This is a genomic window from Stenotrophomonas geniculata ATCC 19374 = JCM 13324 (assembly GCF_001431625.1).
GTDB lineage: Bacteria > Pseudomonadota > Gammaproteobacteria > Xanthomonadales > Xanthomonadaceae > Stenotrophomonas > Stenotrophomonas geniculata.
In genome coordinates, this window is the sequence record NZ_LLXT01000089.1 from 1 (window position 1) to 44766 (window position 44766).

Genomic DNA, 44766 nt, shown 5'->3' on the forward strand with positions numbered 1-44766 from the left:
ACCCCGGTCTTGCCGTGTGCGTAGGACAGCGTACACGAGCAAGCGGCTGCCAAGCCCCCAGGGACGGGTTTACGGCGTCCCCGCACTCCGACACCGCCCCGCCATCTCACGGAATGCCCGCTGTTGCAGTTGCTGTCGCTTCGGCCTCTGCGGGTGCAGGGCTGCAAGCCCTGCCGAACACCCCCTACTTCCGCGGCAGGTAAGTCACCAGGGACAGATCGTGCCGGCTCTCCGGCACCAGCGCCACGTACTGCAGGTCCAGCAACCCGCGCGTGGGATGGTTCAACTTCTTCGCACCTTCATCGAACCGCCGCACGTCGTGCTCCGGCCACCACTGACGGAATTCCTCGCTGTGCGCGGCAATGTCCTCCACCAACGCCAGGAACGGCGCCTTGTCCGGCGCCTGCGCCATCGCCGCACGGAAACCTGCCAGCAGGCCGCGGGTCATTTCTTCCCAGTTGAGAATCAGCGTACGGTACGGCGAGTACAGGAACATCAGCCGCAGCGTGTTGCGTTCATGCGGCGCCAGCTGGCTGTAGTCCACGAACAGCTCAGCGATGGCCGGGTTCCAGGCCAGGATGTCGAAGCGGGTATTGCGCACATACGCAGGGATCGGCTGCATCGCCTCCACCAGCTGGCGCAGGCCATCGGTCACGCTTTCGTCCGGTGATTCCAGTGGCACGCCATAGCCGGACAACGCGAACGCATAGGCGCGTTCGTCGTCGCTCATGCGCAGCACCTGCGCCAGGCGCTCAAGCACCTCGGGCGAGGCACGCACTTCGCGGCCCTGCTCGATCCAGGTGTACCAGCTGACGCTTACGCCGATGGCCAGCGCCACTTCCTCGCGCTTCAGGCCCGGGGTGCGCCGGCGCCCGGCCGGAAGGCCGAGCGTGGCGGGATCGACACGGGCGCGGCAGGCCTTGAGGAAGCCGCCGAGTTCCTTGCGTTCACTTTCGCTGCGCATCATCGCTACCGCCGTGCCCGTTGTAGCGTCGAGCCATGCTCGACGCATCTGCTACCCCGCGAAAAGCAGCTGAGCATGGCTCAGCTCTACAGGACGCGTGATCGACCACCCTCGGCGTTGCGCACGAGGGTGACGATATCCGCGCAGGCGCGCCGATCAGGCATCGACGCGCTTGGAGCCCACAGCCAGGCCGGCCTTCAGGCTGGCCTCGACGAACTCGTCCAGGTCGCCATCCAGCACCTTCTGCGTATCTGAACGCTCGATGCCGGTGCGCAGGTCCTTGATGCGGCTCTGGTCCAGCACGTAGTTGCGGATCTGGCTGCCCCAGCCGATGTCGGACTTGGTGGCTTCCACCGCGTCCTTCTCGGCGTTGCGCTTCTGGATCTCCAGCTCGTACAGCTTGGCGGCCAGCATCTTCATCGCGTTGTCGCGGTTCTGGTGCTGGCTGCGGCCGGTCTGGCAGGCCACAACGATGTTGGTCGGGATGTGGGTGATACGCACTGCCGACTCGGTCTTGTTCACGTGCTGGCCACCAGCACCGGACGAACGGTACACGTCGGTCCGCAGGTCGGCCGGGTTGATGGTGATGTCGATGTTGTCATCGATTTCCGGCGACACGAACACCGAGGTGAAGCTGGTGTGGCGGCGGTTGTCCGAGTCGAACGGCGACTTGCGCACCAGGCGGTGCACGCCGGTCTCGGTCTTCAGCCAGCCATAGGCGTAGTCGCCTTCCACGCGCAGGGTGGCCGACTTGATGCCGGCGACGTCGCCACCGGAGACTTCCATCAGCTCGGTCTTCCAGCCGCGCGATTCACACCAGCGCAGGTACATGCGCAGGAGGATCTCGGCCCAGTCCTGGGCTTCGGTGCCACCGGCACCGGCCTGGATGTCGACGAACGCGGCCGCATTGTCCATCTCGCCGGAGAACATGCGCTGGAATTCCAGCTTCTCGACGTGCGACTGGTGCTTGTCCAGGTCGGCGACCACGGCCAGCGCGGTGTCCTCGTCCTGCTCGGACTCGGCCAGCTCAAGCAGTTCGGTGGCATCAGCCAGGCCGTCGAGCACCGAGGCGATGCCGCCCACGGTCTTTTCCAGGCTGGAGCGCTCGCGGCCCAGATTCTGGGCGTACTCGGCGTTGTTCCAGACGTCGGGGCTTTCCAGCTCCCGCGTTACTTCTTCAAGACGCTCTTTCTTGGCGTCGTAGTCAAAGATACCCCCGAAGCGACAGCACGCGATCGGTCAGATCGGTGATGCGCTGGCGGACAGGATTCAGTTCGATCATGTCGGCGGTTATGCATTCAAAAGATGACTGGTAATGATACCGCAGGCCGGGGATGCCCGGAATGAGGGCCTTACCCTGCCCCCAGCGCCTGCCGCAGCAACGGCAGCTGGCGCCGGCTGCAGGGCACCTTCGCCCCGTCGGCCATATGCAGCAGGGCCTCGCCCCCCTCCAGCGGCTCGATCGAGCGCAGCTGGCCCCGGTTGATCAGCCAGCTGCGGTGCGGGCGCAGGAACTCGCTCGGGTCCAGCCGCTGCTCCAGCACCGCCATGGTGATCCGCAGCGGGTAGTCGTGCCCGCGTACCCGCAGGTTCACGTAGTTCCCCGCGGCCTGGGCGTACTCCACGTCGGCGGTGGCGACCAGGAACTCCTTGCCCAGCTTGCGCACCAGGAAGTGCTGCGGGCGCTCGACCGGTTCCACCGGCGGGCCGACGTCAGGCTCGGCCAGCAGGCTCGCCTCACCCTGCCTGCGCCGCCCGAACCAGCTGGCGAAGTGCTCCAGTGCCACGAACATCGCGAAGGTGCGCACATCCTTCAGGTATTCGTAGGCAAAACGCTCCAGCCAGCCGGCATCGTCCTGGTACCGATAGCCCAGCGCTCCATAGGCCAGATGCCGAAGCACCATCATCCCCACCACGTGCAGCAGCGACCAGCCTACGCTGGCCAGCAGATACACCGGCAACCGCTGCTTCCAGGTATCGGCATGCAGCGGCCAGCGCTCGCAGCCCCACCACAGCAACGGCAGGGTCATCAGGACCAGGCAAAGGCTGCTGAACTCCCAGATCATCGGCTCCCACAGGCCGAGATCGGCGCCGCGGCGACTGGCGTCCATCACTTCCACCAGCGCATTGGTCACTGCTGAAGCCGACAGGATGGTCGCCCATACCAGCAGGCGCGTTGAAGTACGCCAGCGCGATGGTCGGCCCTGGGTCATTGCTGCATCCATGTTGTTGCGGTGCTCCAGCCTGCCTCAAGGGACCAAAGGTAGCCGCTCCATTGGTCCCGCCACCCCCGCCATTGGTCACTGCGCGGGTTCCGGCAGCCCCTTGGCAGTGGCTGCACAGGCCGGACGGCGTCACGTTGGCTCGACCTTCCGGCACACCTCCACCATGACCCGACGCCACGACATCGACGCCCTGCGCGTGTTCGCCTTCGCCCTGCTGATCCTCTACCACACCGCCATGGCCTATGTGGACGACTGGGGCTTCCACCTCAAGAGCGTGCATACCGCCGAATGGCTGCAGTGGCCGATGCTGTTCGTCAACCGCTGGCGGATGTCGCTGCTGTTCCTGATTTCAGGCATCGCCATCACGCTGATGCGGCCGGAAGGCAGGCTGCTGCGCTTTGCCGGCCTGCGCACGTGGCAGCTGCTGCTGCCCCTGCTGTTCGGCATGTTCGTGATCGTGCCGATCCAGCCCTACTGCGAGGGCGTGGCCAACGGTCATGTTGCGCCCGGCTTCGGGCATTTCCTTCTGCGCTACTGGCAGGTGCGGCCGTGGCCGGAAGGCAGTTTCGCCGGCTGGCAATACGGCATCACCTGGAACCACCTGTGGTACCTGGCCTATCTGTGGAACTACACGCTGGCCCTGGCCCTGCTGATGCCATTGCTGGGAACGGCCGTGGTGCGTCATGCGATCGCGTTCTGCGCCGCCTCGCCGATACTGCTGATCGGAATTCCGTCTGCGCTGCTGCTGGCCTGGGTGATCTGGCTGGAGCCGGTCTATCCGTCCACCAATACCCTGCTTGGCGACTGGTACCAGCACGCGAAGTACGCGACAGTGTTCCTGGCCGGCTACCTGCTCGGTCGCGAGCCGGTGTTCTGGCAGCGCGTGGTCTCCCTGCGCCGCACCACGCTGTGGCTGGCGCTGGCGGCGGTCGGCTGGTATCTGGGGTTGCGCATCCTCGGCCAGGTGCTGCCGGCTGACTCCTCGCTGCGGCAATGGCCTGAAACGTTCTGGGACCTGCAGGGCAGGACCAGCCAGTCGGTGTATGTCTGGACCGCGCTGCTGGCCATCCTCGGCTGGGGCAAGGTCTTCCTCGACCGCCCGTTCGGCTGGCTGCCGTACTGCACCGAGGCAATCTATCCCTGGTACATGCTGCACCAGAGCCTGATCATCGTGCTGTTGTTCTGGCTCAAGCCATTGCAACTGGGTCCTTGGCTGGAGCCGTCGCTACTGCTGGGCGGCACCGTCGGCGGCTGCCTGCTGATCCACGAACTGCTGATCCGACGCTCCCGCTGGCTGCGGCCCCTGTTCGGCCTGAAGGCCGATCCGCTATCGTCACCGGCGGTACGCGCCGCCACGGCGCAATGAGGACAACGGATGTTCCAGACCCACTGGCACCTGTGGCTGCAGCAGACCTTCGACGGCGGCTGGATGCTGGCGCTGATGCAGTTCATCAGCCTGCTCGGCTACGAAATGGCCTACACAGCGCTGATCCTGCTCTGCGCGTTCGGCGCACGAATGCGCGCCGGCCTGTGCGTGATGCTGGCGGTACTGCTGATGGCCTGCGCCACCCATGCGATCAAACAGGGTGCCGCCCTGCCCCGTCCATCGGATGTGGATGCACGCGTGCTGGACAAAGGCGTGCCGTCGCACCCGTTCGTGGTCGACGGCGGAGGGCACACGTTCTGGTCCCTGCCTGATGCCCGGGCCACCGCGATGCTGCGCGCGCAGCCCGATGCCGACTATGGCTTCAACAGTGGCCACGTCGGCGTAGCCACCGCCGCCTGCGTGGGCCTGCTGCTGGCCTTCGGCATCCGCCGCCGCTGGCTGCGCTGGGCATTGGCGTTCGGTTGGCCACTGCTGATGGCGGTGTCACGGATGTACCTGGGCCGGCATTTCCTGGCCGACGTGCTGGCCGGCTGGCTGGTCGGCATCGGTGTTGCGCTGCTGGCGTGGCAGTTGATGCCAGGCATGCGCTCAAACCAGCGTTGGCAGCTGCCGGTCCTGCTGGGGCTGGGCGTGCTGATGGCATGGGCGGCAGCGACCACCCGCTTCGTTCCAGTGGGTGAAGCCGGTCGACTGCTCGCACTGGGCCTGCTGGTGGCGTGGCTGCAATGGCGTGGCTGGCCGAAGGACCCGCAGGGTATCGTGCAGCGGATATTGCGCGTGTTGGGCGTGGTGCTGATCTACCTGCTGGCGCGGCCGTTGATCGACTGGCTTGCCGGAACTGCGAGGCTGCCCGACGTGCCGGCTACCGAGCTGCTGTGGCAGACCGTCGGCACGCTGTTGGTCCTTGGCGGCGGCGTGGCGCTGACGCGGTGGATTCCGCGCCAGCGCCTTCCGGCAGTCGAAGACGTGCGGTAGATCCGCGCCATGCACGGACAGGCCCTTCCCCGGCTGTGCAGCCGCCGGGCATGGCCCGGCACTACCGCACCTCGAACTCGCCCACCAGCACGGTTTCGGCGCGATCCTTCAACCGCATCGTGACCATCTGGTCCTTCTGCTTCGACGTGCCCCAGTGGGTGGTCAGGCGCAGCATCAGCGTCGTCGCCCCGGTCACCAGCTGCTGGCGGCTGCCGAAGTAGTTCGCTTCCACCTTGTACTTGCCCGGCTTGGCGTTGCGTAGCGAGAACTGCTCGGGACCATAGCCGCCGGTGAAGTCCTGCGACATCTGCCCGCCCTGGTAGGTCAGGCGGTTGCCGTAGTAGGCGCGCTCGCCGTTCGGGTCGGTCACCCACAGGTCCATGTCGCTGTTGTCGGCATCCCACGACAGCACCACCCGCAGGTCCAGCGGCATCGCCTGCAGCAGGCGCGGGTCGATGCTGGTGGTATCCAGCCGGGGCGTGCTGCGGGCCACCAGGTTGGTCAGTTCATCCAATGCGATCAGGGCGATGCCATCGAAGCGGCTGTCCCACGGCCGCACCACCACCTGGTACAGTGGCGCCAGCGCCTGCTGCGGCTTGCCGGCCGCCGCCAGTGCCAGGCCGAGGTCGCGGAAGCTCTGCGGTTCCTCCTGGCCCATCGCCAGCACCTGCTCGAACACCGGCACCGCCAGCGCGGGAGCATCGGCCTGCATCAGTCGGTAACCGAGCACGCGCAGTAGGTGGCGGTTGTCCAGGTCCATCTCGGCCAGGTTCGACAACACGCGCAGTGCCAGGTCGCGCTGACCCTGCGCCAGCAGCAGGTCGGCCACGTCGAGGAAGAATGCGCTGCTGTCGGCATGGGCATCGCGCTCGGCCAGGTAGCGGTCATACAGTTGCGACGCCGGGCCCTGGCGCAGGCGCCGGGCGATGGTCGAGTCCGGCTGCCAGGCCGCCAGCTGGATGCCGAGCTCGCCCTCGTTGGCGGCAGCGGGCGCAGCGACACGGCCACCCGTGACCGTGATTGAATCCAGGGCCTTGTTGGATGCAGGCGCCGAGCGACGTGCACGCGCGCTGCTGGCTTCCATGCGCTGCTCGGCGGCGGCCATCGGTGCCGGGGCGGGCGGTGCCGCAGGGGCAGGCGCGGCGAGCATCGCCACCGGCGCCGATTCCATCGCGTAGTCCGCGGAGGCCACTTCCAGTGCCCCGCCCTTCGGCTGCTGCGGCATTCCCTTCGGCCAGCTGCGGTTCCACCATTGCTGGCGCTCCCTCCAGCGTGCAGCCACTTCATCCAGACGCTGGCGATCTGCAGCGGCGCGATCGCTCACCTGCCTCGCGAAGCGGGCATCGTACTCGGCGCGCAGTTTGCCGGACGGGCGGATCGCGTAGCGCAGGTAGTCATCCAGGGTTTCCAGCACGATCAGCGAGGTATCCGGCCCCACCAGCCCAAACTGCTGGGACAGGCGCTGCATGGCCTCACGGTTGCTGCGGCGGTCGACGGCCAGTTGCTGCAGGCGCGCCTGCGCCCACAGGCCGGCCAGCAGTTCGCCGTCATCGCTTTTCTGCGTGGGTGGCAGCGCCTGCCATTCGCCGCCACCCACGCGCACCCGCATCGGCACGCCGTCGGCGGCCAGTCGTGCGTGCAGCCACAGCCAGCCCTGGGCTTCACTGCGACGATCGATCACCACGTCCTGCACGCCGCGCCCCGCATCGACCTGCACATCCAACGGCGACGACAGCAGCGCGCTGGCAGCTGCCCCCACATCCTTGCCCAGCGCGACGAAGCGACCGCCATGGGATTCGCTCCAGCCGCGCAGGCGCGTGCTGTCGGTGCGGGCACCGGCGCTGCTGATCGCGAACAGGCGCTGATCCGGTGCCAGCGTCGGCAATTGCTCCGGCCCATAGGTCAGCAGGCCATCACTGACCAGCAGGTATTCCTTCACACTCGGCTGCGGCTGCCACTGGGCCAGCGCGCTGGCACCGTCCGGGCGCACCGCCTGCAGTGCCGCGCGCAGCTCGCTCCAGTTGCCTGCGCGGATACGGAAGCGCCGTAGCGGTTCGGCGCGGTCGCGCAGCACGGTCAGTGCCACCGTGCCGTCACCCATTGCGGCGAAGTACCGATCCAGCAGGGCGAACTCACGCGTGCGGTCGCGCTGGCCCGCTGAGCCGGAGCCATCCCACAGCAACCCGACCTCGCTGGGCATCGCGCGTGGCGTGGGGCTGACCGGCACGGGCAGCTGCGCCAGCAGGTAGTGGCCGTCCTGCCAGGGCGCCACCTGGACTTGTGCCTGACGTGCTGCGGGCAGGCTCCACTGCAGCTGCGCCGGTAGCTGCGCGCCCTTGCCCTGCCAGTGCAGCTGGCCCGTGCTGATGCGGAACGGAGCCGCACCTGCACTGGTCGTGGCAGGCGCCTGCAGCTTCAGTTCAACCGAGGCCGCACCGGCGGCGAACTGCAGCGGCAGCGTCCACTGCCAACCGTGGCCGTCGAAGGCCAACGGCTCACGCATCACCAGCTGCACGCGCCGACTGCCGCCGGCAGGTAGCGGGTAGATGCGCAGGCGGAACTGGTTGCCAGCGGTCTGTTCCAGCAGGCCCGGGTCGACGCCGCGGCGGGCAATCTCCTCGAATACCTGACGACCGCGGTCCTTGGGCACCGGCACCGCGTCACGCATCTCGCCGTTGATATCCAGCGCGAAGCCGCTGATCTGCTGACCGTCGCCCAGCGGGAACTGCAGCTCACCTTCCAGCACGCGCCGGTTCGGGTTATGGAATTCCAGGGTGATCCGGGTCTGGGCGATGCCCGCCTGGACTTCGCCCTCGATGCGTGCGCGCTGCAGCTGCACCGGTTGTTCGGCGGCCGGCGCGATCAGCAGCGGCGTGGCGGCCTGCGGCCGGGAGATCGGCGGCGACTGCGCGCCAGCGGGCCAGGCCACAAGGGCCAGCAACAACACAGTGCAGCATCGGGCGAAGACCATGACCGGACTCCAGTGGGATCTTAGACCGTTGAACGCACGAGCTGCCGGAACGGGGTTGGCGGGGTCCCAAAAAAGGGGACGGAGGGGATCAAGTCGCAATGGCAAACAAGGCAAAAACGACTTGATCCCCTCCGTCCCTTTTTCTTCAAGCGGGGAGGCTGTGCTCCACAATCAGCTGGATGGCGCTGCCGCCGCGATAGTCATCGCAGGCGAGCCGGTAAGCGAGATGCACGTGGCGGCCCGGTGCGTTGCCGTGCCAGCCGCCGAAATGGATCGCGTTGATCGTGCCGGGTACGCCCGGCAGGCGCAGCTCCAGCTTGAGGTGGCGCTCCTTCAGCACGCGCCAGTTGGCCACTTCGAAGTAGCCGTCGAACAACGGTTCGGGGAAGCCCTGGCCCCACGGTCCGGCCAGGCGCAACGCGACGGCGTGGCGATGATCGAGCTCGTCGGCGGCCAGTTCGCCGTCGCTGAGAACCTGCTGCTGCAGTGCCGCCGGATCGAGCATTTCCAGCACCACGGCCACAAAGGTGGCCTTGAAGTCATCGACGTGATCCAGGCGCATGCTCAGTCCAGCCGCCATGGCATGCCCACCGAAGCGTTCGATCAGACCCGGATGGCGCGCATCGACCAGCGCCAGTGCGTCACGGATGTGCAGGCCGGGGATCGAGCGCGCCGAGCCACGCAGGGTGTCGGCGCCCGGTTCGGCCGGCGCGAAGGCGATCACCGGGCGATGCAGGCGATCCTTCATCTTCGATGCAACCAGACCGACCACGCCCGGATGCCAGTCCGCGTCGAACAGGCAGGCAGCCACCGGGCGCTGGCCTGCCATGTCCAGCACCACGCGGGTCAACGCCTGCTCGGCGTCGTCGGTCATCGACTGCTGCACGGCGCGCCGTTCCGCATTGATCTGCTCCAGCGTCTGCGCGATCTCGCGCGCCTGCCGTGGGTCTTCGGTCAGCAGCAGCGCGATGCCCAGCGCCATGTCTTCCAGCCGGCCCGCCGCGTTCAGGCGTGGGCCGAGTGCGAAGCCGATGTCGGAGGCCGTCAGTCGCGTGGCGTCACGGCCACTGGCTTCGATCAGCGCACGCAGGCCGACACAACCCTGCCCTGCGCGCAGACGGCGCAGGCCCGCACTGACCAGCGCACGGTTGTTCGGATCCAGCGCCACCAGGTCGGCGACGGTGCCGACCGCCACCAGGTCCAGCAGCGTGGTCAGGTCAGGTCCCTTGCCATCGGCAAAGACGCCGGCCTCGCGCATCTGCCGGCGCAACGCCATCAGCACGTAGAAGATCACGCCGACACCGGCCAGCGATTTACTGGGGAAGGCGTCGCCGTCCAGATTCGGATCGACGATGACGTCGGCCGGCGGCAGCTGCGGGCCCGGCAGATGGTGGTCGGTGACCAGTACCTGCCAGCCACGTGCCTTGGCCGCAGTCACGCCGGCATGGCAGGCAATGCCGTGGTCGACTGTGACCAGCAGGTCCGGCTGCAGCGCGGCCAGCTCCTCCACCAGCGACGGCGACAGGCCATAGCCATGCACCATGCGGTTCGGCACCGCGTGGAAGACGTGTTGCGCGCCGAGCATGCGCAGGCCGCGCACACCGACCGCACAGGCGGTGGCGCCATCGCAGTCGAAATCGCCGACCACGAGGATGCGCTTGTCATTGGCGATGGCCTCGACCAGCAGGCCCACTGCATCGTCGATGCCGGTCAGCAGCTCGGGGGCGTGCAGATTGCCCAGCTTCGGCTGCGCCAACTCCGGTGTACCTGCACCGCGACTGGCGTAGAGCCGCGCCAGCAACGGCAGCGTGCCCTCCGGCCAGAGGCCGGGCACGACCGCATCGCGGCGGCGGATCATCGGCGTATCAGAGGACGGCTGCACAGCATCGGCGGCAAGGGACATCGGCATCGCCGGGTGACGGAAGACCCGGGCATGATACCCCGCCCGGCTTGCCGGGCTCTTCCCGGGCTTGGCGCAGAGGTGGCGATCGCCCATGCTTGTTCGCTTCTGAAACGGAATTCGCCATGTATCGCCCGTTGTCCGCACTGATTGTCGGCCTGCTGCTGCCGCTCGCCCCCGATGCCGGAAACACGACGGCCACACCCGGTATCGAGTTCGTGCACCACGACTGGTTCCTGGCCTGCGACAACACCGGCACCTGCCGTGCCGCGGGTTATGGCCCGGAGAGCGCCGACAGCCACCTGGGACTGATGCTGGAACGTGCCGGCGGACCCGGCACGCCGGTGAAGGCGCGGCTGCGGGTGGGCGAGGATGGCGAAAGCGCAATGCCTGAAGGAGCGATGCGCCTGCTGGTGAACGACCGTGATCTGGGCCCGGTGCAGGACACCGGCGCCGACGAGGCCGTGACGCTGCGTCCCGCGCAGGTTGAAGCACTGCTCGCCGCTCTGCCCGGCCGGGCCCGCATCGAGGTCATCGACAACAACGGCACACGCTGGCCGATTTCCGACCGTGGGGCTGCCGCCGTACTACTGAAAATGGACGAGACACAGGGAAGGATCGGTACACCCGGCGCCCTGGTGCGGCGTGGCACGCGCGCCGAAACCAGAGTGCCGGCTGCATACGCCAAGCCGGTGATCGTGAGCGCGGCGCTGGTGGCGCCACGTTCCGGAGACAGCGAACTGGGAAGCAGCGAAGCGCTGCGCGATGCCGTGATCGCCACGCTCGGCGACAGTGACGACTGTCCGCGCCTGATCGAGTACACGGGCACCCCGGAAATGGTGATCGAGCGGCTGGACGAGCACCATGTACTGGTGCAGGCGCTGTGCCAGATGGGGGCGTACAACTACAGCAATGGCTTCTGGATCGCGCGTGATGAGCCGCCGTTCGCCCCGCAGACGATCACGCTGGAGGCAGAGGGCTTCTCGCGCGCCGAACGCACGCTCTACGCACGCTACAAGGGCCGTGGCATTGGCGACTGTGTTTCCGGCTCGGACTGGGTATGGGACGGCCGCAGATTCCAGCCCAGCAGCGCTTTCAGTACGGGCCTGTGTCGCGGCATACCGGGCGGACACTGGATGCTGCCAACCCTGATCAGCGAGGTGCGTTGAATGCACGCATCTTCACTGTTACGCACGCCACTCCTGTTGGCGTTGCTGACACTGGCATCGACGGCAACGGCCACAGAGCCGGTTGGCATATCGTTCGTGGAAGGCGACGGCGTGATGGCCTGCGACAACACCCGCACCTGCCGGCTGGCAGCCTACGGTCCATTGGCGCCGCTGATGCTGAGCGCGCTGATCGGGCGCAGCGGCGGGCCGCGCGCGGCGGTCACCGCCCGGCTGTCCATGGCCGACGGCGGAGAGGACGCGCCTGCGACCCCTGCGGCGGTGGCCCCCGAAGGAACGTTGCACCTGCACGTGGACGGAGAGGACCTCGGTGCCATCGGCCACAGCGAAGCACTCGACTCTGGCCTGGAGCTGCCCACGCACTACGTGACCGCCATGATCGAGGCCCTGCTGGCGGGCAAGCGCGTCGAGATGAGTGACGCTACGGGCAACGCGTGGCCGCTGTCCGACCGGGGCATCTACACGCTGTTGCTGAAGATGGACGAAGTACAGGGTCGGCTGGATACGCCTGGCGCGCTGGTGCGCAAGGGCTCACAGCCGGAATCGAAGGTCCCGGCTGCGGTTACCGCGCCACCCCTGAAGGCACCGCCGCTTCTGGTCGAAGCACAGGAAGGCGACGCGCAGCTGGCCGAGCGGTCGGATCTGCTGCAGCAGCTGCAACCGGTGGCCGCTGCGGGAAATGCGTGCGACCGGATGTCGTCGCGCCAACTCCGTATCGAACGGGTAGATACCAACCATGTCCTGGCGCTGTTGAATTGCGCAACCGACCGCTACATCGTGTCCGCAGGTGCATGGCTGATCCGCGACCGCCCACCGTTTTCGCCCACGCTGATCACCGCGAGCACGCTGTTTCCGCTCTATCCGTATGCCATATTCCTTGAAGAAGGTTCTGTGACCGACACCGATCCCTGCGGCACGAACCGGCACTGGGCCTGGGATGGCTCGCGCCTTGTCCTGAGCGCGACGTATCTGGGTGAATACTGCTCAACCCGGAGCCGCAGGCACTGGTCATTGCCGACCTACGTTACAGAAGTCCAGTAATGATGAAGCCGAGCATGGGCTCGGCGCTACAGGGGGAATCAGCAGCACCCGTGGCTGTGCGGCAGCGCGCAGCGTCGGCTTCAATCGTGCAGCTGGCGCGGCTTCTTCCAGAACTGCCAGCGCTGTCCACGGTCCAGCTGGAACTGCAGGCCGTCTTCGAAATCCAGCACCAGCCGCTGCAGCTCACCACGCTTGAGCGCGGCCAGCAGCGGACGGATCGCTTCATTGCCGAGCTGCTGCAGGGAACGCAGCTGGCGCAGATCCACCAATGCATCCACCGCCTGCTCGCCGTCCACGGCGACGCCAGCCGCCAGGGCCAGGCCCTGCAACAGGGCATCGCGGCTACGCACCTGTGCGTGCGGCGTGCTGACCGACACCGGCATCACGCCACCGCCCCAGAACCACAGCGAATTGATCGGCTGTTGTCCCTGCGCGGCGCGCTGCTGGTTCCAGGAATGGTTGTGCAGCAGCACCTGCGCTTCGGTCATCAGCGCCCGCCAACGACGGCCGCCCTCGCCTTCGGGCAGGTGAGAGAACAGGTCATCGCCCAGCACCTCGTCCGGACTGTCGAAGTCCGGCAGGGCCAGGTCGATCGGAAGCCGCAGGTACCAGCGCGAAGGATCCGGTGCGTCGAGCACGAATCCGGCATCGGCAAACAGCGGCTGCAGCACCGGCAACAGGGCCAGGCAGTCCGCCAAGGTCGGCCGCAGCGTCTCGCCGTAGGCCATCATCCGCGCGCCGTGCATGTCCGGCACCATGCAGGCCGGGTCGGCACGCAGCCAGCAGGCGCCGGCTGCATCGCCGACGTCGCGCTGGCGGGTCAACGCGGCCACCGGCCAGTGCGGCGCGGCAACCGTGAAATGGCGCGTCAGTTGTGCGCGTTCGCCCGGTGCGACCTGCACCGTCGTGGCACGGCCGAGCGCACGCGCCACATCGTCCGGCAGCGCAGCCGCGGCAAAGCGGCTGCGTGCAGGCAACAGCAGGGTCGCCGTCGCCACGTGGTCAGTCCACGTAGCTGACGCTGACGATCTCGTACTCGCGCTGGCCGGCCGGGGCGTCGATCACGATCGAATCGCCTTCCAGCTTGCCGATCATCGCGCGCGCCACCGGCGAGGAAATCGCGATCAGGCCCAGCTTGATGTCCGCTTCCAGGTCACCAACGATCTGGTACTTCTTCTCTTCGTCGGTTTCCACGTCGGCCAGCGTCACGCTGGCGCCGAACACCACCTTGGAGCCGGCATTGAGCTTGCTCACGTCGATGATTTCGGCGTGCGACAGCTCACCTTCCAGCTGCTTGATGCGGCCTTCGATGAAGCCCTGTTCCTCGCGCGCGGCATGGTACTCGGCGTTCTCCTTCAGGTCACCGTGCTCACGCGCCTCGGCGATCGCGGCGATCACCTTCGGCCGCTTGACCGACTTCAGGTGATCCAGTTCGTCGCGCAGCTTCTGCGCGCCCTTCATCGTGATGGGGGCTCTCATGCATTCAACTCCTTGTGCAGCTCCTGCAGCGACCAGACGGGGCCGGTGCCGCGGAATTCCAGTGAATCCACCAGCGCCTTGGCGCCGGCAATGGTGGTCGAGTAGGTGACGCGATGCTGCAGTGCCTCGCGACGGATCGAGAACGAGTCGTTGATCGCCGAACGACCTTCGGTCGTGTTGACGATGTAGACGATCTCGCCGTTCTTGATCGAGTCGACGATGTGAGGACGGCCTTCGACCACCTTGTTGATGATCTCGCAGTCCATGCCATGCTGCTGCAGCCACGCGGCGGTGCCACGGGTGGCGACCAGGCTGTAGCCACGCGCCAGCAGCGCCTTGGCCACCGGCAGCACGCGCTTCTTGTCCGGATCACGCACCGAAACGAAGGCCTTGCCGACCGGCGGCGCCTTGATGCCACCGGCTTCCTGCGCACGCGCGAAGGCGGCGTTGAAGGTGCGGCCTACGCCCATCACTTCACCGGTGGAGCGCATCTCCGGCCCGAGGATCGGATCGACGCCCTGGAACTTGGCGAACGGGAAGATCGCTTCCTTCACCGAGTAATAGTCCGGCACGATTTCCTTGGTTGCACCCTGCTCGGCCAGGCTCTTGCCAGCCATGCAACGGGCGGCGATCTTGGCCAGAGGCATGCCGGTGGCCTTGGACACGAACGGCACGGTGCGCGAGGCACGCGGGTTCACTTCCAGCAGGTAGATGGTGTCGGCACCTTCGTCGCTGGTCTGGATCGCGAACTGGGTGTTCATCAGGCCGACCACGTTCAGGGCCTTGGCCAGCTCCACCACCTGGCGGCGCAGTTCGGCCTGGGTTTCAGCCGACAGCGAGTACGGCGGCAGCGAGCAGGAGGAATCGCCCGAGTGCACGCCAGCTTCTTCGATGTGCTCCATCACGCCACCGATCAGGACGTTGCCATCCTTGTCGGCGATGATGTCGACGTCGCACTCGACGGCGTTGTCGAGGAAGCGGTCCAGCAGCACCGGCGAATCGTTGGACACCTTCACCGCGTCGCGCACGTAGCGGGCAAGGTCGGCTTCGCCGTAGACGATCTCCATCGCACGGCCGCCCAGCACGTAGCTCGGGCGCACCACCAGCGGGTAGCCGATCTCGCGGGCCAGCAGCAGGGCTTCCTGGTCGTTGCGGGCGATGCGGTTCGGCGGCTGCTTCAGGCCCAGCTTGTCGACCAGCTGCTGGAAGCGCTCACGGTCTTCGGCCAGGTCGATCGAGTCCGGGCTGGTGCCGATCACCGGCACGCCGTTGGCTTCCAGCGCGCGCGCCAGCTTCAGCGGGGTCTGGCCGCCGTACTGCACGATCACGCCCTTCGGCTGTTCCAGCTCGACGATTTCCAGCACGTCTTCCAGGGTCAGTGGTTCGAAGTACAGGCGGTCGGAGGTGTCGTAGTCGGTCGACACGGTTTCCGGGTTGCAGTTGACCATGATGGTTTCATAGCCATCCTCGCGCAGCGCCAGTGCCGCGTGCACGCAGCAGTAGTCGAACTCGATGCCCTGGCCGATGCGGTTCGGGCCACCGCCCAGGATCATGATCTTGTCGCGGTTGCTCGGCGCGGCCTCGCACTCGTCCTCGTAGGTCGAGTACAGGTAGGCGGTACCGGTGGAGAACTCACCGGCACAGGAGTCCACGCGCTTGTAGACCGGGCGTACCTTGTGCGCACGACGCAGCGCGCGGATGGCGGCTTCGTTGGTACCGGTCAGCTGCGCCAGGCGCGCGTCGGAGAAGCCAGCGCGCTTCAGCTTGCGCAGGCGTGCAGCGTCCAGCGCATCGATGCCACCGGCAGTGACTTCAGCTTCCGCCGCGATGATTTCCTCGATCTGGTCCAGGAACCAGTGATCGATGAACGACAGTGCGTAGATCTCTTCCACGCTCATGCCGGCGCGGAACGCATCGGCGACGAAGAACAGGCGCTCCGGGCCCGGCGCCTTCAGCTCGCGGCGCAGGGTCTGCAGGTCTTCTTCGTTGGCCAGGTCCAGGCCGGTCGGGTCGAAGCCGACCTTGCCGGTTTCCAGGCCACGCAGGGCCTTCTGCACCGACTCCTGGAAAGTGCGGCCCATCGCCATCACCTCGCCCACCGACTTCATCTGGGTGGTCAGGCGGGCGTCGGCGGCCGGGAACTTCTCGAAGGCGAAACGCGGGATCTTGGTGACGACGTAGTCGATGGACGGCTCGAACGAGGCCGGGGTCAGGCCGCCGGTGATCTCGTTCTTCAGTTCGTCCAGGGTGTAGCCCACGGCCAGCTTCGCGGCGACCTTGGCGATCGGGAAGCCGGTGGCCTTGGAAGCCAGCGCCGAGGAACGCGACACACGCGGATTCATCTCGATGACGACCACACGGCCGGTCTTCGGGTTGATACCGAACTGCACGTTCGAGCCACCGGTATCGACGCCGATCTTGCGCAGCACGGCGATGGAGGCATCGCGCAGGCGCTGGTATTCCTTGTCGGTCAGGGTCTGCGCCGGCGCCACAGTGATCGAGTCACCGGTGTGCACGCCCATCGGGTCCAGGTTTTCGATCGAGCAGACGATGATGCAGTTGTCCGCAGTATCGCGGACCACTTCCATCTCGAATTCCTTCCAGCCCAGCACCGACTCTTCCACCAGCACTTCGGTGGTCGGCGACAGTTCCAGGCCGCGGCTGACGATCTCGACCAGCTCTTCGCGGTTGTAGGCAATGCCGCCACCGCTGCCGCCCAGGGTGAAGCTGGGGCGGATGATGGTCGGGTAGCCGACGCGGGTCTGGATCTCCAGCGCTTCGTCCAGGGTGTGGGCGACGGCGGCGGTCGGGCATTCCAGGCCGATCTCACCCATGGCCACGCGGAACAGCTCGCGGTCTTCGGCCATGCGGATCGCTTCGCGCTTGGCGCCGATCAGTTCGACGTTGTACTTCTCCAGCACGCCGTTGTCGGCCAGGTCCAGCGCGCAGTTCAGCGCGGTCTGGCCACCCATGGTCGGCAGCAGCGCGTCGGGCTTTTCCTTGGCGATGATCTTCTCGACCGTCTGCCAGTTGATCGGCTCGATGTAGACGGCGTCGGCCATCTCCGGGTCGGTCATGATCGTGGCCGGGTTGCTGTTGACCAGCACCACGCGGTAACCCTCGTCACGCAGGGCCTTGCAGGCCTGGGCGCCGGAGTAGTCGAACTCGCAGGCCTGGCCGATGACGATCGGGCCAGCACCGATGATGAGGATGGTCTTGAGGTCAGTGCGCTTGGGCATTTTCTTCTCTAAGTCAGTACAGCGTGACAAGGGGGGTGATCGCACGCTGTCGATCAGGAATCTTGATCCGCAGCGCCGCGCCGGGGGCAGCAGCGATGCGGGGTTTACGGTCCATCGCGACGCCACCGGGGGGCCGGCGGCGTACTGATCACGCCTTGGCCTGCTCCATCAGCACCACGAAGCGGTCGAACAACGGACCGACGTCGGTCGGGCCCGGCGACGCTTCCGGGTGGCCCTGGAACGAGAACGCCGGCACGTCGGTGCGGGCCACGCCCTGGTTGGTGCCGTCGAACAGCGAACGGTGGGTCACGCGCAGGGTCGGCGGCAGGGTCGCTTCATCGATCGCGAAGCCGTGGTTCTGCGAGGTGATCATCACCCGGCCGCTGTCCAGGTCCTGCACCGGGTGGTTGGCACCGTGGTGGCCGTGGCCCATCTTCATGGTCTGCGCGCCCGAGGCCAGGCCCAGCAACTGGTGGCCCAGGCAGATGCCGAAGGTCGGGATCTTCACGTCGATGAAGGTCTTGATCGCTTCGATGGCGTAGTCGCACGGTTCCGGGTCACCCGGGCCATTGGACAGGAACACGCCGTCCGGCTTCAGTGCCAGCACTTCAGCGGCCGGGGTCTGGGCCGGCACCACGGTCACTTCGCAGCCACGCTCGGCCAGCATGCGCAGGATGTTGGTCTTCACGCCGAAGTCGTAAGCCACGACCTTGAACCGGGACGGCACGCTGACGAAGGCGTTGGCATCCAGGTCGAGCTGGCCCTCGGTCCAGGTGTAGGTCTTCTCGGTAGTGACAACCTTGGCCAGATCCATGCCCTTCAGCCCCGGGAACTTGCGGGCGGCTTCCAGTGCCTTTTCCACGTCGATGTCGCCGGCCATCAGCGCACCGTTCTGCGCGCCCTTCTCGCGCAGGATGCGGGTCAGCTTGCGGGTGTCGATGCCGGCGATGGCGACCACGCCGCGCTGGATCAGCCAGTCCTGCAGCGACACCTGGCTGCGCCAGTTGCTGGGACGGCGCGGAACGTCGCGCACGATCAGGCCGGCCGACCACACCTTGGACGCTTCATTGTCCTGGTCGGTCATGCCGGTGTTACCGATATGCGGATAGGTCAGCGTGACCATCTGCCGGGCGTAGGACGGGTCGGTCAGCACTTCCTGGTAGCCGGTCATGGCGGTGTTGAACACCACCTCACCGACGGACAGGCCGGGCGCGCCTACGGATTCGCCCTCGAATACGGTGCCGTCTTCGAGGACGAGGATTGCGGCTTGGGTCACGGGAATCTCACTTTGGCTACCGAGGGGGCTGCCGAAGTCACGCCTGCGCTTCACGGAAATCCGGTTGCAAAAAAGCGCGGACGTACGGTCTGGGACCGGTCCGGCTTTCGTGATTCGGCGAGTGCGAATTGTAGCGCTGCCGGGGCGCTCGCGCCAGCGGTTATCGCGCTTGATGAACAGGCGATTGCGTATTCATTTCAATCCGGCGGCGTATGCGGCGCCCGCTGGTAGCGCCGGGCCATGCCCGGCGGAACCGACACCGACGCCGGGCACGGCCCGGCGCTACCGGTTAACGCGGCCCGTCCAGCAGATCGCGCACCCGGTAGCTGCCCGGCGCGCGGCCGTGCAGCTGGCGGGCGGCGAACAGGGCGCCGCGGGCGAAGATGTCGCGGTTGGTGGCCCGGTGCACCAGCTCGATGCGCTCGCCCAGCCCGGTGAACTGCACCAGATGCTCGCCGACGATGTCACCGGCGCGCAGGCTGGCGTAGTGCGGTTCCGCCCCACCCCGCTGCGCGGCCGCGCCCAAGGTCAGCGCGGTGCCCGACGGCGCATCCTTCTTCTGGGTGTGGTGCGACTCGACGATGTCACAGTCCCAGCCGGCCAACGCCTGCGCCGCGCGCTCTACCAACTCGTCCAGCACCGCCACGCCCAGGCTGAAGTTGGAGGCCCAGACCAGCGGGATCTTCGCAGCCGCCGCGTCCAGCGCCTGGCGCTGCGTGCTGGAGATCCCGGTGGTGCCCGACACCAGCCCGGCACCCCGCTCCACGCACAACGCCAGCATCGGGTCGAAACCCTCCGGCAGGCTGAAGTCGATCGCCACGTCGAACACCGGCGCGCCGGGCAGTTCGCTGGCACCGAAGAACGGCACGCCGTCGACCACGCGCTGCGCCGGCGCACGGCCGGTCACCGCGGCCACGATCTGCAGGGTTTCGGGATGTTCGGCGGCCAGCCGCAGCAGGGCCTGGCCCATGCGCCCGGAGGCGCCGTGAATGAGCAATCGCAGGGGAGTCTGGTTCATGCCTGCAGGCTAGCGGCAGCACGCCCGCTCCGGCAAGCGCCATCGCTGCTACGCTGCATGCCCTTTCATGCAATGGATGGCAGCTCCCTCATGCAGATCAGCGAACAGCTGGTGCTGGTCACCGGTGGCGGACGCGGACTTGGCCAGCACATCGCCCGCGCCTTCGCCGCACAGGGCGCGCGCGTCATCGTCAATTACCACCGCAGCGAAGGCGCCGCACGTGCCCTGGCTGCCGAGCTGAGCGGACAGGCGATCGCACTGCCGGCCGACGTCACCGACCGCGGCCAGGTCGATGCGATGCTGCAGCAGGCAATGGCCCACTTCGGGCAAGGCGTGACAACCGTGGTCAACAACGCGCTGGCGGCGTTCTCGTTCAATGGCGATGCCCGCGACGGCGCCGCAGATATCGGCTGGCCGGCCTTTCAGGCGCAGTTCGAGGGCAGCGTGCGCGGCGCGCTGAACACCGTGCAGGCGGCCCTGCCCGGCATGCAGGCCCGTCGCTTCGGCCGGGTGATCAACATCGGCACCAACCTGTTCCAGAACCCGGTCGTGCCCTACCACGACTACACCGCCGCCAAGGCCGCACTGCTGTCGCTGACCCGCACCCTGGCCGGCGACCTCGGCCCGCATGGCATCACCGTGAACATGCTGTCCGGTGGCCTGCTGCGCACCACCGATGCCAGCGCCGCCACGCCCGAAGCGGTGTTCGACTACATCGCCGCCAACACGCCACTGCGCAGCGTCACCACACCGGCCGAATTCGCCGATGCCGCGCTGTTCTTCGCCAGCCCGTGGTCGCGCGCGGTGACCGGCCAGAACCTGGTGGTCGATGGCGGACTGGTGCGGAACTGAACCGATGCGCATCTCCGAGGTCAGCCGCCTGACCGGTGCCAGCGCCAAGGCCATCCGCCTGTACGAGGCGCGTGGCCTGTTGCCGCCGGTGCCACGACTGAACCGCTATCGCGACTACAGCGAACAGGACGTGGCCTGGGTGCAGCTGATCCGCCAGGCACTGGCGCTGGGTATCACCCTGGCCGCGATCTCGCGCCTGCAGCGCCGCGACGGACGGCTCGACTGGCCTGCGGTGCTGGCCTTGCTGGAACAGCAGCGCACACGCATTGCCAGCGAACGGGCGCGGCTGGCGCAGGTCGAGCTCGCCCTGCAGCAGGTCACCGACGAACTGCAGCAGTGGCTGCACTCCGGCAGCGGCGACTGCATCCTGGATCCCAGCGGCTGCACCACCCCGGTTTGACTCTGCCCCTGGGGCAGACCCCAACCTCGCGCACTTTCCATTGCCCGAGGTTGCCGTGTCCCGTTCCGTCCTGATCCTGCTCGGCCATCCCGAGCGCGACAGCCTGTGCGGCGCGCTCGCCCAGCGCTATGCCACCGCCGCTGAAAACGCCGGCCACCGGGTACGCCTGATCGCACTGGGCGATCTTGAATTCGACCCGGTGCTGCGCCACGGCTACCGCCAGATCCAGCCGCTGGAAACGGATCTGCAGGACGCCGCCGAGGCGATCGAAGCCTGCGATCATCTGGTGCTGGTCTACCCCACCTGGTGGGGTGCAATGCCGGCCCTGCTGAAGGGCTTCTTCGATCGCGTGCTGCTGCCGGGGTACGCCTTCCGCTACCGGCGCGATTCGGTGTGGTGGGACCGGCTGCTGGCCGGACGCAGCGCACGGGTGATCACCACCCTGGACACGCCGCCCTGGTATTACCGCTGGATCTACCGCGACCCGGGCATCAGCCAGATCCGCGCCACCATCCTGCAGTTCTGCGGCATCCGCCCGGTGCGTGTCAGCCGCCTCGGTGCGGTACGCAGCAGCTCGCCGGAGCAACGCAATCGGTGGCTGGCGCTGGCAGCAGAGCTGGGCTCACGCGCCCGGTAGATCCACGCCATGCGTGGATGAAATGCTGGCCAGTGTTCCGGATGTCGCGTTTGCCAATTGACCGTCGGGCACTGCGCCTCAAGGCTGTGGCCCGTCTTCCGGCCCAGGCAGAACCCATGAAATCCTCGACCGTCTTCAGCAAGTGCGCCAGGAAGACCGGCTTTGCCGGAACGTCTACGACCCGCTACCGCTTGCTGGATGCCGCCCTGCTTGTCGTGAATCACCAACGCGCCAACGAAAACCGGGGCTTCTATGTGAATGCTGGACTCTACTTTCCAGAGCTGCTCGAGTATCCGCTCGCGCCTGACGATCTTGAAACGGCCTTCAGGTACCGCTCCAGCATTCCCACGCCCCATGTCGACTGGCGGATCGAAGAGACGCCAGGCCTGCGCCGGACCTTCATCCAGCAGGATCTTGAAGATCTGCTGCAGGCCGGCAACCGCGACGCGCTGAAAGGCCTGCTGCTCTTTGCCCTTGCCGACGTGGCCGGCTTCGCGGCCAGCCATGGAAACCGGGAATCGGTGCGGCGATTGAATCAGGATGGTCGCTTCCGGGCGATCATCCGGAGAGAGGTTTGAATCCGGAGAGCGTGCGAACCAAGGTTCGCACCCACAGGGGGAGGGCCCGCACCCACCGGCAGAAGGTTCGCAGCCACCAGCGCAGGAAAAGCAGCGTCAGTGCTGCTTCGGTGGAGTTGGCCCGCAGCTGTCACAACCACCACAGGCACCACCACCTCCAGTCGCCGGCGGCGCGATCTTCCGCCCCAGCGCCTGCATCCAGCCGGGGCGACCCGGCTTCAGCAGGGCCAGCGCCAAGGCCCCGCGCAGCGTGCGCACGGTGCCCGGGAACTGCTTCTTCAGCACCACCCAGGCACTGACCAGCACGGCCACCGCGATGATCAGGTACTGGATCAGCAGGCCGGTATCCATCAGCCGCCTCCCAGCGCCTTGGTCACCTGGTAGGTGATCAGCGCAGCCACATAGGCCGCGGCGAACAGGTAGAACGCGGCGAAGCCCATCTGCTTCCACGAATTGGTCTCACGCTTGATGGTGGCCAGCGTCGAGATGCACATCGGGGCGTAGATGTACCAGACCAGCAGCGACAGCGCGGTCGCCAGCGACCAGCCGTCGCTGATCAGTGGGGTCAGCGCCTGGCTGGCGGCATCGTCATCGGCCGCGGACAGCGCGTAGACCGTGGCCAGCGACGATACCGCCACTTCGCGCGCGGCCAGGCCCGGGATCAGTGCGATGCAGATCTGCCAGTTGAAGCCCAGCGGCGCGAAGAACACGGCCATCGCATGGCCGATCTGGCCGGCGTAGCTGTAGTCGATGGCCGGCATCGTGGCGCCAGCGGGAGCCGCCGGGAACGACAGCAGCACCCACAGCAGGATGGTCAGCGCCAGGATGATGCCACCGACGCGCTTGAGGAAGATCATGCCACGCTCGTACAGGCCCACGGCCAGGTCACGCGCATGCGGCAGGCGGTAAGACGGCAGCTCCAGCATCAGTGGATGCTCACTCTTGTCGCGACGCCACTTCTTCATGATCCACGACATCGCCAGCGCGCTGAGGATACCGGCGGCGTACAGGCCGAACAGGACCAGCCCCTGCTGGTTGAACACGCCCCACACCGTCTTCTGCGGAATGAACGCACCAATCAGCAGCGCGTACACCGGCAAGCGTGCGGAACAGGTCATCAACGGCGCCACCAGGATCGTGGCCAGGCGGTCACGTGGGTCCTGGATGCTGCGCGTGGACATGATGCCCGGCACTGCGCAGGCAAAGCTGGACAGCAGCGGGATGAACGAGCGGCCGGACAACCCGGCGGCGGCCATCATGCGGTCGAGCAGGAACGCCGCGCGCGGCAGGTAACCGGACTCCTCCAGCACGAGGATGAAGAAGAACAGGATCAGGATCTGCGGCAGGAACACCACCACGCCACCGACACCAGCGATGATGCCGTCGGTCAGCAGGCTGGCCAGCGGACCTTCCGGCAGCACGCTGCCGACAAACTCGCCCAGCCAGGCAAAGCCGGCTTCGATGCCGTCCATCAACGGCGTCGCCCAGGCGTACACCGCCTGGAAGATCAGGAACATCACCACCGCCAGGCTGACCAGGCCGAACACCGGGTGCAGCAGCCAGCGGTCCAGCGCGTCGTCGATCTTCGCGGTCCGCGCTGGCATCCGCACGGCGACCGACAGGATCTCGCGCACCTTGGCATGGTAGTCGATGCCACCTTCCGGGCCCGGCACCGGTGCATCCAGGTGCGGCACCATCGCATCGAGGCGCTCGACCAGGGCCTTGGCGCCTTGCTTGCGCACCGCCACGGTCTCCACCACCGGCACGCCCAGCTCGCGCTCCAGCGCGGCCACGTCCACCTGGATGCCGCGGCGCTGGGCCGCATCGACCATGTTCAGCGCCACCACCATCGGCTTGCCCAGCTCGCGCAGTTCCAGAGCGAAACGCAGGTGCAGGCGCAGGTTGGTGGCGTCGATCACGCACAGCAGCACATCCGGCGCGGCTTCGCCCGGATAGAAACCCCGGCACAGGTCACGGGTGATCGCCTCGTCCAGGCTGGCCGGATGCAGGCTGTAGGCACCCGGAAGGTCGAGTACCGCGAACTCGCGGCCGGACGGCGCACGCAGGCGGCCTTCCTTGCGCTCGACGGTGACGCCGGTGTAGTTGGCAACCTTCTGCCGGCTGCCGGTCAGCTGGTTGAACAGAGCGGTCTTGCCGCTGTTGGGGTTACCGACCAGCGCAACGCGCAGGGGGGCGGTAGTGGCAGTAGCAGTCATGCGCGTCGTTCCTGGCTGGCGGCGTCCACCACGACCCGCTTGGCTTCACTGATCCGCAGCGCGAAACGGGTGAACCCGACCTGCACCAGCAGCGGCTCTCCCCCCACCGGGCCCTTGGCCACCAGGCGTACTTCCTCGCCCTTCACGAAACCCAGCTCGCGCAGGCGACGGGCGATGGCATCGTTCGCATGCAGGTCCTGCACGGACTCGACCACGGCCGAGGTGTGCAGCGGCAGTTCGGACAGCGTCATCTAGCGTGTTCTCTGCTGGATGTAAATGGTTCTCGATTCTAACATTCCCGCGTCGCGTCATGGCCCATGACCAATGGCCCGCTATGATCCATACAGGTATGGAGTGACCCTGGAATCCCATGAACGATGCTTTGCAGATCGAGCGCAGCGGCGCCGCCCTCACCCTCTGGCTGAACCGGCCGGAGCTGCACAACGCCTTTGACGCCGGGCTGATCGCCCGGCTGACCGCCGCACTGGAGGCCGCCGGCCACGATGCTTCGGTGCGCGCGGTGGTGCTGGCCGGCCACGGCGCCTCCTTCTCGGCAGGTGCCGACATGCAGTGGATGCGCGGCATGGCGGCGGCCAGCGAAGCCGATAACCGCGAGGACTCGCTGGCCCTGGCCCGGCTGATGCGCACCCTGGACGAGCTGCCCAAACCGACCCTGGCCCGGGTCCATGGCGCGGCCTTCGGCGGCGGCGTCGGCCTGGTCGCCTGCTGCGACATCGCCATCGCCAGCACCTCGGCCCGCTTCGGCTTGACCGAAAGCCGCCTCGGCCTGCTGCCGGCGGTGATCTCGCCCTATGTGATCGAAGCCATCGGCCCGCGCCAGGCCCGCCGCTGGTTCGCCACCGGCGAGCATTTCGACGCCGACACCGCGCTGCGCATCGGCCTGGTCCACCAGCTGGTCGAGCCCGAACGCCTGGACGAGGCCGTGCAACGCCAGCTGGCCCTGCTCGACAAGGCCGGCCCGATCGCCTCGTCCACCGCCAAGCAACTGGTCCGCCAGGTCCGCGACAGCCATGACCGCGACACCCTGGATCGCGATAATGCCGCCCTGATCGCGCGCCTGCGGGTGTCCGCCGAAGGCCAGGAAGGCCTGGGCGCCTTCCTCGACAAGCGCGCCCCCCACTGGGTCACGGAAGCCTGAACATGCTCGATCATCTTGGTTTGACCAGCGCCGACCTGGCGCGCAGCAAGGCCTTCTTCCTGCAGGCACTGGCGCCGTTGCAGATCGGCGTGGTGATGGAAGTGACCGCCGAACAGACCGGCGCCCACGACCACATCGGCTTCGGCAACGACGGCAAGCCGTTCTTCTGGCTTGGCAATGGCGGCACTGCCAGCCACGGCGTGCACGTGGCTTTTGCCTGCGCCAGCCGCGCCCAGGTGGACGCCTTCCATGCCGCCGCGCTCGCCGCCGGCGGCCGCGACAACGGCGCCCCGGGCCTGCGCCCGTGGTACCACCCCGACTACTACGGTGCCTTCGTACTCGACCCGGATGGCAACAACATCGAGGCGGTCTGCCACCGCCCTGCCGATGGGGCAACCGCATGAGCGACTACGTCCGCATCGTCGAGGTCGGCCCGCGTGACGGCCTGCAGAACGAAAAGCAGTCGGTCTCCACCGCCGACAAGATCGAACTGATCAACCGCCTGTCGGCCACCGGCCTGCGCAGCATCGAGGCGACCAGCTTCGTCAGCCCGAAGTGGATCCCGCAGCTGGCCGACGCCGCCGAGGTCTATGCCGGCATCCAGCGCCGGCCGGGCATCCACTACCCGGTACTGGTGCCGAACGAACAGGGCTACGACCGTGCCCGTGCGGTCGGCGTGGAGGAAGTGGCAGTGTTCACCGCCGCGTCCGAGGCGTTCAACCGCACCAACACCAATGCCGGCATCGATGAATCGCTGGCCCGGTTCGAGCCGATCCTGCGCCGCGCCGCCGCCGATGGCGTGCGCGTGCGTGGCTACGTCTCCACCGTGCTCGGCTGCCCCTACCAGGGCGAGGTGCCGCTGGCCGACGTGGTGCGGGTGGCGCGCGCCCTGCACCAGATGGGCTGTTACGAAATCTCACTGGGCGACACCATCGGCGTCGGCACCCCGCGCAAGGCACGGGCGATGCTGCAGGCGGTCGCCGCCGAGATCCCGATGGCGGCGCTGGCCGTGCATTTCCACGACACCTACGGCCAGGCCATCGCCAACATCGCCACCTGCCTTGAAGAAGGCGTGCGCGTGGTCGACAGCGCGGTGTCCGGCGCCGGTGGCTGCCCGTATGCGAAGGGCGCCAGCGGCAATGTGGCCAGCGAAGACGTGGTCTACCTGCTGCAGGGCCTGGGCCTGGACAGCGGCGTGGACCTGCCGGCCCTGGCCGAAACCGGCCGCTGGCTGGCCGGCCTGCTCGGCCGCGCCACCGCCAGCCGCACCGGCCAGGCGCTGGCCGCGGCCGGTTGACCACCGCACTGCGCCGCCCCGCAAAGGCGGCGCAGTGCACAACAGCGGCGGTCGCGGCTTCCGTTAGAATCGGCGGTTCTCGAACCTGCAGGACCGTTCAATGCAGCTGTCTTCCGTACGTGCCGTGATCACTGGCGGCGTTTCCGGCCTCGGCCTGGCCGTGGCCCAGCACCTCGTCGCCCAGGGCGGCAAGGTGGCCCTGTTCGACCTCAACGACGACAAGGGTGCAACCGCCGTTGCCGGGCTGGGTACCGACAAGGCCCGCTATTTCAACGTCAACGTCAGCGATGAGGCAGCCGTGGCTGCGGCCATCGACCAGGCCCACGATTTCCTCGGCGGCCTGAACGTGGCGATGAACTGTGCCGGCATCCTCGGCGCCGGCCGCGTGCTGGGCAAGGAAGGCCCGATGCCGCTGGCTGGCTTCCAGGGCACGGTGATGGTCAACCTGGTCGGCAGCTTCAACGTCGCCAAGGCCGCGGCCAATCGCATGCAGCACAACGAAGCCGGTACCGACGGCGAGCGCGGCGTGATCATCAACACCGCCAGCATCGCTGCCTATGAAGGCCAGATCGGCCAGGCCGCGTATGCCGCCAGCAAGGGCGGCGTGGTCTCGATGACGCTGCCGATGGCGCGCGAACTGTCGCGCTTTGGCATCCGCGTCAACACCATCGCCCCGGGCGTGTTCTGGACGCCGATGGTCGATGGCATGCCCGAGGCCGTGCAGCAGTCGCTGGCCGCCTCGATCCCGTTCCCGTCGCGTCTGGGCAAGCCGGAAGACTTCGCCAGCCTGGTCGGCTTCATCCTTGGCAACACCTACCTCAACGGCGAGACCATCCGCCTGGACGGCGCTACCCGCCTCGCTCCGAAGTGATTCCCCCGGGCGCCGGGACGGCGCCCTCCCCCAACGACCTAGATCACCATGAAAGCCAACGACATCAAGAAGGGCAACGTCGTCGAGTACAACAACGGCGTGTACCAGATCCGCGACATCGAGCGCAGCTCGCCGCAGGGTCGCGGCGGCAACGTCCGCTTCCGCTTCATCATGTACAGCGTGCCGGGCGGCAACAAGCTCGACGCCAGCTTCGATGCCGACGACAACCTGGTCGAGGTCGAACTGCTCCGCCGCCAGTCCACCTATTCGTACAAGGATGGCGATGCCTTCGTGTTCCTCGATGACGAGGACTACACCCCCTACACCCTGGACGCGGACGTGATCGGCGATGACGCCGGCTACATCACCGACGGCCTGACCGGCATCTACGTGCAGGTGATCGACGAGCAGCCGGTGGCGATCCAGCTGCCGGCCTCGGTGGTGCTGGAAGTGATCGAGACGCCGCCGGAGCTGAAGGGTGGCACCGCGACCAAGCGCCCGAAGCCGGCCAAGCTCAACACCGGCATCGAAATCATGGTGCCGGAGTACATCGTCAACGGCGAACGCGTGCTGGTGAACACCGCCACCGGCGAATTCGCTGGCCGTGCCGACTAAGCGCCTTGCGCTGATCGGCTGCCTGTCCCTGCCTGCGGCGTGTTCGCCGCAGGCAGCAAGCAGCGCATCGTTGATAGCAGTGGTGTAGAGCCGAGCCCACGCTCAGCTGCAGTGCCTGTGCAGAGCACAACGCAGCCGAGCGTGGGCTCGGCTCTACAGAGGGCTTACGGCTGCTTCGCGCCGAAATTGCCACAGCCGTGGTACTGGCGCGTGCCGACTGTCAGCATCACCTTGGCCTCGAACGCCTCGCCACTCATGTCGTCCTGGCAGGTGGTGCGCTGGAAGCTGAGCTTGACGTCGGTGCCATCGGATGCCTTGCCACTCCAGCCATCAGCACCTTTGGTGGGCTTGGCGACATCGAAGCGGCGCTCGCCATAGTCGACTTCCACCTGCAGGCCCGGCGTGTCGCCATCAACGACCGCAAGCCACCCCGGCTCGTTGCCGGTGGCACGGAACGCGGCGTTGCCGGCACTGCCATCGCCTTCAGTGGCTTCGACCGCATGGCACTCGCGATCGGCTTCGCCCTTCAGGCTCAACAGGCCGTCATCGCTGCCCTTGGTCCAGAAGCTGTTGCCCTGGCCATCGCCATACTTGGCGCCGGATGCCGCGCGTTCGGAGGTCATGGTGAAGGTGCGGTCGCCGATCACCACCGTGGCTGCATCCTCGCCATTGAAGGTCGCGCGCACGCTGAGATCACCACACTGGTAGGCGGTCTCGCTGCCACCTTCGGTGCTGGCGCCCGGCGGCGGCGTGGCAGGCGGGGCATCATTGCCGCCTGCGGCGGGCGGCGGGGCTGGCTGGCACGCGGCCAGCACCACCCCGAGGGAGGCTGCCAACAGACTGGGAACTACACGCATGGCTCGACTCCTTGTCGACACTACAGAGAGGCTCGACCCTACCACCTGCCGGTGAGCGGGGCCTGAAAGCGGCCTGACCGCACTCAGGCGGCCAGCACCGCCATCGACAGCAGCTGTGCGCCACTGCCGCCGGAACTGCAGGTCCAAACGCGCAACAGGCGCAGCTTCACTTCACGCTCCTGGTCCTGCTGCCACACTGACAACCGCACGTTGCTGGACAGCAGTGCCAGGCGACCACACAGCAGCGTTTCAACTGCGTGCAGCTGCAGGCTGCGCACCTGCAGTCCGCCGGCCAGCCAATCGCCCAGCCACGGCAGATCGAGCATGCGCCCGCCCTGTCCGTCCATCATGAACAAGGCCGGCGATACCAGCGCGGTCAGCGCATCGTGATCATTTTCCAGCAACGCTGCGCACAGGCGCTGCTCCAGCACCATCAACTGTTGTTCATGCAGATCTTCAACGATGTTCCGTTCCATCCACGGATCCCTCCGGCATCGGCCGGCGCTTGCGCAGGCGTTGCGCGATCCACTGCCGCGCGCCCTGCACTACTACATAGAAGACCGGTACGAAGAACACCGCCAGCACGGTCGCACTGACCATGCCGCCGAACACACCGGTTCCAATCGCCTGCTGGGTTTCCTTCGACGCGCCCTGCGCCAGCATCAGCGGCACCACGCCCAGCGCGAATGCCAGCGAGGTCATCACGATCGGCCGCAGGCGCAACCTGGCCGCTTCCAATGCCGCCTCGACCAGGCCGCGACCCTGCTGCTGCAGCTGGCGCGCGAACTCGACGATGAGGATCGCGTTCTTCGCCGACAGCCCGATCACGGTAATCATGCCGACCTTGAAGAACACGTCGTTGGGCATGCCCCGCAGCAGCACCGCGGCGACCGCACCGAGCAGGCCCAGCGGCACCACCAGCATCACCGCCAGCGGGATTGACCAGCTCTCATAGAGAGCCGCCAGCACCAGGAACACCACCAGCATCGACAACAACAGCAGCCACGGTGCCTGCGCCCCCGACTCCCGCTCCTGCAGCGACTGGCTGGTCCACTGCAGGGCAAAGCCGGACGGCAGCTTCTGCGCCAACCGCTCCATCTCCGCCATGGCCTGGCCGGTCGACACGCCGGAGGCCGGTGCGCCGGACAGGTTCAGCGCCGGGAAGCCGAGATAGCGCTGCAGCTGCAACGGCGCCTCGGTCCAGTGCGGCGTCACCAGTTCCGACAACGCCACCATGCCGCCTTCGCTGTTGCGAACGTACAGCTTCAGCACATCCTCCAGCTCCATCCGGTGCGGTGCATCGGCCTGCAGGATCACCTGCTGCAGCCGGCCCTTGTTGGGGAAGTCGTTGACGTACTGCGAGCCCATCGCCGCCGACAGCGTGCTGCTGATCTGCTCGAACCCCACGCCCATCGCCTCGGCCTTGGCACGGTCGATGTCCAGCCGCACGCTGGTGCCTGCTGGCAGGCCATCGGCATGCACCTCCGACAGCAGCGGACTGGCCTCGGCCAGCTTCAGCAGCTGCTGCAGGGCCGCGCGCAGCTCTGCCTGGCTCTGCCCGGTGCGCGCCTGCAGCGCCAGTGAGAAGCCGGAGGAGCGTCCCAGGCTGTCGATGGCCGGCGGCATCACGCTCATCACCTCGCCCTCGGCAATCGTCGCCATCGCCTTCTGCGCGGCCTCCACTTCGCCGGCCGCGGTGGCTCCTGCACGCTCGCCCCAGTCCTTCAGCATGGTGTAGGTCAGCGCCGCGCTCGGGCCGGACCCGGAGAAGCTGTAGCCGAGGATCGACTGGTTGGAGCCGATGCCCGGGCGTGACGCCACATGCCTTTCGTAGGCTTCGACCACGGCCAGCGTGCGCTCGGCCGTCGCTTCGGCCGGCAGCTGGATCGAGGTCATGAAGTAGCCCTGGTCCTCTTCCGGCAGGAATGCGCCCGGCAGCCAGTGCAGGCCCAGCAGCAACGCCGCCACCAGCGCGGCGAACACGCCCATGACCCGCCCGCTCCGCTGCAGCACCGACGCCACACTACGCTGGTAACGCCCGGTCATCCGCTCGAAGCCACGGTTGAAGGCGCCGAACAGCCCACCACGACCATGATGGCCATGGCTGTTCGGGCGCAACAGCGTCGCGCACAGCGCCGGCGTCAGGCTCAAGGCCAGCAGCGCCGAGAACAGGATCGACACCGCCATCGCCACGGTGAACTGGCGGTAGATCGCGCCCACCGAGCCGCTGGCCAACGCCATCGGGATGAACACCGCGGTCAACACCAGGGTGATGCCGATCACTGCGCCGGTCAGCTCACGCATCGCCTTGATGGTGGCCTCGCGCGGCGGCAGCCCTTCTTCGGCCATGATCCGTTCCACGCCCTCGACCACCACGATCGCGTCGTCGACGATGATGCCGATTGCCAGCACCATGCCGAACATGGTCAGCACGTTGATCGAGAAGCCCAGCGCCAGCATCACAGCGAAGGTGCCCAGCAGTGCGATCGGTGCCACCAGCGCCGGGATCAGCGTGTAGCGCCAGTTCTGCAGGAACAGGTACATCACCGCGAACACCAGCAGCATCGCCTCCTGCAGCGTCTGCACTACCTTCTGGATCGAGATCTTGACGAACGGCGCGGTATCGAACGGAATGCTCGCTTCCACGCCGCGCGGCAGCAGCGGTGCCAGCTCGGCCATGCGCTCACGCACCGCCGACGCGGTGCGCACCGCGTTCGCGCCAGGACGCAGCTGCACGCCGGCGGCGGTGGCCGGATGGCCGTCCTCGCGGGTGCCCCAGGCATAGCTCTGGGCGCCCAGCTCGACGCGGGCGACATCGCCCAGCAGCACCCGCGAGCCGTCGGCCCCGGCGCGCAGCACGATGGCAGCGAACTGTTCCGGCGTGGACAGTTGGCCGTCGGCACTCAACGGCACGGTAATGCGCTGGCCCGGCACACCCGGCGAATCGCCGATGCGTCCCGGCGAGATCTCCAGGTTCTGCTGCTCGATGGCGGCGGCGACGTCGCCCATGGTCAGGCCGTAGCCGGTCAACCGGGTCGGGTCCAGCCACACACGCATCGCCTGCTCGGCGCCGAACAGCTGCACGCGGCCGACGCCATCGATGCGGCGCAGCTCTTCGATGATGTTGCGCGCCATGAAGTCGCCCAGCGCCGCTTCGCTGACGCTGGCATCCGGCGAACGCAGGCCGACCAGCATCAGGAAGCCGGAATCGGCGGCCTCCACGAACAGGCCGTTCTGGCGAACGCTGCGCGGCAGGCGCGGTTCGATCGCCTTGATCCGGTTCTGCACGTCCACCTGCGCCAGCTCCGGGTTGGTACCCGGCTTGAAGGTCGCAGTGATCGAGGCTTCGCCGGAGGTGTCCACCGACGACTCGAAGTACAGCAGGTGCTTGACGCTGGACAGCTCGCGCTCGATCAGGCCGACCACCGCGTCATTCAGCGTCTGCGGGCTGGCACCGGGGTAGCTGGCATAGATGCTGACGCTGGGTGGCGCCACCGCCGGATAGCGCTCAACGGCCAGCCGTGGGATTGCCAGTACGCCAGCCAGGATGATGAAGATCGCCAGCACCCAGGCGAACACCGGGCGATCGATGAAGAAACGTGCCATGTTGGATTTCCCTGGAGGGACCAGCCCGGTAGAGGCTCAGCCCTTGCTGCCGGCCTGCACCGCGCCGGCGCTGGCGACCGGCATCTGCCAATCGCGCGCATCGACCACCACGCCTTCCTGCAGGCGTTCCTGGCCCTCGACCACTACCTTTTCGCCCGCCTTCAGGCCCGTGCGCACCAGCCACTGGCGATCAACGCTGCCGTCGACCTCCAGCGTGCGGATTACCGCCTTGCCATCGCCACCGATCACCCAGGCATAGGCCTGGCCACCGGCGCTGCGCAGCACGGCCTGCTGTGGCACGGTCAGTGCACTGGCCGGCGCACCACGCGGCACCCTCGCGCGCACGTACATGCCCGGCAGCAGCTGGCGCTGCGGGTTGTCGACCAGAATGCGGAGGATCACATCACCGGTACGCGCATCGACGTTGATGCCGGAGAACAGCATCTGGCCGCGCTCGGACAGCGGCTTGCCGGCCGCACCGATGATCGTCACCGGCAGCTCGCCGCCACCGGCAGCGCTGCGCTGCAGTGATTCCAGCTGGGCCGCCGGCTGGCGCACATCGACGTAGACCTGGTCGATCTGCTGCACCACCGCCATCGGCTCGGCATCGGCCACGCCCACCAGTGCGCCTTCGGTCACCAGCGCCTGGTCGATGCGGCCGGCAATCGGTGCACTGACCGTGGCATAGCGCAGGTCAAGCTGGCGACGGGCCAGGATCGCGCGCGCCTCGTTCACCGCGGCACGGGCCTGTTCGTACTCGGCACTGGCATCGTCGCGGTGCTGCTGGCTGACCGCCTGCGCGGCCGCCAGTGCATGCAGGCGCTGTGACTGCACGCGGCTGCGGCCCAGCGCCGCTTCGCTGCGCTGAAGTGCTGCCAGTGCCGAATCCACGTCTGCACGGAATGCTGCCGGATCGATCTGGAACAGCGCCTGGCCGGCGCTCACTTCTGCGCCCTGGTCGAACAGGCGGCGTTGCACGATGCCGCCCACCTGGGCACGGATCTGTGCGGTGCGCACGGCAGCCACGCGGCCGGGCAGTTCGTCATCGCGCTGTACCACCTGCGGGCCGACGGTGACCACGCTGACACGCGGTGTGGCTTCCGGCGTAGCTTCGGGGGTTGAGCAGGCCGTCATGGCCAGGGCGAGGGCCGCGATCAACGTGGCCGGAGTCCTGAAGGTTCTCATTGCTGTGCACAATGCCGCGCAGGCGGCTGATAGGTTCTGAAGCGTGAAGTGTGCGTGGCAATGATGGGGTTTCGATGGAGGAACTGTGGAGATACGATGGAGGCAAGCACCTTAAGGCCCCGCCCCTGCATGCATGCCGCCCCTGCCCTCGCCGCCCTCGTCCTGATCGTCGAGGATGAGGCCGAGATCGCCGATATTCTCACCGCCTATCTGGAACGCGAAGGACTGCGTACACTGCGCGCCGCCGACGGCCACAGCGCACTGGACCTGCACCGCAGCGCCCGCCCCGACCTGGTCCTGCTCGATGTGCAGCTGCCGCGCCTGGATGGCTGGAGCGTGCTGACGCAGCTGCGCCAGCGCGGCGAAACGCCGGTGATCATGCTGACCGCACTGGACCAGGACCTGGACAAGCTGACCGCACTGCGCATGGGCGCCGACGACTACGTGGTCAAGCCGTTCAATCCGGCCGAAGTGGCAGCACGCGTGCGCGCCGTGCTGCGGCGTACGTTGCGCGCCTCGCGCGTGGATGCACCGACCGCGCTGCGGGCGGGCCCGCTGCTGATCGACTCGGCCACCCATGCCGTGCATGTGGAGGGCGAAGGCTACAGCCACGAAGTGCTGCTCACGCTCACCGAGTTCAAGCTGCTGCACTGCATGGCGCTGGCGCCGACCCGCATCTTCAGCCGCAGCGAACTGATGCACGAATGCCTGCCGGAAAGCGAAGCGCTGGAACGCACCGTCGACAGCCATGTCAGCAAGCTGCGCCGCAAACTGGACGAAGTAGGCATGGTCAATGTTCCGGCCAGCGTGCGCGGTGTCGGCTACCGGCTGATGGCCGACCGCTGATGGCGCACCTGCGCCGCTCCGGGCTCAGCCGACACATCATCGTCTCGATGTCGTTGATGGTGATCGGCGTCATTGTGATGATGATCCTGTCGTCATGGCTGCTGTACGCGGTGCTGGTCGAGTTCTTCCCCGGCAGTGCCGAGGAACCGGAAAGCTGGCTGCCGACCGGCCCGGAGCTGGCATGGATGGTCGGGGTGATCCTGACCGGCCTGGCACTGGCCATCGCCGCCTCGTTCCGACTGGCGCATCGCATCCTGTCGCCCTTGAATTCGCTGGTCGACAGCGTGCGCGCGCTCGCCGGCGGCGACCTCGGTGCGCGCGCCAGCGTCGAGGAAAACTCACCGGGCGAAGTGGCAACCCTGGTCGAGGATTTCAATGCGATGGCGCGCCGCCTGCAGCACATGGAGAGCGAGCGCGCGATGTGGCATGCGGCTATTGCCCATGAATTGCGGACCCCGGTGACAATCCTGCGTGGCCGCCTGCAGGGGCTGGCCGAGGGCGTGTTCCAGCCGGACGAGTCGCAGTTCCGCAGCCTGCTTGCCCAGGTCGAAGGGCTGTCCCGCCTGATTGAAGATCTGCGCGTGCTGAGCCTGTCCGACAATGCGCGGCTGGACGTGCGTCGCGCGCGCACCGACGTGGTGGCCGAGGTGCATTCGGTGATGACCCTGGTCGATCCGCAGTTCCGCGCTGCAGGCTTCGTGCTGGAGCTGGAAACCAGCCGCGAGGAACACAACGCGCACTGTGATCCCACGCGCCTGCGCCAGGCGCTGCTGGCACTGCTGGAAAACGCGCGCCGCTATGCCAGCCCGGGCAAGGTACGGATTGCCGTGCATGACACACCAGGCCATGTACAGGTAGCAATCGAGGATGAGGGCCCGGGCATCGATCCGGAGCTGCACGCCGACATCTTCAGCCCGTTCATGCGTGCCGACGGTTCGCGTTCACGCCAGGGCGGCGGCAGTGGCCTCGGCCTGGCGGTGGTCAAGGCCATCGCCGACGCGCACGGCGGCCGCGTCTACTGCACGGCGGGCAACGCCGGTGGCAGCCGTTTCGTCATCGAACTGCCGCGCCAGTAGCGGGTGCGGCCGCCTGTTCCCGCAGGCGCGCGCCGAGTGCGGCGAGGTTGGCATCGATCGCATCCATCTCGTTGCGCTGGCCTGCCGGCAACTGCTGGCGCAGCTGCACGCGCAGCGCCTGCCAGGCCGGCACCGCCTGTGCGCTGGCGGTGGCAACCGCTTTGGCCAGCACCGCCTGCTCATCGACCAGCGGCAACCCATAGCCACCGTCCGCCAGCAGCGTACCTGGGCGCAACCATTGCCCACCCTGCTCCAGCAGCTGGCGCAGGCCGCGCGTCTCGGCACTGTCCGGTGCGGCCAGCAAGCGTCGTTTCAGCACATCGCGCGCACGCAGCTCGGCGCGGCGTTGCGCCGCCTGCTCCAGCAGCAGCAGCCCGGCGCTGGCACGCAGGTCACCCTGCAGCAGCCACGGCGCACGCTGCGGTGCGGGCAACTTCAGCCAGCCGCGCACATCGCGCACCGGCAGCCCCAGCTGTGAGCTCGCCACCGCGAACAACTGCTGGTAGTGGTCGCGCGCCGAAGCAAAGTAGTACCCCTGCGCCTGCGCTGCATTGCGGTCCGTCAGCACCCCCTCGTCGAGTACGTCCAGCCGCACCAGTCGCCGCTTCAGTCCGCGCGGGCTCAGCTGGGCCAGCCCGGCCTCGCCCAGCCGCGGCACGCCCGCCTGTAGCAGCTTGGCGGTTTCCACCGCGCAGTTGTTGCTGATGAAGTAATAGCGCCCGTCATAGTTCCAGTGCACCTGTGCAGTGCGCTCGAGCAGGCTGGCGATCTCGCCGGGCGACAACTGCAACGGCAGCGACTGCAACCCACGCAGTTCCACCTTGGTGTACTCGTCCACCACCTGCTGCAGCGGCAGCACGAACAGGCGCGACGGGTAGCCGCCGGTCAGGCCACGCCAGTTGGAAATCTGCACATCGCCGACGAATGCGCGGAACGACAGCACGCGGTGGTATTCCAGGTCCAAGCGACAGTCCGGCCCCGGCGCACGGCCTGGCCGGCAGATCACCAGCCGCAGCATGCTGTGGCCCCAGCGGCTCATCGGCTGCGCACTGCCTTCGGCGAACAGGTAATCCACCGCATGGACACGCGCGGGGTCGAGCTGCAGCAGCGATGCCGCACCCTCCTCCGATTCGGCCTGCAGCAATGGCAACGCGGTCGCGCAGTGCGACTGCGGCAGCGATGGCGGGGTTCCGAAATGGACCTGGTACCACTGCGCCAGCGCCGGACGCCGGCAGGCGAACTCAGCGTCCAGCAGGAAATGCTCGGCGTTCACCGCCAGGTACTCGGCCGGGTCCTTCAGTTCATACGCATCGGGACTGCGGTCACGGAAGTCGTTGTCGCCACGGCCGAGATGCCAGGGCTTGCGCTGCCATCCGGCCAGATCACGCCAGCGCACACTGCGCGACCAGTTCGCCCCCGTAGTACGGTCGGCGACATGGGCCAGTTCGTGTACCAGCGCGCTGCGGCGTGCGCGACGCGCGCCGGGCACGGCATCATCCAGCAGCTCGCGACGCAGGGCGATGCGCCCGGCGAAGGCCCGGCCGTGCACATCGGCCGGCAGGTCATCACGCCAACGCACCTGGACCTGTGACGGCAATGCACGCAGCAGGCCATCGGGCAGCAGGGACTGCACGTCGGCCAGGGTCTGGCTGGCGAGCTGCTGCTGCGCCGGGTCGAGACCGGACGGATCAAGCAGCAGGCGATCAGCCGCGTGCGCGGAAGGGATGAGCAGCCACGCCAATGCGGCGATCCACCCGCACCGCCCGCTGTGCCTCTGTAGAGCCGAGCCATGCTCGGCTGAATGCCCGGCGCATGCGGATCGCAACAGCAGCCGAGCATGGCTCGGCTCTACAGAAGGCGATGACGCCGAGGTCATGCAGCCTGGATCAACGTGCCAGCAGCGCGCGGGCCAGTTCCAGATCGCTCTGCTGCTGTGCCGCGGCGCTCTGCTCACGCAGGTGGACCAGTGCGGCCTGCAGGCGGGCGCCACGAATCTCGCCATCGCTGGCGACGAATGCAGCCGCATCGTCGCGTGCAGCCAGCACCACCTTGTCATCACCCGAGCTGCTGCCCGAGGAACCGGAGGACGCACCCGTGGCCGAACCGGCCGACGTACCGGCGAAGCTGGAAGCGAAGCCGGCCAGCGGCAGGGACAGCAGGGCGAGCAGCAGAAGCGGACGGGTCATCGGTTCGAAGCCGGTTGTGAGGAAGCGTGGAGCGTAACGGGTGCGTGAAGGATTTGTCCGGCTCAAACGTCGAACAGCTTGCCGGGATTCAGCCGCGCTTGGGGATCGAACGCGCGTTTGACCGCCTTCATCAGCGCGATCTCGGCCGGGCCGCGGGTGCTGTCCAGGTAGCCCTTCTTGACCAGGCCGATGCCGTGTTCAGCCGAAATGCTGCCGTCGAAGCGCGCCAGTACCTGCGCCAACAGCTTGGTCACCTGCTCGCACTGCGCCACGAAATCGGCGTCGCTGGTGTCATCCGGCTTGAGCACGTTGATGTGCAGGTTGCCGTCACCGATATGGCCGAACCACACCACGTCGAAGTGCGGGTATGCCTGCCCGATCAATGCCTGGGTTTCAGCCAGGAACGCCGGCATCGACGAGATCCGCACCGAGACATCATTCTTATAGGGCTTGTAGCGCGCCAGCGACTCGGTGATGCCTTCGCGCAGGCGCCACAGCTGGGCGGCCTGGGCGTCGCTGGCGCTGATCACCCCATCGCTGACCCAGCCGTTGCCCATGCAGTCCTCGAAGGCCGCCATCGCCGCCGCTTCCTGAGCGTCGTCGCCGGCGGCGAACTCGGTGACCACGTAGTACGGATGCACCTCGTCGAACGGCGCCTGCGCACCGTGCGCCAGCACGTGCTCCAACGCCCGGTCGGTGAAGAACTCGAAGGCCTGCAGCTGCAGGCGCGCGCGGAACGCAGCAAACACCTGCATCAGCACTTCGAAACTGGGCAGTGCCAGCAGCATCACGTTGCTGGCCGGCGGCGGGTCGGTCAGCTTCACCGTGGCTTCGACGATCACGCCCAGCGTGCCCTCCGAGCCGATCAGCAGCTGGCGGAAGTCATAGCCGCTGGAGTTCTTGATCAGGCCCTTGTTGAGCTCCAGCAACTCGCCGCTGGCGGTGACCACCTTCAGCCCGGCGATCCATTCGCGGGTGTTGCCGTAGCGGATCACACGGATGCCGCCGGCATTGGTGGCGATGTTGCCGCCGATCGTGCAGGACCCGCGCGCGGCGAAATCTACCGGGTAGATCAGGCCGTGGTCCAGCGCGGCATTGTGCACAGCTTCCAGTGGCATGCCGGCCTGCACCACCAGGGTGCGATCGACCGCGTCGTAGGCCAGTGCCTTGTTCATCCGTTCCAGGCTGAGCACCAGCTCGCCGTTGGCCGCCACCGCGCCCCCGGAGAGGCCGGTGCGGCCGCCGGACGGCACCACGGCCACGCCCTCGCCTGCACTCCAGCGCATCACCGCCTGCACCTCCTCGACCGTGGCCGGCAGTGCGATCGCCAGCGGCGCCGGCGTCCAGCGCCGGGTCCAGTCGCGCCCGTAATGCTCCAGGTCGGCCGGGTCGGTCTTCAGCTTCAGGCCGGGACAGGCCTGCTGCAGCGAGGCAATGCGGGAATCGGTCATGACGGTCCAGCGCGGTGCGTGAAGAACGGGCAAGCGTGCCAGCGGCGCGCGCCAGCGTCCAGCCCCGCAGCCGCGCCGATCGCTACGGATGCAACCAATTGCGCACTGCACCATGGGGGCTTCGATCTGGCATAGTGGTCAGCCCCTGTCCCACTGGCCGTGTTGCCCCATGTCGCCGAAGAAGACCTCGTTCCCGAAGCAGGATATCCGCGTGCTGTTGCTGGAGGGGGTCAGCCAGACCGCCGTGGAGGTATTCAGCGCGGCCGGTTACAGCCAGATCGAAGCGCACACCAAGGCGCTGCCCGAGGACGAACTGAAGGCACGCATCGCCGAGGCGCACATCGTCGGCATCCGCTCGCGCACCCAGCTCAGTGCCGAGGTGCTGGCCGAGGCCAAGCGCCTGATCGCGGTGGGCTGTTTCTGCATCGGCACCAACCAGGTCGACCTGGACGCGGCCGAGCTGGCCGGTATCCCGGTGTTCAACGCGCCCTACTCCAATACCCGCAGCGTGGCCGAGCTGGTGATCGCCGAGGCCATCATGCTGACCCGCGGCATTCCGCAGAAGAACGCCGAATGCCATCGCGGCGGCTGGTCGAAGTCGGCCAGTGGCAGCCATGAAGTGCGCGGCAAGACGCTGGGCATCATTGGTTACGGCCACATCGGCACCCAGGTCGGCGTGCTGGCCGAATCGCTGGGCATGCAGGTGATCTTCCACGACGTGGAAACCAAGCTGGCGCTGGGCAATGCCCGTGCTGCCGCCAGCCTGGACGACCTGCTGGCGCGCGCCGACATCGTCACCCTGCACGTGCCGGAAACCCCGTCCACGCAGTGGATGATCGGCAGCACGGAGCTGGCCAAGATGCGCAAGGGCGCGCACCTGATCAACGCCGCGCGCGGCACCGTGGTCGACATCGATGCACTGGATGCCGCACTGGCCAGCGGTCACGTCGGCGGCGCTGCACTGGACGTGTTCCCGGTCGAGCCGAAGGGCAACGGCGATATCTTCGAATCGCCGCTGACCCGCCACGACAACGTGATCCTGACCCCGCACGTAGGCGGCAGCACGCTGGAAGCGCAGGACAACATCGGCGTGGAAGTGGCGGCCAAACTGGTGCGCTACAGCGACAACGGCAGCACCCTGTCGGCGGTCAACTTCCCGGAAGTGACCCTGCCCGAACACGAAGACAGCCTGCGCCTGCTGCACATCCACCAGAACGTGCCGGGCGTGCTGTCCAGGGTCAACGAGATCTTCTCGCGCCACAACGTCAACATCGACGGCCAGTTCCTGCGCACCGACCCGAAGGTGGGCTACGTGGTGATCGACATCACCGCCAGCGAGGCGCAGGCCGCCGCCGTGCGCGACGAGCTGGCCGCGATTCCGGGCACGCTGCGGACGCGCATCCTGTATTGACGCGCGTCCCGCCTTGCACGTGTAGAGCCGAGCCCATGCTCGGCTGCGGTTCCGGCCCGCATCGAGCCGAGCATCGGCTCGCCTCTACAGGTTGCTAGCGCGCCAACCACCGGCGCGCCATGCGCTGCATCGACTCATCCGATTCCGGATCGGCGGCGACTTCGGTCACCGGCCGCCACGCCAGCTCCAGCGACTCCTCGCTGAGCACGAAGGCCTCGCCACCCAGCGCCCGGATCACGAAACGCACGTCGTAGTGCCAGTGTCCCGGCACGTCCTTGCGCTCCGGAATCCAGTGCTTGTCGATGTCGAAGATGGCCGGGTCTTCCAGCACCAGGCCGCTCAGGCCGGATTCCTCCTCGGCCTCCTTCAGCGCCACCCGGGCCAGGTCGCGGTCGCCATCGGCGTGGCCGCCCAGCTGCAGCCAGCGCTGCAGCTTGCGGTGATGGGTCAGCAGCAGGCGCTGGCCATCGGCACTGACCAGCCAGCAGCTGGCGGTGAAGTGGCCGGCCAGGCGCTCGCGGCGGAACGGATCTTCCGGATCGTCCAGCAATGTGCCGAATTCGGCAGCCAGTGCGTCGTGGGCAGGCTCGCGGCGGGCATAGTCCCGCAGCAGGCCACGCAGGCGATCGTCAAGCACGGCAAGGGTTTCGGCGGTCTGGCTCATGAATGGGCGGCGTTTGGAAAAATACTGCTCATTATCGCCGTTCATTGTTGCGATTGCGCTTGTGCGTTGGCTTCAGCTTTGGCTAAGGTACAGCGGGCCGTTCGCGCGGCCTTCACCATTCCAGGGTTGCCGGCAACGTATCGGCGGCCCACCCCATCCGATCACTAGGAAGTACTGCATGCTGAAAGCTCTGTTGAGGGTCAAGCCGGTTGAACCGGCCGGGCACGTCGATGCCGGCGAACCCATCGAAGGCAGCCTGGACGGCGAAGCCACGTTGAAACGGACCCTCACGGCTAAACACCTCATCCTGCTTGGCGTGGGTGCGGTGATCGGCGCAGGTATCTTCGTGCTGACCGGCCAGGCCGCGGCCAACCACGCCGGCCCGGCCGTCATGCTGTCGTTCGTGATCGCCGGTTTCGCCTGCGCCCTGGCGGGCCTGTGCTACGCCGAGTTCGCGGCGATGATGCCGGTCTCCGGCAGCGCCTACTCCTACTCCTACGCCACTCTCGGCGAAGGCATGGCCTGGTTCATCGGCTGGTGCCTGGTGCTGGAATACCTGTTCGCTTCGGCCTCGGTCGCGGTGGGCTGGTCGGCCTACCTGATCAGCTTCATCACCACCACGCTGCACATGCCGTTCCCGGATGCACTCAGTGCCGCGCCCATCGCCTGGACAGGCAGCGAGTTCATCGCCTCCGGCAAGCTGTTCAACCTGCCAGCGGTGCTGATCGTGGCGGCGGTGTCCGGCCTGCTGTACGTGGGCGTGACCCAGTCGGCCTTCGTCAACGCGATCATCGTGGCGATCAAGGTCTCTGTCATCTGCCTGTTCATCGGCATCGGTGCGGCCCACATCGACCCGGCCAACTGGCAGCCGTTCATCCCGGAAAACACCGGCGTGCCGGGTGAGTTCGGCTGGAGCGGCGTGTTCCGCGCGGCCACCATCGTGTTCTTCGCCTACATCGGCTTCGATGCGGTCTCCACCGCCGCCGGTGAAACCAAGGATCCGCAGCGCAACATGCCGATCGGCCTGCTCGGCTCGCTGGCCGTGTGCACCCTCGTCTACATCATCGTCTGTGCGGTGCTGACCGGCATGATGCCGTACCACCTGCTGGGCACCGACAAGCCGGTGGCGACCGCGCTGGAGCCCTACCCGACCCTGTCCTGGCTGAAGACGTTCGTTGAGATCGGCGCCATCGCCGGCCTGTCCTCGGTGGTGCTGGTGATGATGATGGGCCAGACCCGCATCGCCTACACGATCTCCCGCGACGGCCTGCTGCCGAAGTTCTTCGGCAAGGTCCACGCCCGTTTCCGCACCCCGTACGTCGCCACCATCGTGGTCGGCGTGATCGCCGCCGCACTGGCTGGCCTGGTGCCGCTGAACGTGCTGGGTGAACTGGTGTCGATGGGGACCCTGCTTGCCTTCGCCACGGTCTGCATCGGCGTGCTCGTGCTGCGCTATTCCAAGCCGGAGATCCATCGCCCGTTCCGCGTGCCGATGGTGTGGATCATCTGCCCGCTGGGCGCGGCCACCTGCCTGTTCCTGTTCTGGCAGGCGTTCGTGGTGCACTGGCACCTGTTCGTGGGCTGGACGCTGCTCGGCCTGCTGATCTACCTGGGCTACGGCATCCGCAACAGCAAGCTGGCCAAATCGCCCTGATCCGCCTACGGGCCGGCCTCGCGCCGGCCCGTCCGTTTTCCCCGCGCGCCGGTCATGGCGCGCTTCGACAAGACCACCACACATGTTCAAGCAACTGTGGGCCACCAAGCACCCGCATGCCGCCCATGAAGACGCCAACGGCCTGAGCCTGCGCCGCCACCTCGGCCCCTGGGGCCTGACCGCCCTGGGTATCGGCGCGGTGATCGGCGGCGGCATCTTCGTCATCACCGGCCAGGCCGCCGCCAACCACGCCGGCCCGGCCATCATGCTGTCCTTCGTGCTGGCCGCCATCTGCTGCGCTTTCTGCGCGCTGGCCTATGCCGAGTTCGCCTCGATGGTGCCGGTCTCCGGCAGCGCCTACACCTACACCTACGCCACCTTCGGCGAGCTCTCGGCCTGGTTCATCGGCTGGATGCTGGTGCTCGAATACGGCGTCTCCGCCTCGGCGGTCGCGGTCAGCTGGACCGGCTATTTCCTCAGCCTGCTCAGCCAGTTCGACATCCATCTACCGGCGGCGCTGGTCAGTGCCCCGCTCGACGCACAGCTGCGCCCGACCGGCGCGATCGCCAACCTGCCGGCCGCCGCACTGGTGCTGCTGCTGACCTGGCTGTGCTACGTCGGCATCAGCAAGTCCTCGGCGATGAACATGGCAATGGTCGTGCTCAAGACCGGCCTCATCCTGCTGGTCATCGTGGTCGGCTGGAAGTACGTGGACACCAGCAACTGGACCCCGTTCATCCCCGCCAACGAAGGCCCCGGCAAGTACGGCATGGAAGGCGTGCTGCGTGGCGCGGCGATGGTGTTCTTCGCCTACATCGGCTTCGAGGCGGTGTCGGTGGCGGCGCAGGAATCGAAGAATCCGCAGCGCGACATGCCGTTCGGCATGATGCTGTCGCTGGTGATCTGCACCGTGCTGTACATCGCGATGGCCGCGGTGATGACCGGGCTGGTGCCGTTCCAGCTGCTCGGCACCGACGAGCCGGTGGTGACTGCCGTGGCCGCGCATCCGCAGCTGGGCTGGCTGCGCTGGGTGGTCGAGGTCGGCGCGCTGGTCGGCCTGTCCTCGGTGGTGCTGGTGATGATCATCGGCCAGCCGCGCATCTTCATGATCATGGGCCGCGACGGCCTGCTGCCGCCGGTGTTCACCAAGATCCATCCGAAGTACCGCACCCCGCACATCAACACCGTGATCACCGGCATCGGCATCGCGCTGCTGGCGGCGCTGTTCCCGCTGGACATCCTCGGTGAGCTGACCTCGATGGGTACACTGATCGCGTTCGCCGCCGTGTGTGCCGGCGTGCTGATCCTGCGCCGCACCCAGCCGGACCTGCCGCGCCCGTTCCGCATGCCGATGGCCTGGCTGATCTGCAGCCTGGGCGTGCTGAGCTGCCTGGCGCTGCTGTCGGCGATGACGATGCACAACTGGATGCTGATGGGCGTGTGGACGTTCGTCGGTTTCGTGATCTATTTCTGCTACGGGTTCAGGCACAGCCGCCTGCGGGGTAAGTAAGGTTTTCTGAATTGCAGGGCCTGCGGCCCTGCA

At 67.3% G+C, this 44766-nt stretch carries 39 protein-coding genes; 18 read left to right on the forward strand and 21 right to left on the reverse strand.

Annotated features, from left to right (window positions below; all coding sequences use genetic code 11):
* Window positions 1-184: 184 nt before the first annotated feature.
* From ARC63_RS07085 to ARC63_RS07095, 3 genes are all read right to left on the reverse strand, one after another.
* The gene (locus ARC63_RS07085; protein ID WP_057502896.1) at window positions 185-967 is read right to left on the reverse strand and encodes a helix-turn-helix transcriptional regulator; all 783 of its coding nucleotides are present in this window, start codon (window positions 965-967) and stop codon (window positions 185-187) included.
* A gap of 153 nt (window positions 968-1120) precedes the next feature.
* Window positions 1121-2246, reverse strand: a protein-coding gene (gene prfB / locus ARC63_RS07090) for a peptide chain release factor 2 (protein WP_097048047.1) whose coding sequence is annotated in 2 segments (ribosomal slippage) — window positions 1121-2170 and window positions 2172-2246 — 1125 coding nt in all. Because the reading frame shifts where the segments join, the coding sequence is not laid out codon by codon here.
* A 70-nt stretch (window positions 2247-2316) separates the two neighbouring features.
* Window positions 2317-3177: a LytTR family DNA-binding domain-containing protein gene (locus ARC63_RS07095; protein WP_057502897.1), complete on the reverse strand. Its 861-nt coding sequence runs from the start codon at window positions 3175-3177 to the stop codon at window positions 2317-2319.
* Between the two features lie 175 nt (window positions 3178-3352).
* Between ARC63_RS07095 and ARC63_RS07100 the strand changes: the two genes are divergently transcribed.
* Both ARC63_RS07100 and ARC63_RS07105 read left to right on the forward strand, forming a co-directional pair.
* A complete protein-coding gene (locus tag ARC63_RS07100) occupies window positions 3353-4555 on the forward strand; it encodes an acyltransferase family protein (RefSeq protein WP_057502898.1) in 1203 nt (400 codons plus the stop codon).
* A gap of 9 nt (window positions 4556-4564) precedes the next feature.
* Complete coding sequence (locus ARC63_RS07105) at window positions 4565-5551, forward strand: phosphatase PAP2 family protein (protein ID WP_057502899.1); 987 nt, start codon at window positions 4565-4567, stop codon at window positions 5549-5551.
* Between the two features lie 61 nt (window positions 5552-5612).
* On the opposite strand, the gene ARC63_RS07110 is transcribed toward ARC63_RS07105, so the two are convergent.
* Complete coding sequence (locus ARC63_RS07110; RefSeq protein WP_057502900.1) at window positions 5613-8522, reverse strand: VIT domain-containing protein; 2910 nt, start codon at window positions 8520-8522, stop codon at window positions 5613-5615.
* 145 nt (window positions 8523-8667) lie between these two features.
* Window positions 8668-10425 (reverse strand): single-stranded-DNA-specific exonuclease RecJ, encoded by a 1758-nt coding sequence (recJ, locus tag ARC63_RS07115; protein ID WP_057502901.1) that lies wholly within the window; start codon window positions 10423-10425, stop codon window positions 8668-8670.
* Between the two features lie 122 nt (window positions 10426-10547).
* Here recJ and ARC63_RS07120 point away from each other — a divergent pair, with 122 nt between their 5' ends.
* Both ARC63_RS07120 and ARC63_RS07125 read left to right on the forward strand, forming a co-directional pair.
* Entirely contained in the window at window positions 10548-11591 is a 1044-nt protein-coding gene (locus ARC63_RS07120; protein WP_057502902.1) for a DUF1176 domain-containing protein, read from the forward strand.
* A complete protein-coding gene (locus ARC63_RS07125; RefSeq protein ID WP_064968328.1) occupies window positions 11592-12650 on the forward strand; it encodes a DUF1176 domain-containing protein in 1059 nt (352 codons plus the stop codon).
* Window positions 12651-12730: 80 nt separating this feature from the next.
* On the opposite strand, the gene ARC63_RS07130 is transcribed toward ARC63_RS07125, so the two are convergent.
* The 5 genes from ARC63_RS07130 to dapB all read right to left on the reverse strand — a co-directional run bounded on the left by ARC63_RS07130 (window position 12731) and on the right by dapB (window position 19662).
* Window positions 12731-13648 (reverse strand): phosphoglycerate mutase, encoded by a 918-nt coding sequence (locus ARC63_RS07130; RefSeq protein ID WP_049409010.1) that lies wholly within the window; start codon window positions 13646-13648, stop codon window positions 12731-12733.
* 4 nt (window positions 13649-13652) lie between these two features.
* Window positions 13653-14117, reverse strand: coding sequence for a transcription elongation factor GreA (gene greA / locus ARC63_RS07135; RefSeq protein WP_026347191.1), 465 nt, complete (start codon window positions 14115-14117; stop codon window positions 13653-13655).
* Window positions 14118-14125: 8 nt separating this feature from the next.
* On the reverse strand, window positions 14126-17368 hold the full coding sequence (gene carB / locus ARC63_RS07140) for a carbamoyl-phosphate synthase large subunit (protein WP_010482523.1): 3243 nt from the start codon (window positions 17366-17368) through the stop codon (window positions 14126-14128).
* A gap of 148 nt (window positions 17369-17516) precedes the next feature.
* Window positions 17517-18644 (reverse strand): glutamine-hydrolyzing carbamoyl-phosphate synthase small subunit, encoded by a 1128-nt coding sequence (gene carA / locus ARC63_RS07145; protein ID WP_010482524.1) that lies wholly within the window; start codon window positions 18642-18644, stop codon window positions 17517-17519.
* A 289-nt stretch (window positions 18645-18933) separates the two neighbouring features.
* Window positions 18934-19662, reverse strand: a complete 729-nt coding sequence (gene dapB, locus ARC63_RS07150; RefSeq protein WP_082587826.1) for a 4-hydroxy-tetrahydrodipicolinate reductase — start codon at window positions 19660-19662, stop codon at window positions 18934-18936.
* Window positions 19663-19752: 90 nt separating this feature from the next.
* Between dapB and ARC63_RS07155 the strand changes: the two genes are divergently transcribed.
* The 4 genes from ARC63_RS07155 (at window position 19753) to ARC63_RS07170 (ending at window position 22129) form a co-directional block, all read left to right on the forward strand.
* Window positions 19753-20514: a 3-oxoacyl-ACP reductase gene (locus tag ARC63_RS07155; RefSeq protein WP_414616236.1), complete on the forward strand. Its 762-nt coding sequence runs from the start codon at window positions 19753-19755 to the stop codon at window positions 20512-20514.
* A gap of 4 nt (window positions 20515-20518) precedes the next feature.
* Window positions 20519-20914, forward strand: a complete 396-nt coding sequence (locus ARC63_RS07160) for a MerR family transcriptional regulator (protein ID WP_057502906.1) — start codon at window positions 20519-20521, stop codon at window positions 20912-20914.
* Window positions 20915-20969: 55 nt separating this feature from the next.
* Entirely contained in the window at window positions 20970-21551 is a 582-nt protein-coding gene (locus tag ARC63_RS07165; protein ID WP_057502907.1) for an NAD(P)H-dependent oxidoreductase, read from the forward strand.
* A 116-nt stretch (window positions 21552-21667) separates the two neighbouring features.
* Entirely contained in the window at window positions 21668-22129 is a 462-nt protein-coding gene (locus tag ARC63_RS07170) for a DUF4304 domain-containing protein (protein ID WP_057502908.1), read from the forward strand.
* A gap of 96 nt (window positions 22130-22225) precedes the next feature.
* Here ARC63_RS07170 and ARC63_RS07175 read toward each other — a convergent pair whose 3' ends face one another.
* The 3 genes from ARC63_RS07175 to ARC63_RS07185 are packed head-to-tail and all read right to left on the reverse strand — an operon-like array spanning window position 22226 to window position 24596.
* Window positions 22226-22480, reverse strand: a complete 255-nt coding sequence (locus tag ARC63_RS07175) for a DUF6587 family protein (protein WP_010482530.1) — start codon at window positions 22478-22480, stop codon at window positions 22226-22228.
* Entirely contained in the window at window positions 22480-24345 is a 1866-nt protein-coding gene (gene feoB, locus ARC63_RS07180) for a ferrous iron transporter B (RefSeq protein ID WP_049481564.1), read from the reverse strand. Before feoB ends, ARC63_RS07175 begins: the two co-directional genes overlap by 1 nt.
* The gene (locus ARC63_RS07185; protein ID WP_005409473.1) at window positions 24342-24596 is read right to left on the reverse strand and encodes a FeoA family protein; all 255 of its coding nucleotides are present in this window, start codon (window positions 24594-24596) and stop codon (window positions 24342-24344) included. The genes feoB and ARC63_RS07185 overlap by 4 nt, the downstream gene beginning before the upstream one ends.
* Before the next feature lie 119 nt (window positions 24597-24715).
* Between ARC63_RS07185 and ARC63_RS07190 the strand changes: the two genes are divergently transcribed.
* The 5 genes from ARC63_RS07190 to yeiP all read left to right on the forward strand — a co-directional run bounded on the left by ARC63_RS07190 (window position 24716) and on the right by yeiP (window position 28287).
* The gene (locus tag ARC63_RS07190) at window positions 24716-25504 is read left to right on the forward strand and encodes an enoyl-CoA hydratase/isomerase family protein (RefSeq protein WP_043399004.1); all 789 of its coding nucleotides are present in this window, start codon (window positions 24716-24718) and stop codon (window positions 25502-25504) included.
* A gap of 2 nt (window positions 25505-25506) precedes the next feature.
* Window positions 25507-25908: a VOC family protein gene (locus ARC63_RS07195; protein WP_010482537.1), complete on the forward strand. Its 402-nt coding sequence runs from the start codon at window positions 25507-25509 to the stop codon at window positions 25906-25908.
* On the forward strand, window positions 25905-26801 hold the full coding sequence (locus tag ARC63_RS07200) for a hydroxymethylglutaryl-CoA lyase (RefSeq protein WP_008268685.1): 897 nt from the start codon (window positions 25905-25907) through the stop codon (window positions 26799-26801). Before ARC63_RS07195 ends, ARC63_RS07200 begins: the two co-directional genes overlap by 4 nt.
* 100 nt (window positions 26802-26901) lie before the next feature.
* Entirely contained in the window at window positions 26902-27672 is a 771-nt protein-coding gene (locus tag ARC63_RS07205; RefSeq protein ID WP_057502909.1) for an SDR family oxidoreductase, read from the forward strand.
* A gap of 48 nt (window positions 27673-27720) precedes the next feature.
* Window positions 27721-28287 (forward strand): elongation factor P-like protein YeiP, encoded by a 567-nt coding sequence (yeiP, locus tag ARC63_RS07210; protein WP_005409468.1) that lies wholly within the window; start codon window positions 27721-27723, stop codon window positions 28285-28287.
* A 164-nt stretch (window positions 28288-28451) separates the two neighbouring features.
* Here yeiP and ARC63_RS07215 read toward each other — a convergent pair whose 3' ends face one another.
* The 4 genes from ARC63_RS07215 to ARC63_RS07230 all read right to left on the reverse strand — a co-directional run bounded on the left by ARC63_RS07215 (window position 28452) and on the right by ARC63_RS07230 (window position 33935).
* Window positions 28452-29144, reverse strand: coding sequence for a COG3650 family protein (locus ARC63_RS07215; protein ID WP_057502910.1), 693 nt, complete (start codon window positions 29142-29144; stop codon window positions 28452-28454).
* Window positions 29145-29227: 83 nt separating this feature from the next.
* The gene (locus tag ARC63_RS07220; RefSeq protein WP_010482541.1) at window positions 29228-29620 is read right to left on the reverse strand and encodes a nuclear transport factor 2 family protein; all 393 of its coding nucleotides are present in this window, start codon (window positions 29618-29620) and stop codon (window positions 29228-29230) included.
* Window positions 29601-32750, reverse strand: a complete 3150-nt coding sequence (locus ARC63_RS07225) for a multidrug efflux RND transporter permease subunit (protein WP_057502911.1) — start codon at window positions 32748-32750, stop codon at window positions 29601-29603. Before ARC63_RS07225 ends, ARC63_RS07220 begins: the two co-directional genes overlap by 20 nt.
* A gap of 36 nt (window positions 32751-32786) precedes the next feature.
* Complete coding sequence (locus ARC63_RS07230; RefSeq protein WP_057502912.1) at window positions 32787-33935, reverse strand: efflux RND transporter periplasmic adaptor subunit; 1149 nt, start codon at window positions 33933-33935, stop codon at window positions 32787-32789.
* Window positions 33936-34064: 129 nt separating this feature from the next.
* On the opposite strand from ARC63_RS07230, the gene ARC63_RS07235 reads away from it, so the two are divergent.
* Both ARC63_RS07235 and ARC63_RS07240 read left to right on the forward strand, forming a co-directional pair.
* Window positions 34065-34781, forward strand: coding sequence for a response regulator (locus ARC63_RS07235; RefSeq protein ID WP_020424480.1), 717 nt, complete (start codon window positions 34065-34067; stop codon window positions 34779-34781).
* The gene (locus ARC63_RS07240; RefSeq protein ID WP_019338525.1) at window positions 34781-35857 is read left to right on the forward strand and encodes an ATP-binding protein; all 1077 of its coding nucleotides are present in this window, start codon (window positions 34781-34783) and stop codon (window positions 35855-35857) included. Before ARC63_RS07235 ends, ARC63_RS07240 begins: the two co-directional genes overlap by 1 nt.
* Here the strand turns inward: ARC63_RS07240 and ARC63_RS07245 are convergent.
* The 3 genes from ARC63_RS07245 to ARC63_RS07255 form a co-directional block, all read right to left on the reverse strand.
* Entirely contained in the window at window positions 35835-37733 is a 1899-nt protein-coding gene (locus tag ARC63_RS07245) for an Lnb N-terminal periplasmic domain-containing protein (RefSeq protein WP_425513163.1), read from the reverse strand. The genes ARC63_RS07240 and ARC63_RS07245 overlap by 23 nt on opposite strands.
* A gap of 10 nt (window positions 37734-37743) precedes the next feature.
* Window positions 37744-38043, reverse strand: coding sequence for a DUF2388 domain-containing protein (locus tag ARC63_RS07250; protein WP_010482550.1), 300 nt, complete (start codon window positions 38041-38043; stop codon window positions 37744-37746).
* 62 nt (window positions 38044-38105) lie between these two features.
* A complete protein-coding gene (locus ARC63_RS07255; protein WP_053442937.1) occupies window positions 38106-39494 on the reverse strand; it encodes an FAD-binding oxidoreductase in 1389 nt (462 codons plus the stop codon).
* 169 nt (window positions 39495-39663) lie between these two features.
* On the opposite strand from ARC63_RS07255, the gene serA reads away from it, so the two are divergent.
* Entirely contained in the window at window positions 39664-40905 is a 1242-nt protein-coding gene (gene serA / locus ARC63_RS07260) for a phosphoglycerate dehydrogenase (RefSeq protein ID WP_010482552.1), read from the forward strand.
* Between the two features lie 94 nt (window positions 40906-40999).
* On the opposite strand, the gene ARC63_RS07265 is transcribed toward serA, so the two are convergent.
* Complete coding sequence (locus ARC63_RS07265) at window positions 41000-41614, reverse strand: NUDIX hydrolase (protein ID WP_082587827.1); 615 nt, start codon at window positions 41612-41614, stop codon at window positions 41000-41002.
* 133 nt (window positions 41615-41747) lie between these two features.
* On the opposite strand from ARC63_RS07265, the gene ARC63_RS07270 reads away from it, so the two are divergent.
* Both ARC63_RS07270 and ARC63_RS07275 read left to right on the forward strand, forming a co-directional pair.
* Window positions 41748-43223: an amino acid permease gene (locus ARC63_RS07270; protein WP_057502915.1), complete on the forward strand. Its 1476-nt coding sequence runs from the start codon at window positions 41748-41750 to the stop codon at window positions 43221-43223.
* An 82-nt stretch (window positions 43224-43305) separates the two neighbouring features.
* On the forward strand, window positions 43306-44733 hold the full coding sequence (locus tag ARC63_RS07275) for an amino acid permease (RefSeq protein WP_010482555.1): 1428 nt from the start codon (window positions 43306-43308) through the stop codon (window positions 44731-44733).
* Window positions 44734-44766: the final 33 nt, after the last annotated feature.

Coding starts and splice junctions, on each gene's coding strand:
- ARC63_RS07160 (WP_057502906.1), top strand. CDS start 20,519: ATGCGCATCTCCGAGGTCAGCCGCCTGACCGGTGCCAGCGCCAAGGCC.
- ARC63_RS07105 (WP_057502899.1), top strand. CDS start 4,565: ATGTTCCAGACCCACTGGCACCTGTGGCTGCAGCAGACCTTCGACGGC.
- serA (WP_010482552.1), top strand. CDS start 39,664: ATGTCGCCGAAGAAGACCTCGTTCCCGAAGCAGGATATCCGCGTGCTG.
- recJ (WP_057502901.1), bottom strand. CDS start 10,425: ATGTCCCTTGCCGCCGATGCTGTGCAGCCGTCCTCTGATACGCCGATG.
- feoB (WP_049481564.1), bottom strand. CDS start 24,345: ATGACTGCTACTGCCACTACCGCCCCCCTGCGCGTTGCGCTGGTCGGT.
- ARC63_RS07205 (WP_057502909.1), top strand. CDS start 26,902: ATGCAGCTGTCTTCCGTACGTGCCGTGATCACTGGCGGCGTTTCCGGC.
- ARC63_RS07255 (WP_053442937.1), bottom strand. CDS start 39,494: ATGACCGATTCCCGCATTGCCTCGCTGCAGCAGGCCTGTCCCGGCCTG.
- dapB (WP_082587826.1), bottom strand. CDS start 19,662: ATGAACCAGACTCCCCTGCGATTGCTCATTCACGGCGCCTCCGGGCGC.
- ARC63_RS07225 (WP_057502911.1), bottom strand. CDS start 32,750: ATGGCACGTTTCTTCATCGATCGCCCGGTGTTCGCCTGGGTGCTGGCG.
- ARC63_RS07120 (WP_057502902.1), top strand. CDS start 10,548: ATGTATCGCCCGTTGTCCGCACTGATTGTCGGCCTGCTGCTGCCGCTC.
- ARC63_RS07100 (WP_057502898.1), top strand. CDS start 3,353: ATGACCCGACGCCACGACATCGACGCCCTGCGCGTGTTCGCCTTCGCC.
- ARC63_RS07265 (WP_082587827.1), bottom strand. CDS start 41,614: ATGAACGGCGATAATGAGCAGTATTTTTCCAAACGCCGCCCATTCATG.
- ARC63_RS07250 (WP_010482550.1), bottom strand. CDS start 38,043: ATGACCCGTCCGCTTCTGCTGCTCGCCCTGCTGTCCCTGCCGCTGGCC.
- ARC63_RS07170 (WP_057502908.1), top strand. CDS start 21,668: ATGAAATCCTCGACCGTCTTCAGCAAGTGCGCCAGGAAGACCGGCTTT.
- ARC63_RS07125 (WP_064968328.1), top strand. CDS start 11,592: ATGCACGCATCTTCACTGTTACGCACGCCACTCCTGTTGGCGTTGCTG.
- ARC63_RS07270 (WP_057502915.1), top strand. CDS start 41,748: ATGCTGAAAGCTCTGTTGAGGGTCAAGCCGGTTGAACCGGCCGGGCAC.
- ARC63_RS07240 (WP_019338525.1), top strand. CDS start 34,781: ATGGCGCACCTGCGCCGCTCCGGGCTCAGCCGACACATCATCGTCTCG.
- ARC63_RS07095 (WP_057502897.1), bottom strand. CDS start 3,177: ATGACCCAGGGCCGACCATCGCGCTGGCGTACTTCAACGCGCCTGCTG.
- yeiP (WP_005409468.1), top strand. CDS start 27,721: ATGAAAGCCAACGACATCAAGAAGGGCAACGTCGTCGAGTACAACAAC.
- ARC63_RS07190 (WP_043399004.1), top strand. CDS start 24,716: ATGAACGATGCTTTGCAGATCGAGCGCAGCGGCGCCGCCCTCACCCTC.
- ARC63_RS07235 (WP_020424480.1), top strand. CDS start 34,065: ATGCATGCCGCCCCTGCCCTCGCCGCCCTCGTCCTGATCGTCGAGGAT.
- ARC63_RS07175 (WP_010482530.1), bottom strand. CDS start 22,480: ATGGATACCGGCCTGCTGATCCAGTACCTGATCATCGCGGTGGCCGTG.
- ARC63_RS07220 (WP_010482541.1), bottom strand. CDS start 29,620: ATGGAACGGAACATCGTTGAAGATCTGCATGAACAACAGTTGATGGTG.
- carB (WP_010482523.1), bottom strand. CDS start 17,368: ATGCCCAAGCGCACTGACCTCAAGACCATCCTCATCATCGGTGCTGGC.
- ARC63_RS07085 (WP_057502896.1), bottom strand. CDS start 967: ATGATGCGCAGCGAAAGTGAACGCAAGGAACTCGGCGGCTTCCTCAAG.
- ARC63_RS07185 (WP_005409473.1), bottom strand. CDS start 24,596: ATGACGCTGTCCGAACTGCCGCTGCACACCTCGGCCGTGGTCGAGTCC.
- ARC63_RS07245 (WP_425513163.1), bottom strand. CDS start 37,733: ATGACCTCGGCGTCATCGCCTTCTGTAGAGCCGAGCCATGCTCGGCTG.
- ARC63_RS07200 (WP_008268685.1), top strand. CDS start 25,905: ATGAGCGACTACGTCCGCATCGTCGAGGTCGGCCCGCGTGACGGCCTG.
- ARC63_RS07275 (WP_010482555.1), top strand. CDS start 43,306: ATGTTCAAGCAACTGTGGGCCACCAAGCACCCGCATGCCGCCCATGAA.
- ARC63_RS07195 (WP_010482537.1), top strand. CDS start 25,507: ATGCTCGATCATCTTGGTTTGACCAGCGCCGACCTGGCGCGCAGCAAG.
- ARC63_RS07155 (WP_414616236.1), top strand. CDS start 19,753: ATGCAGATCAGCGAACAGCTGGTGCTGGTCACCGGTGGCGGACGCGGA.
- ARC63_RS07230 (WP_057502912.1), bottom strand. CDS start 33,935: ATGAGAACCTTCAGGACTCCGGCCACGTTGATCGCGGCCCTCGCCCTG.
- ARC63_RS07110 (WP_057502900.1), bottom strand. CDS start 8,522: ATGGTCTTCGCCCGATGCTGCACTGTGTTGTTGCTGGCCCTTGTGGCC.
- ARC63_RS07215 (WP_057502910.1), bottom strand. CDS start 29,144: ATGCGTGTAGTTCCCAGTCTGTTGGCAGCCTCCCTCGGGGTGGTGCTG.